Here is a 49716-nt window from a genome sequence, read left to right on the forward strand (position 1 = left end):
AACAATGCCTCGCAGACGCCGATAATATTGGTCGCGATTAAAATCTGGTTGGTCAGTTTCGTATGTTGTCCCGCGCCGGCCCCCCCCTGATGGACAATAGTCTTACCCATGACCTCAAAGCAGGGTTGCAACGCCCGCACCACGTCGGCGTCGCCGCCGATCATGATCGACAGCCGCGCCTCGCGCGCGCCAATATCTCCGCCGCTGACCGGCGCGTCGACGCTATGCACCCCGCGCGTCCGGGCCGCCTGGTCGATCTCGACCGCCAGGGCCGGGTCGCTGGTGGTCATATCGACAATGATGGACCCCGCCGCCGCCCCCCGCAGCGTGCCCGCCGGGCCAAGGATCACCTCCCGCACGTCGGCGGGCCGGCTGACAATCGAAAAAATCACATCCGACCCCCGCGCCACAGCTTCCGGAGTTTCCCCCCACGCGGCCCCCCGGGCAAGCAACGGTTCGGCCTTGGCCCGAGTGCGGCTATATACGGTCAGGGAGTAGCCCTTGGCCAGTAGGTGCCCCGCCATGCTCAGGCCCATGACACCAGTGCCAATCCAACCCAGGCGGGTCTGTGCGGGAGAAATTGTGGGAAGCAGCATAGGCGAGGGGAGCAAGGCTTTTGCAAGGAAAAGGGATAGCCGAGGTAGGAATTGGTTAGTTTGGGCGGTATGTCCACCCACAGGCCGGCAGAGACCGTGGCAAAGAAGGTGTTACCGGAGCGGTGGCCGGATTCTCTATCGCAGCTGGCTTACCAGCGATCGGTGGGACGATGGAGAATTTCGTTAAGAATAATCGCCGTGCGAATATTCCGGGGGGCCAGCAAATCTTTTTTGGTGATGAGCGCTTTTTTATCAAGCGTCGCCTGTTGTTGGGCGGTATTGGCCGCGGCGGTCGCGGCCAGATCCGCCTCCGTTGCCAAACTGCCCACGCGATGCTCAAAGACATCGCGCACATGCTGCTTGATATCATCCGCTTCGTGGGGAATCTGGGAAAAGCTATCGCTGGGACGCTCGAACTGCTCATTACGCAGGTCGCTGGCGATGGTGTCGGCCAGACTGCGGCGCTGCGAGAGGGCCTCGGGGACCATTTCGGCCATGACCACCGGAGCCAGGGGGGGCGGTTTGTTGCGGTTGCCTTGTTTGCCCCGTTCGGAATTGCGGGGCCGCTCGGCGTTGGGCTTGGCGGTTTTGCCCCCGGCGGGGCGCGGTCCTTTTCCTTTTTCCCGCTTTTGTTCCTCGGCGGTGCGCAAAAATTGCTCGATCTCGGACTGGAGGGCTTTTTGCTCGGGATTTCCGGGGGGCGCGCCCGCTTTGGGCTTGGTGGCGGCTTGTTGGATCAACCCGCTTAAAAAGCGAATAATCGAGGCAATGACCACAATGATCACCACCGCGTATTCAAATAGATCGCCGACACCGGCGGCAAATAATGCGAATGAGTGCGGATTCATCAATATTCCCCAAAATTTGCCACCCATCAACCGCGCGGGTCAAATAACCCGCCACATTCGTGGGTTGGCGACACGCGTTCTAGCTGGTCACGGCGGCCTGGCCATTACCGGCGATGCTGCGCCGCATTTCGGTGTCGGCCTGGACGTTGCGTAGTTTGTAATAATCCACAATGCCCAACTTGCCGCTGCGAAACGCCTGGGCGATAGCGCGGGGGACCTCGGCTTCGGCCTCGGTGACTTGGGCGCGGCTCCGTTCAATTTCGGCGATGTTTTCCTGCTCGGTGGCCTCGGCCTCGGCCCGGCGTTTTTCGGCGTTGGCGCGGGCCATGCGCATGGTGGCCTCGGCCTGATCGGCCTGCAGGCGAGCGCCGACATTTTCGCCGACGTCAATATCGGCGATATCGATCGAGACGATCTCGAACGCGGTTTGCGAGTCGAGCTTGCGCGCGAGCACGGTTTTGCTGATCCGGTCGGGGTTTTCCAACACTTCCCAGTGGGTCTCGGCGGAGCCAATCGCGCTGACGATCCCTTCCCCCACGCGGGCGATGATGGTTTGTTCGGTCGCTCCGCCGATGAGCTGTTCAATATTGGTGCGGACGGTCACGCGGGCTTTTACCTTAAGCAGAATCCCATTTTTGGCGACAGCCTCCAGGGTCTCCTTGCCCGAGCTGCGGGAGGGGCAGTCGATGACCTTGGGATAGACACTGGTGCCGACGGCGTCCTTGACATCGCGTCCCGCCAGATCGATGGCGGTGGCGGTTTTAAAATCGAGTTCCAATATCTTGGCCTTGCTGGCCATGATCATGGCCTGGACCACCTGGGGCACGCTGCCATTGGCCATGTAATGCGCTTGGAGCGAACGGCTGGTGATGCCCGATTCATCCCCCAGCCCCGACTGCACGGCCATGATCTTGCTTTTGACAATTACATTGGGATTGACCTTGCGAAAGGTCATGAGAATGATGTCAAAAATGCCAATATTTGCCCCGGTGGCGTAGGATTGAATCCATAAGCGAAAGTAATTGGCAAATACGACAAACAAAATCAGCGCGAAAATAAAGATCACGATCACCGCGATGATCGTGATCGTGGTCGTGATATCGGCAAACAAGGCGTGCGGCATATTTAACCCTAGCGTACAAAGTGGCCCTACGGAAAACTCGCCGGATTATACCCCAAACCCCGGCCCGTTTCCCAGTGAATCCCGATAATTTTCGTTTACGCCGGTTTGGTGGGGGGGTCATCCTCCAGCTCAATTCCCAGGCTTTCCAGCGATTGTTCAAATAATTGGGTATCCGGGGGGATATTTTCCCGTTCCACGGGGGCGGAAACGCCGCTGGGAATCGGCCCCTCAAAGGGGCGCACGATAATCCGCGTCCCCTGAATATCAATAATCTGCACGCCTGCCCCTTTTTCGATGGGCATCCCCTGGCTGATCGCGTCCAACACCAGTCCCGCGACCTCGATGGAGCCGCTGGGCAAAATGGGCGTGATGGCCCGGCCTACCATGCCAATCAACCCCCGTAGATTACGGCGGGTCGCCACGTCCGACAACACTTCGTCCCCCATGGGAGCCAGGGAAAGCAATTTTTTGCCTAGGGGGGTGTATGGCAATAACTTGAAACCCACCCCCACGATCACCGGCACACATAACAGGGCGATGGCCAAATAAAGATAGCCATACCACGAGCCTCCATAATAAAAGGCCATGCCAATGCCACTGCCAAGGCATAAGGCGGCGCTGAGTCCAATAATCCCACTGGAGGGAAGCAGGAACTCCAACCCCACCAAAAATAGCCCCAGGGCTAGTAAGATCGTCGCCCACAAAAACGGTTCAGACATGGTTGCCGTTCAATCGGAAAGCGCATTCTGATATGCAGGACAGGGAGAGCAGAGACCGCGAAGGGAATTCATCAATTATTGTAGCACTTTGTGTGCCTAAACCCACGTGAGTGGACAAATCCGGCAAGAATCGGGCCGCTAAGAATTAGTTTAGCAGTAATCCAACGTGAAAACGATATCGGCGGGGAAATAGCCGCGAAATTTCCAACGTGGACAAAAATCCCCGGTATTTGCGCGAGTGGATACCTTGCCTAGACCGCGCGCACGACGACTCGATGGCCGCGAACTTCGATTACTTCGATGGTTTTGCCCGGGTCAATGTAATCTCCCGGCGCGACTACATCCACCAATTGATCGGAAATGAGGGCCTTTCCGGCGGGAGTCAGGCGAGTGGTGGTTTTTCCCCGCTGGCCTAGCAAATGGGAAAAATCCGCCAGACTTTCGCGACGGGCCTGGTCCAGGCGTTCTTGCTCCGAGGGAGGCTCCAGCAGCATCCGATTGAGGCCGGGCGTGCTGGGGAGAAATTTGTGCAATAGCACCGCCACGCCTATCGTCCCCGCCCCCGCTCCCAGCAACACTAGCAGCGTATTGCGCAACTGATTCAGTTGGTAGGCGTTGGTGGGGATCACCGTGGTCTGGCTGGCCAAAATGAGCGAAGCCAAGATCATCAACCCGCCACCAAAGCCCAGGATGCCAAAACCGGGAAAGACAAAAATTTCCATCAATACGAAAATCAATCCAAAAACAAACAAGAGCACTTCCAGCCAGCCGGCGGTCCCTTCCAGAAATTGGCCCCAAAAATACAGCATAAAGCACAGAAAGGCGATAAAACCCCCCAGGCCGACGCCGGGAGTTTGCAGTTCCGCCAAAATCCCCGCGCCGCCAATTAACAACAAAAAGATCATCACATAGTCGTTGCGAATGGCCCGCAATAAAAAGTCCACCCAGCCCGGTTCTAATAATTCGGGGCTGGCTTCCAAGCCATAGTGCTCTTTGAGTTGGTGCATATTTTCGGCGTTAAACGCCGCCAGCCCATAACTCAGGGCATTGGTGCCGGTTAATTCCAACGGTTCGTTAGCGCGGGCAATTTCTTGCAATTGCTCCCAAGCGGCGGGATCGGCCTGCTGCCGCAATTCTTCCGGGGAAAATACCTTGCGGAGGTTGCTGACTTTGTTTCTGTAAAGCGCGGCCGACTCGGTATTGCCTATCAACGCCGCCCCCAGCGACCAGGAAGGGCGGTTCTTTTGCATGGCAATCCCCCGCCGCACATTCACATCCAGCTCATTTTTGTGATCTTTATACGCCAGTATCAAGTTTGCCCGGTCATCCGGCGTGGGATTGCCACTGCCGTAACCGCCGATCCGCGCCTGGGGGCTCATCACAATCTCATCACAGCCCAGGGCGATCCAGGCCGCGTCCCCCAACGCTTCCTGGTCAATCCAGGCCACCGTCCGAAAGGGATGGTCATCATTGCTGCGCAAATTTGCCAGGGTTTGCATTAATCCCGCCGCCGCCGAGGGAGCGCCACCAGGACTACGAATCACCACGAGCACAAAATTGACCCCGTCTTGATGTGCCTGCGTTAGTTTTTTATCAATTTCCGCCAACAACGCCGGGCTGAGCACCCCTTCGATGCGCAACTGCGCGGTTTTGGCGCCCGCCCCCAAAAAGAATTCATCATTCAGCAACTTTTCGGGTATTTTGAGGGCCGCGGCCAATTCCTGACGGTTCGCCGCCAGATAATTCACAATGCCCAGCAGTTGCTTGCATTCCAAGCCGGTAAAGTTAAAGGGGAGCCGATCCAAGGCTTTTTCGGCGGTGACATTTTTTTGTTCGCGTAGTTTAGGCAGATCGGCTTCCAGCACAAATTCCACCCCTGCATCCGCAATTTCCGCCCGATGAACTTTGTTTTTTGCGCTCCAAAATCCCAATGCCAGGGGAACCGGTTTGCCGCCGGTTTGGGCCGCCGCCTTGTAGGCTTCACTACGGTCGATGCCCGATTGATCGTGAATTCCTCCTTCGCCCAATTCCGCGTCACGGGCCATGATCAGCTCTGGGCAAGCCAACGCCACCAGCACAGCATGCCCCCGCACCTGCACCTTGGGGGGGATATAGCCTACCACCCGCACTCGCTGTAAATCGGGAGAGCGAAGCAATTCCGCCAATGCCTGAGAACGGGAAAAATCACTTTTATGGGCGTCATCTTGAGGGGGATTGGCTGGTGCGCCGGCATCCTCGGCGGATGTGGCGGGGGAAAACTCAATCACCAAAATAGGACGCGTCCCTTGTTCTGCGGGAAACCGCGCTAGCAACCGTTGCAAGGCATTACGAAAGCGCGTATCCACATCTCCCGTGATGGGAAGTTTAAGCTTTACCAACCCGCCACGCGCTCCGGCGGGATCTACCACTGCGGGCTGGTCAGCGGCTGGCGGAGGAGCTTCCGCGGCTGCCGGGGGGTTCTGGGGCGGCTGGGCAAATGTGGCAATTTGAAAACCGCCCAGCAAACAACAAAATCCCATGAAATGCGCGACGAGTGTTGTCCACTTCGAGCCAATTTGGTGTTGAATTTGAATTTGGCGTTTCACGTCTAGCATGGGCAAGGCCCCAAAATGGTCCGCAGCTAATTTGCAATGCCGCACTCGTGCCAGTCCGCTGGGCAAATAGCCGTGGCATATCTGTGCGAACTCTTCCACCTTGATTATAGGGATTGCGCGAAGCTAGTCAATTTTTTGGCTGTTGAATTGTTTATGTAACTATTGCAGAGTCAAGGCTTTGCGTCGCGCTGGGTAAATTCCTCTGGCGTTGCGGCGGAAAGGGACGCCCGCCATGTTTGAGAGGATGGCCAAGAGACGCGCGCCTACCGTTGGTGAATGGCGAGGCGATAAACCGTATTGCCCTCCGGGCGCGGCTTTTCGGTATTGACGGTGTTCCGTGGGATTTCTATCTTTCGCCGAGAATTTGGCGGCTACTTCCCGTGAGCTTGCGGGTACGGACGCCATTGCTTATCCAACTCATTGCGGATCGCCCGGATCGCGCATGTTTTTATCAGGTAGGAAGTGAGATTGACATGAAAATCTACCGCCCCGACTTTCCCGCTGCCGCGCCCGTGCCCATGGATGCAGGAACAACGACTGGACAACAACCCCTGTCGGCGGTCCCATTGCTGGATATTCAGCGGCAACATGCCCCGCTGCGGGGGGAAATGGCGGCCGCGCTGGAACGAGTTTTGGACAGCGGCAAATACATTTTGGGGCCGGAATGCGAACATTTGGAACGAAACCTAGAAGCCTATCTGCAAACCAAGCATGCCGTGGGTTGTGCCTCGGGAAGCGACGCGCTGCTCTTAGCGCTGATGGCATTGGGGATTGGCCCGGGAGACGAGGTCATCGTTCCCAGCTACACGTTTTTTGCCACGGCCAGCGCCGTGTGGCGCTTGGGGGCGATGCCGGTCTTTGTGGATATTGACCCGGCGACATATTGCCTGAATCCCCGCCATGTCCAGGCCCGCCTGACCCGCGCGACCAAAGCGATCATCCCGGTGCATTTGTTTGGTCAGTGCGCGGACTTGCAAACATTGCGGGAAGTGGCCGCGCCCCACCAGATTCCGCTGGTGGAAGACGCCGCCCAGGCCATCGGGGCCAAATTTCAGGGTCAGTCCGCCGGGACCATAGGAGAAATTGGCTGCTTTAGTTTTTACCCCACCAAAAACCTGGGTGGGATTGGCGATGGCGGCATGCTGACCACCAATAATGACGAATTGGCCGCGCGGCTCAAGCTTTTGCGGGGGCATGGCATGGAACCCCGTTACTACCACCAGGTGGTCGGCATCAACAGCCGCCTGGATTCGTTGCAAGCCGCCGCGCTCAATGTCAAACTTCCCTACCTGCCGCACTGGGTCGCCCACCGCGCCGCCAATGCCGCCCGCTATCATGAAATGTTCCACGACCGCGGGCTGGACCGGGTGTTGGGCCTGCCTGTCACGGCGGCGTATGGCGAACATGCCTGGAACCAATATGTGGTGCGCGTGCCGGACGGCCGTCGCGACGCCCTGCGGCAATATCTGACCCAGTGCAAAGTTGGCACCGAGATTTATTATCCCTTGGCATTGCATGAGCAAGCGTGCTTCCGCTCTTTGGGCTACAGCGCGGGGAGCCTGCCCGAGTCGGAACGGGCCGCGCGGGAAACGCTGGCCTTGCCGATTTTCCCGGAATTAACAACCACGGAAATGCAAACCGTGGTTTACCGGATCGCCGAATACTTTGGCGTGCGACGGACAGCCGCGCCGCAACCCGTTGCGGCACCGGTGCCAATTCCACGGCCGGTATTTCTGGATCGCGAACCACTCCAGAACGCCGCTGCTCCCGCCGCGTATGTGCAATACGTCGTGAATGGCAGCTTATAACGGATTAACAACTGCGTCATGTGTGGGAGAAAGTGGTTGTTAGAATTGCCACGGTCTCGGACACTGATTGGCACGGATTTTCGCGGATATGATTTTAGCAATCTAGGCCAACTTAGAATCATCTGCTTAAATTCGTACTACTAACCTACTAAATCTTTGCAACGTGCGAAAGTTATTCATGGCTCAAGGATTTGAGGGCCAATTGCATTTGATTCCCGCGGGCCAAAGGCGTTTAATGCCTGGGGGCCACAGGCATTTAATGCCTGCGGGCCACAGGCCCGACCTATCCCAGCCTAGGGCAAGCGCAGCGTCGCCCTAGGTAAAGGGGAAGAAATAAATGGAAGGGCCAAAGGCCCGATTCATCCCGTTCGACCAACAAAGTCAGTTTACAGCCTGGGGTTTCGGGCTGAAGCCCGAACTGTGTTTCCTCGGTGTTGATCCGTGGCTCATGAATTTTTCTCAAATTTCAACTATCCAATCCCTTAGACTCACAAACCATCTTCCACGGCATACGGATCATCGCTGGCGGTAATCCGCTCGACCAAAGGCTCTAGCAGGCGAAGTAATTCCTCCTCGCCACTTAAAAATTCCAGCCCAATCGCCAACGCCCAAAGCGGTTTCCCCCCCAGTTCGGTCATTCCCAATTTGACCAAGTCCTTGTGCGTGCAGACCAGCGTGCCACTGCTGGCTGGTCCAGCAATGCCTAGCATTTCATGAGTGCCTTGCCCAGCGGTGCCTAGGTCCAGTTGGCTCGCCCAATCCCCCAGTGATTCCACGTCCGCACGGGTGTAGCGGTGATGATCGGGAAAGATCCGCATGTCTCGCACGTGGGCGTGACAATCAATCAATGTTTGGCGAAACGCGGCGGGATTGCCAATAGCGCAAATCGCTCCGACCGATTGATTGTTTAGCAATTTTAAATCCGCCGTTTGCCCGTCGGCCCGGAGCAGGCGCAGGGGTTGATGACGGGTTTCGCACCAGATGGCGTGAGGTGCCAAGGCTTGGTAGTGGCGAGCAATGTTTTTTCGTGTCTCCGCCGGGACCTGGTCCGCCTTGGTTAATAGAATGGCCTGGGCACGGCTGGCGCCTGACAGGGGTTCGCGCAACATCCCGCGGGGAAAGACATGCCTAGAGCCATAGGGGTCGGTCGCATCGACAATCAGCAGATTCAAATCCCGCGCAATTCGTCGATGCTGGTACGCATCGTCCAATATCAACAGTTGCGTGCCAAATTCCTCAATCGCCAATAGTGCCGCGGCCACGCGGTCGGGATTTTGCAGATGGGGAACATCGGGCAGTTGTTCCTCGAGTTCGCGGGCTTCGTCATTGCGGCTATCGCCGCCCGCCCCATAACCGCGACTAATAATCGCCACTCGCACATTTCGCTCTCTGAACCAGCGCGCCAGCCAGGCGACACAGGGAGTTTTGCCGGTCCCCCCCAAGGTCAAATTTCCCACGCTAATCACAGGCACTTCAACCCGGCTGATCCGCGACACGCCCAGGTCATAGGCCAGATTTCGCAGGCGCATTGCGATGGCATAGGGCCACTCGGCCAGGGCAAAACCCGTGCGCCATAGCGTGCCTCCCCAACCCCGCCGCCGACCGCTGATAATGTTCTGAAATTCCTGGGGATCAAGCATAGCACGGCAATAGATGTGTTACGAACCGCTGGTCGAGAGTCTGGCACGGTGGAGGAGCCTATGGCAATAGCACTTGTTCACGGCAAACTCCCTTCTTCCTTTCTGCATATCGGGGGCATGTTTATTGAATGTTTATAGGAAATGACATGAATCGGGCCGTTGGCCCTTCCAGATTTTATTCTCCATGAACCTAGGGCGACGCTGCGCTTGCCCTAGGCTGAAATAGGTCGGGCCTTTGGCCCGCAATGAATCAATTGCCTTTGGCCCGCAAATGCTTGAACAACAAAAATCTTTTCGTAACTCAAAAAATATGACGATTGGTAGCGCGAATTAGGAATATGCGCATTCTAAACGCGTTACGCAAGCGATCCCCTACCCGCGCGGCAACTCCCAGCCTTTCCGATATTGCTTTTTTATAAAACGCTCCGCCTCGGGATGATTGGTCGCGGTCAACTTGGCCGCATCCCATTCCAGCTCCACTCCGCTGCGGTATGCCACATTTCCCAACAGCACGGCTTCGGTCAAAGCCCCCGAATAATCAAAGTTGCACGTCGTGGGGCTGCCGGTGCGGATCGCGTTGATCCATTCCTGGTGATGGCCCACGGATACGGGGATGGTCGGGGCGGGGGGCTGAAAATCGCGAAACTTGTCTTCGGGATACAATTTCCAAGACCCATAGTCGGCCCGCAACATCCCTTTCTCGCCCACAAAAAGATTCCCTCCGCCTCCTGTGGGAATATCCAGGATCTTTTCGGGGATGGATGTTCCGTCATACCAGTGCAATTTGAGCGCGGGACGGTTTCCCTCGGCGGCGTATTCGTAACTGACCTTGAGGCCGAGGGGACATGTTTCGGGATGGACCTTTGGTCCCTCCGCGCGGACTTTGATCGGATAACGCAAACCTAACGCCCAAAAGGGCAAATCCATGTGGTGGCAGGCCATATCCGCCAAATTTCCCCCGCCAAAGTCCCACCACTTGCGCCAATTCGCTGTGTGGTAAATCCCCTCTACAAATGGCCGTTCCGGCGCTGGACCCAGCCACAAATCCCAATCCAAATGCTTTGGGATGGGGTCCGCTTTATCAGGCCGTTCTCCTCCGCCCCACGCCCGACCAGCCCAGGTGTGCACCTCGGTGATCGGGCCAATGGCCCCCGCGCGAATCAACTCCACCACGCGGCGATAATTTTCTTCGGCGTGGATTTGCGTCCCCATTTGCGTGGGGACTTTGTGCTTGGCCGCCAGTTGGGCGATCAACCGCGCTTCTTCCACGGTGTGGGTGAGGGGCTTTTCGCAGTAGACTGGCTTGCCGCGAATCAGCGCCGCGGCGGTGGCGGGGGCGTGGATATGGTCCGGCGTGCAAATCACCACGCCATCCAATTCGGCATTGTCCAGCATCTTGCGAAAATCCCCAAAAGTCCGCGCCCGCGAAAATTCCTGGGCGGCCTTATCTAAAAATCGTCCATCCACGTCGCACAAGGCCACGATGTCCTCATGTTTGACGTTTTCAATGCTAAAACGAGCCTGGCTAGCGGTGCCAATCATTCCTAATCGCAGCTTTTCGTTGGGTGACTGGGACTCCGCAGCCAGTAGCTGGCTATGCACACCCGCCAAGAGCGCGGCTCCTCCCAGAGTGGTCCCGGCTAAAAACCGACGTCGGGAAAGATTGTTGGATTTTGGTAGGGTGGGCATAAAATTCCTCGTGTGGAAAGATCGGGTGGCAGGGAAAAAGGAGGGATAAAATGCCTGGGCGGGAAGTATTTGGTCGCGGGACTCCGCAGTTGGCATTTTGGATGGCAATGTCTCTGTCAGGGCTGATCATAACATTGCCCGGCGGGAAAGCCAAGTTTTTTGGATTTATGCCATTGATAATGTCGCCGGATCATTGCGCAAAAAATACCTCCCTGCGAAGCGACGGCAAATTTGATAAACTGCGTTGATGCCTCCCGCTACAAAATTTCCGCCAGACGACGCTTTGTGGCAGCCACTGCTCGACAAGCTGCGGTCCCTGGTTGTAGCAGGGCCTAATCGTGTTGAGACTCCCCCAATTTTTGCTGAAAATATCGAGGAAGTCCCCGAAAATTGGCAACAGGGGTGGCCCCGCGAACCCTTGGCGGCATTGGCCGCGGCGGGGGTGCACAAGGTGTTTGCTCCAGCCCCTTGCGGCGGGGACGAATGGCCGGAAACCACGCAAATCGAACTTTACCGCCAACTAGCCAGCGTTTGTCTGACGACGGCTTTTGTATTGACCCAACGGAATGGCGCGTTGCGCCGGATTTGTGATTTTGGCTCGCCAGAGGTAATTCAACGCTGGGTGCCGGGGCTGTTATCGGGCGAGCTATTCGGCACGGTGGCGATCTCGCATTTGACAACAAGCCGCCAGCATCTGGGGCAAGCGGCGTTATTGGCCGAGCCCACCAACTCTGGTTGGATTTTGAATGGCACTTCCCCGTGGGTCACTGGAGCGGTCGCGGCGGATGTCATCGTGACGGGAGCCACCCTGCCCGACGGACAACAGGTGCTCTTGGCGGTTCCCGCAAATTTGCCCGGTATCCGTTGCCGGACACCCTATCTCTTATTAGCCCTGAACGAGAGTTGCACCGGCGAAGTTGAGTGGCACAACGTATCCGTTCCCCGTGACTGTTTGCTGGCTGGGCCACAAGCGAATGTCTTGGCCAGTCCCGCCGGCGCCAAAACCGGCGGCTTAAACACATCGGCCTTGGCCCTGGGCCATGCGCATGCCAGTCTGGCGGTCCTAGCACGGGAAGCGGAACGGCGCGGCGAATTAAACCCCATCTGGCGGGAACTTACCCAAGAGTGCGCGGCTGCGACTCAACAACTGCGCGAATTGGCGGCGGGTACAGACGTGTGTCCGGCTGGCGAATTACGTGCCCGGGCCAATAGTCTGGCTTTGCGCTCCGCGCAGGCCAGTTTATCCGCCAGCAAGGGGACGGGGTTTGTGGCGGGGCACCCGGCGGAGCGTTTCTGCCGCGAGGCGCTGTTCTTTTTGGTCTGGAGCTGCCCGCAAGGGGTGGTAAATGCCAATTTATGCGAGTTTGCCCGTATAGAGACTTAAAAACCAATTCATGGCGGGAGACAATTCAAGATGGTGTCGGCTTTAGCCACCAACTCTAAGCAAAATATGCACCAAGGGGTCGGGAGTCTGACGCGGTGAAAACGTATTTGAACTACAAGCTTTTGACGTGGAAGACTCCCGTCCCCCTTAGCCTTGTCAAGGGGGACGGGAGTGCCTGGCGAGCGACGGTAAATGACTATTGTTAGCCTACCTCGCCAGCCACTCCCGACCCCTGGGTTAATTGCAATGTTCGTTATGTATCGGGTCCTTGACCCTTCCAACAAAAACTCCAGATGAATCCAGGGCAGAGCCGCACTTTCCACAATTACAAGCACCACGGCGGGGATAGATCGGGCTTGTGGCCCACATCATTCAATGCTGGAAAAGTAAACCGTACACTCTGGTTCGTATCGAATTTTGAGTTATTTTATGCCGGAACAATCCCTCTCTGACGATGTGTCGGCAAATTGCCTGGCCACGCGGATCCGTCTGCTCAATCGGGCTGTAACGCAGATCTATGACGACGCGCTGCGACCGCTGGAACTGCGCGTGGGGCAATTTACGCTGTTGGCCTGGGCGGAGCGGGTGGGAACGCTGGTTCCTAGTGAAGTCTGTGCCGAGCTTTGCATGGATGCCTCGACCATCAGCCGCACGCTCGAGCGGATGTTAACCAACCATTGGATTGAAAAGGCCACCCACCCCAATCCCCGTGTGCAACCGTATCGCCTGACCCCGACCGGCGCGGAGTTATTGAAACAAGCGTATCCCTGTTGGCAAGCCGCCCAAGCGGAAGCCAGACAACTGCTAGGTGAAATGGGGGTGGTCCTCTTAAAAGAAGTGGCGCGCAAGCTAGAGCGGGATTCGGCGTGAATGCGGGAATAATAAGTGAGCCTATTTGAGCCAAGCAGTTACCCGCCCCGCGTCACCAACACCCGGTCGATTCTTTGGCCGTCCATATCGACCACTTCCAGTGAAAATCCCTGCCACTGAGCCCGTTCCCCCACCTGGGGAATCTGGCCTAATTCGCTGAGGATCAGTCCCGAAACCGTGTTGTAGTCCCTTTCTTCGCTGGCATCCCATTTGATTCCCAACGCCTCGCACAGATCCTCGATATGCACCTGTCCGTCAACTAGCCACGAATTTTCATCCCGTTGGACCAGCCGCTGCGCCTGATCGCGTTGCTGTTCGTCCCTGATTTCCCCCACCAGTTCCTGCACCACATCCTCCAGCGTGACCATCCCCTCGGTCCCGCCATATTCATCCAGAACAATCGCCAACTGATTGTGCTGCTCTTGAAATAGCTGCAACAGGCGATCCAGGGGCATGCTTTCGGGCACAAACAGCGCGGGACGCAGCATCTTGCCCAGATCCAGCGGCCAACCCAAATATTGCTGGCGAAAAATATCCTTAATATGGACAAACCCCAAAATATGGTCCAAATCGTTTTCGTAGACCGGCAACCGCGAAAAACCGGCCATGATCACAGTCCCTAGGATTTCATCCGGCGGGGTATCCACGGCCATCGCGTCCAGGTCGATCCGGGGGCGCATCACGTCCCGCACTTTACGCTCTCCCAGCCGCAGCGCCTCGAGCGCGACGCGCTGTTCGACCGGTTCGACCACCCCCTCGGCGGTTCCCGTGCCGATCAAATGCTCGATATCGTCTATCGAGACGCTCGGTTCGTTTTGTTCCCGCACCCCCAATAGCCATAAAATACCCTCCGTGACCAGGCCCATGAGCTGGATCAGCGGTCGCGCGGCCACTGAAATGAGCTGCATCAGGGGGGCGACATAACGGGCCAGGGTTTCGGCCTGGCGCAGGGCCAGGCGTTTGGGGACTAGTTCGCCCAGGATCAGCGACAGGGCGGCAATAAAGAGCGTCACTAGATTTAGGGCGATAGCCGGCGCGTTGCGGGTGACCCAATCGATCTGATTGCTGCGCAGCCAATCGGCCAATTGATTGGCCAGTGTTACGCCACCATAGGCCGCCGCGAACATATTGAGCAGCGTGATCCCAACCTGCACCGTCGGCAAAAAGACGTTGGGATTGGCCGCCAAATCCAGCGCGATTCGCGCCCCCCGGTCCCCATTTTCGGCCAATTGTTGCAGCCGCCCTTTGCGGGCGTTAATAATCGCAATTTCAGCCGCGGCAAACAGACCATTGGCCAAAATCAAGATAATAATGATCGAAAATTCGCCAAACAGGGACGTCATTTGGCCGCAAAAACCCCCAGAACCGCGGTTGGCAAGCTATCCAAACTTTTACAAGCCGTTAACATACCAGTTTTAGCAAAGAAATGTATCTAAAATCGGGAATTTACCAAACCACCCAGGCCTCCTATGTTTGCACGCTTCCGTTCGATCGTTCGTTTATTTGGCGGGTCCTGCGGGTTTCAGTTCAAAAAAGGCTTCTAATTGAGCGACTCCCGCCGGGTCTTGCGCGCGTAGCAGGTCCAGTTCTTGCCGGGCGGCAACGCTACCCAACGACCGCAAATAACCCACAACCGAGCGGCGAATGGGCGTGTCCGCGCGATCGTCCCGATACCAAGCCACAACCCGTGGCAACGCCGCGTCGTATTTCCAGCGTCCCAGGTCGGTAATGGCCGCGGCGGCGGTTTCAGGATGATTGAGCAACAGGGCGACGGCGGTTTCCACTCTTGCTTGCTGGCGGGTCGGGCCAAATTCATGATAAAACCGCAGCGCTGACGCGGCGTGCCGCAGGTCGCCGCTAGGTGCGTCGGTCTGACGCAAAATGCGTTCCCAGATCGCCGCCAATCCGGCTTCGCCTTCGGCTAGTAAATAACCTGCCAACAAGCCATCGTATCCCGCGCGAAAGTCGTCTCTTTTTTGCCAGACTAACCGGGTCAGCGCCTCGCGATGCAGCGCGGCGTCCCCGGAGGAAATTTGCGGGGTAGCGGAGTCGACGGGTTGCGTCGCCGACTGGGTCGCACACGCCAGCCCCGCCAGCATGCCATAAAATCCCCGGTGTTCCGGCGGAACCTGCGGATCGGTCAACCAATCGCGCAGGCGTGCTTGGTCAAAGTTGGGAACCACCTCTCGCACCGTGGCAAAGTCGGCATGGGCAAACTCTTGTTGCGCATCCAACGCAATCTCGGGGTCGGCATGTTCCAAATAGGGAATAAACCACCGTAAACGCTGCGCGGCGTCTTGTCGTAAGTCTGGCACGCTAGCCGCATAGGCCGCCGCTAATTCGCTGAGTGGCCGCGTCCGCCACAGGGCGCTCGCCGGGTCGGCGTCTTCGGTCCAGGCAAAGACGAGCGTCCCCGGCGGAAGCGCGGGGGACATGGTCCGCGTGAAATGCTGGATGGTATCGCCCGAGAGGGGGAATTTTAATGCGCGAAAGACTTGAAACGGTTGCGATGGGGCTGCGGATTGCTCCGCGGGCTTCCCCGCCGTCGCCAATACAGCCACCGTCGCCCCGTCACGCAACTGGGCCAGCGTGGGCTGTAACGCGGGACAAAAGGGGCAGGCGACAACAAGATTAATAGTCCATAGATAATGGAGCACACTCAATAAAAGCCATAGAACTAGCCGAAGACGCATACGGCGCGATTTAGGGTTGGCATTTCCAAGTGTTTGCTGTATCTCGGTCATTGCAAGGCTAATCAAAAGAACATTATCCGCCAGACGCCTATTTTATGCCGCGGGGGGCAACCAGGGCAAATAGATGCTAAAGCGGCTCCCTTTGCCCGGTTGGCTTTGCACGTCCACGCGGCCGCGGTGCGCCTGCACGATATGCTTGACAATCGACAGACCCAGGCCCGTCCCCCCTAGTTTGCGGCTGCGGGCCTTGTCCACCCGATAAAATCGTTCAAACAACCGGGGGAGATGTTCGGGGTCGATTCCCACGCCATGATCCTCGACGGAAATCACAATTTCGCCGTTGTGGCGTTGTGAATGTAACTGCACAGCGCTGCCGGACTCGCTGTATTTCATGGCGTTGTCCAGCAGATTGATAATAGCCTGCAGTAACAACCGGGGGTTGGCCAGCGTGGTCAGGTCTTCGGCGCATTCCAGTTCGACGGTGACTTGCCGTTCGGTCGCGCGGGACTGGCAATCCTGGATCGCCTCGATGGAAAGCAAGTGGATATTGGTTTCTTCCAACACCAAATTTCCCGCCTCTTCGCTTTGCTCAATTTTGCTCAGGCTCAGCAAATCCTCGATAATCGTATTCAGCCGGTCGGCTTGCTTCACCACAATCCGCAAAAATCGCTCGGCGTCGGCGGGATTATGCAGCGCGCCATCCAGCAGCGTCTCCACAAAACCTTTGATGCTGGCGATGGGCGTCTTTAATTCGTGCGAGACATTCGCCACAAAGTCGCGGCGAATATTTTCCAGATGACGCGTGTGCGTCACATCATTGAGCACAATCACCGCTCCGATTGGCCGGGATCGCGTATCACGCAAGGTCGTCCCGTGGGCCTGCAGGATGCGGTTGCGCTCGCCATGCAAGAGGATGTCATCCTCCACGCTGGCTGGACTATCAAGCGCCCGTAGGACGAACCGCCGCAAATCGGCGTTGCGAATGACTTCGCTTAACTTGCGGCCCGCTCCTTCGCCCGGACGGGCTCCCACCAAATTCGCCGCCGCTTGGTTCAGCGTTAATATTCGCTCCTCGGAATCAACCGCCAGCACCCCCTCCACCATGCTGGCCAGCACGGTTTCATGTTCGGTTCCCTTGCGCCCGATCGTAAAGCTTCGTTCCTCCAATTGTTCCGTCAACCGATTGAACACGCTGGTGAGCGACTGCAGTTCCTCCGTCTCTTGCAACGGCAAAGGCAAGCCGGCTAACTCTCCCTGGGTCAAAAGTTGGGCCGCGCTGGCCAAACGGGAAAGCGGCTGCATCCAAAACCAAATAGCCCCACTACCCGCCAGGCACGCCAAAAGCCAAATCAGCAGCACCGGCAGCCAAAATTCCGCGCCCAGATTTCCTCCCAGGCTGGGTTGGCTAACCAACAAAGCTGCGACCACCCGCTGTTCCGCCAGAATGGGAATCAACAGCGTCGAAGCCAACTCCCCACTGGCCGATCCTCCCCGCTGCCACTCCGCTAATTTCCCCGCCAGGATTTGCTGTATTTCGGGTTGATTTCCCTCGACCCGGGCGCGGGGGTCGGCGTCTTGGCTATCGGCCAGGACCTGCCCGTTGGGGTCAAAAATAACAAAGCGAGCCCCCGCTTGTCCTCCCCGGGTTTGTAAGATTCGCTTTAAATCCGCGGCAGCCACGGGCCAGCGGGGGGCTAGCTCCGCGGAAAGATTGCTGCCCAGAGAGCGAAGCAACGTTAACTGCCCCGCGTCGCGCTGGAACACGATTTGCTGATGCGCCACGAGGGTCAAACCCGCCAAGGCAACCGAAACCGCCATCAAATAAATGCAAGTTATCCGCCACCAGAGGCGATTTCGCCGCATAACAACGTTATTCCTTGAAACGATATCCCACGCCGCGGACTGTTTCAATGTAACTGCCGTAGTCTCCTAGCTTCTTACGCAAACCGGCCACTTGCACGTCCACTGAGCGCTCTGTTACAGGATAATCTTCCCCTTTGACGGCGTCCACAATTTGCGCGCGGGTAAAGGCCCAACCCGGTTTTCTGGCTAGAAAATGAAGCAGGCGAAATTCGGTAAAGGTCAATTCCAGCGGAGTTCCTTCGATCAGCACTTCGTGCCGGCCAGGGTGAATAACCAACTGATGCACATGAATGGCGTCCCCTTCCTCGGTTGCTTCCTTGGCCTTGCGGCGTAAAATGGCCTTAATTCGGGCCAGTAGCACGCGCGGACTAAACGGTTTGGTCATGTAGTCATCGGCGCCCAGCTCCAACCCGCTAACCATATCCGCCTCGTCCCCTTTGGCGGTGAGCATAATAATGGGGATATGCTTGGTCTTTTGATCTCCCTTGAGCAAGCGGCAGATTTCCAGGCCATCCACATTCGGCAGCATCAAATCCAACACGATCAAATCCGGCAGGGTCTTGCGCACCGCGTGCAGCGCCGCTTCGCCCGTGGCCACACATTCCACGCGAAAACCTTCGCGGCTTAGGTTATAATTAACCAACTCCAACAGATCTTCCTCGTCATCCACCACCAAAATGCGTTCACGGGCCATAAGGGGGCTCTTGATTAAGGTATCGAGCACGGCAGTAGCTCCAAAAAAGAGGGGCAAGGCATCGGCACGCCTCACCTTGAAGCGTGGTTGCCAAGCCAGGGGCTTTCCCAAAAATTGGCCAGAATATCCAATTTCCAGGAACGTGACTGTCCTAATCCAATTCTTACGCTAACATTGCCATGTTAGAATTCCGTGAGCGATGGGCAAGGAATTCATTCTTTATCTATTTTCACATCACATATTCCTCATAATGCTCGAACTTTTGCCATTTTGCCAGTACCTTGCCCATGCTACCCACCTTAAGCCAAGTCTGTAGTTTACCGGCTCCTTTTGATCAGCAACTCGAAGATTACGCCGCCGGTCAATGCCATAGCGTGGAGTTATGGCTGGGCAAAGTCGAAGGTTATCTCGCCCAACATTCGCTGGATGATCTGCTTAAACTATTGCAGCGATTAGAGATACAAACTCCGGTCGCCAGCTTCCAAGGGGGCCTCCTGCTGAGCCAGGGGGATGCCCGTCGTGAACATTGGGCCTTATTTGAACGACGTTTAAACTATTGCCAGACCTTGGGTGTGCAAACGATGGTTATTGCGGGAGATCTGGTGGGACCGTTGACCCAAACAGACTTGGACCGGGTGAGAGTTTCCCTGGTCCAGGCCGCGGATTTGGCCGCTCGGCACGAGCTTCGCCTAGCCCTTGAATTTCAGCGGGAAGCCGTGCTAGCCAATAATCTGCAAACGGCGGCTTCTTTGGTGGCGGATATCAATCATCCCCAATTGGGAATTTGCCTCGATTTGTTTCATTATTATTGCGGGCCTAGCAAGTCCGAAGATTTGGGTTATTTGACCCCCCACAATTTATTTCATGTGCAGTTGTGCGATCTGGTGGGAACACCGCGGGAAATGGCCAGCGACGCGGACCGCATTTTGCCCGGCGATGGCGAAATTCCCCTACAGCCCCTCATAGCGCATTTGCAAAGCCAAGGGTATGTGGGACCCGTCTCGATTGAATTAATGAATCACCAAATGTGGCAGGTTCCGGCCCGGAGCTTTGGCGAGATCGCCATGACCGCGCTTAGAAAGCTCTTGGGCCAAGCGGCGATGGAGTGAGAGTTGTAAATTAAAAATTAAGAATTAAGAATGGGGCATATCACTTGCCTCCAAACTCCACTACTCCTTTCGGCGACAGAGTCCCATCCAACATTTTTCCCTCGCCTCCCGACCCGCGACACCCGTCCCACGCTCCAATACTCCAAACTCCATTCGGCGACAGAGTCGCCTCCTACATTTTCCTCTAGCATCATGTTCACCGGCCTTGTCGAATGTGCGGTCCCCGTTCACGCCCTGGACTCCGTGGGACCGGGAAAACGTTTGATCCTGGCCGTGCCGCAGTTCGCCGCGCACGTAACCATCGGCGAAAGCATCGCTGTCAATGGATGCTGCCTGACCGTTGTGGGAATTGAAGCAGAACTGTTGCACTTTGAGGCGGGACCCGAAACGCTAAGATTGACCAATCTAGGAGAACTGCTCCCCGGTCAACTGGTCAATGTCGAGCGATCCTTGCGCTTGGGGGATCGGCTGGGGGGCCATTTGGTCACGGGACATATCGACGGGACGGGGACGCTGGCCCGGCGGATGGATAACGCTGCCTGGTCCGACCTGTGGTTTACCGCTCCCGGGGAACTGTTGCGACAGATGGTGCGGAAAGGCTCGATCACGGTCGATGGCGTTAGCCTGACGCTGGTGGCCGTGAGCGACACGGAATTCTGCGTGCAACTTATTCCCCACACGCTGGCGGTGACCACGCTGGGAATCCGCCAACCCGGCGAGCGCGTCAATCTCGAGACGGACTTGCTGGCAAAATATGTCGAGCGGCAACTTGCCCCGCGGACATAAGATGGCGAGCGGTGGACGTCAGTCCGCCAGTCCCCGCGCTAGGGGGGCGGGGGGCGAGCCTCAGCGGGCACCAAGCCGCCGATGGCATCGGCGGGAAACTGATTTTTGGTCTGTGGTATGTGGTTTTTGGTATGTGATGTCTAGTGGGTTACACTCCCTTCTGCGAATTCCGTATTTCATTCTGCCTTCGTCATTAACTTCTAACTTCGCATAACCGTCTCCCGCAAATTGCCCGCACACGCTAAAATTGCGACTTTACGCAACTACCGGGTCGGAATTTTTCCTTTGAATACCCGGGCATCGTTCCCCAGGCATTTCTATTATGCAGACCGACGAAATTCGCGAATCCTATCTCCGCTACTTTGAATCACAAGGCTGCAAACGCTGTGCTAGCGATGTGTTGGTCCCCCGCTGGGATCCCACGGTGCTCTTTACCCCGGCGGGGATGAACCCGTTTAAAGATCACTTTTTGGGTAAAATCAAGCTCGAATTTACCCGCGCCACCAGTTGCCAAAAATGCCTCCGCACCGGCGATATCGATAATGTCGGCCGGACCGCCTATCACCATACCTTTTTTGAAATGCTGGGCAACTTTAGCTTTGGCGATTATTTTAAAACCGAAGCGATTCATTGGGCCTGGGAATGGCTGACCAGCAAAAAATGGATGGCCTTGGATCCCAACCGGCTCAGCGTCACGGTATACCTGGATGATGACGAGGCGGCGAATATCTGGCACAACCAGATCGGCCTGCCGTTGGAGCGTATCTCTCGTTGCGGCGAGGACGAAAACTTTTGGCCCGCCGAAGCCCCCAGCAAAGGCCCCGATGGCGTCTGCGGCCCCTGCAGCGAAATTTATTACGAAGCCTCTCCGGGCAAAAAGGTCGAAATCTGGAATCTGGTTTTTACCCAATTCAACCGCGTCGGCGATCCGCCGAACAATCTGCGCCCGCTTCCTAGTAAAAACATCGACACCGGCATGGGGCTGGAACGGATGGCCGCCGTCATGCAGGGCGTTGATACAAATTATCACATTGACACTCTGCGGCCACTAGTCGAGGCCGCCGGCGAAGTCTGCGGCGTAAAATACATTCCCGCCGACGATAACGGCCGCCGCCTGCGGCGCATCGCCGACCATGTGCGGGCCTGTACCGTCGCCATTCATGAGGAAGTTGTTCCCGGCCCCAAGAAACAAGGCTACGTCATCAAACGCCTGCTCCGCCGCGCCGTCCTGGACGGCCATCAAATGGGCGTGCGCAAGCCGTTCCTTTGCGAGCTTGTCGGCAAGGTCGCGGAACTATTGCGCAAGCCATATCCCGAACTTGCCGAAACCACCAACCGCGTCGGCAAAATGATCCAAAGCGAGGAAGCCAGCTTTCTCAATACGATCGAAGGGGGCTTGGACCGGATCAACCGGCTCTTTGCCGCCATGCAAAAGGAAAACCGCGTCCTCATTAACGGTCGCGAAACGGCGGAACTGTACACCACGCATGGATTTCCCCCGGAACTGCTGGAAACCCTGGCCGGAGAGCATAACCTGCAGGTCGATTGGCCCGCGTTTCAGGCGGAAATGGCCGAGCATGGCAAAATTTCCGGCGGCGGAAAGGTTGTGGATGTCTTCGCCCACAAACCCATCGATACGCTGAAGAAAACGCTGGATGTCACGAACTTTTTGGGTTACGAAACCACGGAGGCGACCGGCACGATCGTGGGCATTATCGCCCAGGACAAATTGTGCGAATCGATGGAAGAAATTGGGCACGCGCAACCGGTGACGGTGGTGCTGGACCAGACACCATTTTACGGGGAGAGTGGCGGTCAAGTGGGGGATACGGGTCAATTGACCGCCGCTGGTATGATCTTTGACGTATTGGACACGCACAAGGATGGGGGGTTTATTTTGCATCTGGGGCATTTGCGCCAAGGGACGCTGAAGCTGCAGCAGGAAGTGAACGCCACGGTCAATTCCGCGCGGCGGGACGGGATTCGCCGGGCGCATTCGGCGACGCACATATTGCATTATGCCCTGCAACGACATGTCGGTTCGCACGCCAAACAACAAGGCTCCAAGGTGGACGACGACCTGCTGCGGTTTGACTTTGCCAATCCCGAGGCGGTGTCGCGGGAAACGCTGCAAACGATTGAGAGCGAGGTGAACCAACTGTTGACCACGGCCGCGCCGGTTGATTGGCAATATCTGCCGATTGCCGAAGCGCGCAAAACCGGCGCGATGATGCTCTTTGGCGAGAAATATCCCGAAATTGTCCGAATGGTCAGCATTGGGAACTTTAGCAAGGAACTGTGCGGCGGGACGCATGTGGCCAACACGGGCCAGATCGGCCTGATCCGGGTGATCGGCGAGGAGAGCGTTTCCTCCGGCACGCGGCGGATCATTGCCGCGACCGGCCAAGTCGCCCTGGAACGGGCCCGCTCCGCCGAGCAAACCCTTCAAGAGACCGCCAACCTGCTGCGCAGTAGCGTGGCCGATGTGCCGCAGCGCGTCGCCGCCCTGACCAAGGAAATCAAAGAGCTAAAAAAACAACTGGCCGCCGGCGCCAAAGCGGGAGTCTCCCTGGACAAACTGCTGGCCGAGGCCCTGACCATTGCCGGGACGACCGTCGTCATTGCCGAAACCCCCGGCGCCGAAAGTCAGGGAATGCGCGAACTGATAGACACCATTCGTAAAAAGAACAACAGCAGCGCGGTTCTGTTGGCCAGCGGCGAAGAGGGTAAGGTCACGCTGGTCTGCGGGATCAGCCGTGACCTGCAGGAACGGGGGTTGAGCGCGGGGGACTGGATCAAAGCCGCGGCCGAGGCCGTCGGTGGACGGGGCGGGGGCCGTCCCGACATGGCGCAAGCGGGGGGGAAGCATCCGGAAAAAATTGGCGAGGCGCTCGCAGCCGCCCGCGCTAGCCTGGAAAAACTTTTGGCGGCGCCTTAGCCCGCCGCGTCAGCCAGGGACTCGTTTCCGCCACGCCCAACACACCGCGCCGGCCAATCCTGCCACTGTCAGCCAGATGCTGCTCGGTTCGGGAATCACGTCCGCAAAGGTCGTCCCCCAGCGAATCTCGTCCACGCTATGGGCACCGGAGGAATAAACCGCGACGCCCAGCACGTTGCCAATATTCAGGTTCAGGCCGGGTTGCAAGGTTGAAATGGGGGTAGCGGGGTTGACAGCCAGGCGAAAGAGGTCGGCACCGGGGGTCAAGTCGACCCGCATGACGAGTTGTTTGATTTGGTTGGCTGCCACGGATGCGGAACCGCTCCCCACCAGTTGACTACCGCCGCCCCGTTCTTCCACAACATAATTGAACAGGCTGCCGCCGCCGGGTTTGCCAATAAAGACATCCGTCAGGCTTCCCCGCAGGTAAATTCCAAAAAAGCCGTTAAAAGCACCTTGATTGACGGGATTTTCAGGTCGCAGAAGCACGCTTAGCCACATGGTTTGGGTGGCTGTGGAGGGAATGGGCGAGTCAAAATCGCGGATCAAGCCCGAGATGCCGGTTTGCGGCTGTGTCGAGGTTGTCCGGTTGCCGGTGGAGTAATTATTACCAGGCAACACTAAGGAACCACTGCCAATGTCGTAATTCGTGGTGATGCTGGCGTTGAACGCGCCCGCTTTCCAGGGGCTGCCCCAACCGGTGCCACCGTTTTTTCCCAGCAGGTCAACCGATGCCGGGCCAATCGACGAGTAACCGAATGGTTCGTTCGAAATTAGCACCGCATGGACGGGGGCGGACCATAATAACACCGCCAAGAGAGTCGCCCACCCGGCGGCAAGACTAGCTCGCATGCACGCGAAATTGCCGACAATGGCGCAAGCACCAAGATTTTTCCAACTCATGAGCGTTCTCCCGATTAACGATGTGCCAAATGAGCAAAGTAACAGACACGCGGCGGCGACAACGGGCTTGCCCAGCCCAGCCAATACTGCCGCGATCGCCGATCCCCCAGCCGCCGCGATTTACCCCCCTAACCCGCTTTATTAAAGATAAAAATGGAAAGCGATGCAAGAATTGGGTGGTAAAAATAGTCACTTATGCAAAATATTTTTTGGACTGACTGATTGTTGACCCCTCTAAAAGCCAGGAAAATTTGACACTTTTGGGCGAAATTGCCAGAATGGGGCTGGGGATGTAAAGTCATTTTTTGAAATTAGCAAGATCCACTTTCTCAGTATGCCGACGCTCTCGAATGAAACCCTCCCCCACCGACCAGGATGGCGATCCCGCGACCATCGACCAGACCGAGGCCCCGCCGCAAACCATTATCGGCATCTTGTCCCGGCTGGGACCGGGGTTGATTATCGCGGCGGCGATTGTCGGCAGCGGGGAACTTATTGCCACGACCAAGACCGGCGCCGCCGCGGGTTTTACGCTGCTCTGGCTAATTCTCATAGGTTGCGTGATCAAGGTCTTTGCCCAGGTCGAAATTGGCCGCTTTACCATGACCGAGGGGCGGACCGCGCTGGACGCTTTTGACCAGGTCCCCGGTCCCAGGATGCGCGTCAATTGGCTCTGCTGGTACTGGCTCTTTATGTTTATCGCTAGCATCGGTCAATTGGGGGGGATTGTCGGCGTCGTCGGCCAATCGCTGGCCATCGCCGTGCCAATCACCAACGATTACAACGTTTTATTGGCGGAGCAGCAGCAATATGATGCCGCCAAAAAATTGTTATCATCAGTTAATGGGCCACAAAGTGTTTCCCAGGAGAATATAACCTCGCGCCCCCAGCGCTATACCACGGACGATCTCCTTTGGGCGGTCATCATCACCGCCGCCACCTCACTCATGCTGGTCATCGGTCGGTACGGCTTTGTCCAGCACGCCTCCACACTGATGGTGGCGATCTTTACCGTGGTCAGCATCATTAACCTTATCGCCCTGCAAAGTACCGCCGAGTGGCACATCGGTCTGGGGGACATTTGGGGGGGATTGACGTTTCAATTTCCCGATAACAACGGCATTCAGACGGCATTGGCCACGTTTGGCATCATTGGCGTTGGAGCGAGTGAACTTGTCGCGTACCCGTACTGGTGCCTGGAAAAAGGATACGCCCGCGCGGCGGGGCAACGCGATGACACCGCCGCCTGGGGGGAACGCGCTCGCGGCTGGCTGCGCGTATTGCGGTGGGACGCTTGGGTCTCGCTGGGCGTGTATACATTCGCCACGGTGGCGTTTTATTTGACCGGGGCCACGGTCTTGCACCGGCAGGGACTAGAACCCGGTGACGACCAAGTCGTGCCGACACTCATGGAAATGTACCGTCCCGTGTTTGGCGTGGCGGCCACCTACATTTTTTTGGTGGGGGCGTTCGCGGTCCTGTATTCCACGTTTTTTGTGGCGAGCGCCGGCAACGCCCGCATGGCCGCGGATGCCCTGCGGGTCTTTCGCTGCGGCGTGCGTACGCCATCACAGGTAAAACTGTGGACGGTAATCCTGAGCGGTGCTATCCCCATAATTTCACTGGCTATTTTTGCCTGGAACAAAAACCCGGTCACGCTGATCCTTATTAGTGGACTCGCCCAAGCGGTCATGCTGCCGATGCTGGGGGGGGCGGCGTTGTACTATCGCTACTATCGCTGCGACGCCCGGCTGCGTCCTGGAATCGTCTGGGACGCGGGGTTGTGGATTTCCTTTGCGGGATTGCTGTTGGCCGGTGGGTGGATCACCTGGGACAGAATGGGGAAGCTGGTGGCGAAAGTTTCTGAGCTACTGACTAGGTGATAATGCGCGTGGCTCGATGTTATAGAGATAATGCTACGCCTTTAACCACTGCGTAAACTTCTGCCGCAGTTTGGCCGCCTTGGGCCCGACCACCGCCTGACAATAGGGCTGATCGGGATTTGCCTGATAATATCCCTGGTGATAATCCTCGGCGGGAAAAAACTTAACCAAGGGCGCGACCTGCGTGACAATTGGACCGGGCCAGATCTGCTCTTTGTTAAGCTCGGCGATCAGTTCGCGGGCGGTGGTCTCCTGCTCCGCTGAATGCGTATAAATGACCGACCGATATTGCGTGCCGACATCCGCCCCCTGGCGGTTGGGCGTGGTGGGATCATGAATCCCAAAAAAGATCGTCAGCAAATCGCGGTAGGTGATGATCGCGGGATCAAAGGTCAGTTGTACCACTTCGGCATGGCCGGTATAGCCGCCGCAAACTTGCTCGTAACTGGGGTTGGGCACGCCCCCCCCCGCATAGCCAGACACCACGCGCTCGACGCCTCGCACTTGTTCATAGCAGGCCTCGAGGCACCAAAAGCAGCCGCCACCCAGCGTGGCCAATTCGGTTGTCGGAGGGGACATGATTTATTTGTTGGCTAAGGGAGCTTGGTGGGAGTTGGGGCTTGATTGTGATTCGCTAATAATGGGGACTTGCTTTTGCTGTACGCCAGTAAAAAGTTCTCGATTGATAAATCTTCATCCAAGCTTTCCCAATGCACGCCCAAACCATCACCAATCAATTGCCATTGATTCTGTTCCTCCACTGTCCCGTGGCATAATCGAGGAAAATAACCAAGCGGAATCTCAATTGACTGGTTGTTGTCAAAAACAACAGTGATGGCGTGTTCTGTGAAACCCAAGTTTTGGATGCGGACTTCTGTCATTGAGTTACATTTTCGACCACAAAAAAACTCCGCCGTGGATCATTCTACGGCGGAGTTCGAATTTTTCCAAACAGTTGCGGAATGGGCTATTTCGCACCCATCCGCCACGGGGAGAGCCATTTACACCAGTTCGCCAATCACCTGCGGATGTTCCACCAAATATTGGGGACGGCCGTTATTATCAATCAGGGTCGTGTTCTTGGCGTCAATTCCCATCAAATGGTACAGCGTGGCGAAGACCTCGTGCAGGTGGACGGGGCGGTCCTGCGGAGCCTCGCCGTAGCGACTGGTCGAACCAATGACTTGGCCGGTTTTTAACCCGCCACCCGCCAAAAAGCAACTTGAGGAACGTGACCAATGGTCCCGTCCCGCGCTGCCATTGACACGGGGCGTGCGGCCAAATTCACCCCACATGACAATCGCCGTATCCGCCAGCATCCCCCGCTGGTCCAAATCGCGAATGAGCGCCCCCAAGCCATGATCCAACCGGGGTAGCTGATCCCGCAGTTGCACAAAGTTGCGTTCATGGGTGTCCCAGCCCCCCCAGCTAAAGCTGACACAACGCACGCCCGCCTCGATTAGCTTGCGCGAAAGTAAAAACCGCTGGTTATCGCCGCCGCCGTTGGTATCCAGGCCGTATTCCTCTTTGACCGCTTGGGATTCGTCTTCGATTTTCAGGGCGTCGGCCATTTTACTGCCGGTAATCACGTCAATTGCACGCTGATTAAAGGAATCCATGGCTTCCATCATGCGGCTATTATCCACATCGCGGCGAATACGGTCGATCTCGCCCAAGAGCTTGGCCCGGTCGTTCAACCGATCCATCCCAATTTCCCCCCGCATGCGTAGATTTTCGCGTCCGTTACCATCGGGTCGAAAGCCCGCATAGACCGCCCCTAAAAATCCATGCTGCGTATGCCCGGTCAAATCCACAAAGCGCGGCACCGGACCATTGGTGGGGCCATGCATTTTAGCCACCACGGCCCCCAAGCTGGGGTGTCCACCACTGCTTTTGAGATCGTTTTCGCTAAATCCGGTCTCGGTCTGCCAGGAGGAATGTTCGTCCCGAATACCGGTGAGGGAGCGGATCACCGCGAATTTATCGGCCAGCTTGGCCAGTTGCGGCATGAGGCTGTTGATTTCGATACCCGGAATATTTGTCGCACTGGGGTTAAATTCCCCACGGATTTCGGGAGGGGCTTCGGGCTTCATATCAAACATATCAATGTGCGACGGCCCACCCGCCAGAAAGATATTAATAATAGATTTATTGCCCAACCCACCCAATTTATCAGCGACCGGAGTGGCTTCGGCGCGATAAACATCGGCCAAACTCGCCCCCATGACCGCCAGACTGCCGGTGGCCATAGATCCAATTTTTAGAAAATCCCGACGACTCACGCCATCACAAAACTTTTGTCGGCGGCCAAGAAATGTCAGCATAAGAAGGTCTCCCAAAACTTATAGGCGGGATACCGCAATTGGTAGGCAGGCATCCCCCCCTCAAACTGAAACTTTGGTGATAAATTCAAATAGCAGTACGTAGCAGAATGCAGAACCATTGCAGAAAATGAAACCGCAATAAGCAATTCCACTACTAGCTATTAAAATTCTTGTCCCTGTTCACCTGAGTTTCATTTTAAGGGAGGAATAGCCCAGGCAGCAACTTTTTCTGCCAAGTAATTATGCGGTTTTCCACTCTAACGTTACTAGGAATGTGACAGCGGTCTAAAAAATATTAGAAAGCAGGAACTCTTGGTCACGAATGGCGCGAGTTTGAAATCCAATTTTACGGCGTCCTAGGGAGAAGATTTTAGACGGCCTGCCCTTTTTTGATTGCCAAATTAGTTTTTTTACTTCCAAATATGCCGGGTATTCAAAAAGCCTAATAATACTTTGTTTCTTTTTCCAAGTAAGTCCAATAAAAGCAATGCCTTAGGACAATCCGCATTCTTTAGCCAAATCCTCCAAAATACGCAAAACCCTTATATTTTCAGCCGTTGCCTTGACACTGGCCAGCGAGGAGGTAAATTCTTCCTAGACTGTGCAGTTCCATTGGTCTTTGCAATCGTTAAAGTTTCAGGGCACTCCATGATTGCATAGAACATTTTTCAATGGGCTGGATGTTCTGCTTGCCGGGCCGGAACTGTGCCTGAGCAAGGCACACTGGAATGGCCGCTGGCAAATGTTGTCTGGCCTGTGTTTTACTCAAGATTTTGGAGGTTTTCCATGAATCGTTTTTTTGCTTTGGGCTTGGCCGTGATCGTGGCGATCACCGGTTTTGCTATGTTCGGTGAAGATACCGTAGCCATCGCCGGTCACGGCTGCCATGGCTGCAATGGTTGTGCTGGTGATTGTGGTGGCAGCGCATGTGATTGTGGTGGCCGTCACCGCAAGCATCGCCGTCATCGTCGCTGCCATTGCGATTGCGCTGGCGCTCCTTCCTGCTGCGAACCAGCCCCTGCTTGCGAACCGGCTCCCGCTCCTTGCTGCGAACCGGCTCCCGCTGATTGCTGTGGTGCCCCGGTTGCCGCTGATTGCCCGACCTGTGTTGCTCCCGCTGTCGTGACCCCCGCCCCGGAAGGCCATGCCGCTCCTCCCGCTCCGGAAGGTGCCGCTCCCGCCGCTCCTGTGGAATCGGCCGCTCCCAAGACCGGCTTCCGCCGCGCTCCTGTTGTGATCTTCCGTGGCTAATTTGCCACAAAAACTGTAATTCCACTCAAATTGCGTGCGACCCAGCAGCCCTGAACGCAGTTTTAATATTGGACATTACCACCCAGCCGGCAACAAATTTTGTTGCCGGCTGTTTTTTTTGCTAGCACGGCGGGACTTTTATATTGGCGATTCTTTTACCCCCCCTGATTGGCTGACCTTCTGGGATTTCGTCTCGCCAGATCGGCTCCGCTGGCGTAAAATTCGGTTGCCCCATGAGCACCGACCTGGCTCCACCCGCTACGGCCCCTTTGGCCCCGCTGGTGGATTATCTCGATGCGCAGCCGGAATATTCCGCCAATTTAGCCAGTCTGCACGCTGGACATAGCCTAACCCTGGGCGGTGTATGGGGATCGAGCTGCGCGCTGGTCGTGGCTAACTTGCTTCGACACACCACTGGCCCTTTGCTGGTGGTGTTGCCAAATATAAGTGATGTAGAATCTTTAGCCGCTGATCTGGCGTTATTTACCACGGTTAGTCCAGCAATCTTACCCGCCTGGGAATCCGCCAGCGAAGATCTGACCCTGGCTGACGAAATTCACGGTGAACGGCTGCGATTGCTAAAGCAATTGCAGCAAGCGTCCCCGCCCCGGCTGCTGCTTACCGGCATTCAGGCCCTGCTGCAGCCCCTGCCCAGTCCCGCGCAACTTGCCCAATCGACCAATACACTCAACGTAGGCGATCAGGTTGATCTGCCGGAATTGACCCGTTGGCTGGTGGAAAATGGTTTTGAAAGCACCACCGCCGTGCAACTACCGGGGGAATTTGCCCTGCGCGGCGGCATTTTGGATCTGTTTGCGGCTGACTGGGAATATCCCCTGCGGATCGAATTTTTTGACGATCAAGTCGAATCCATCCGCGCCTTTGAAATCTCCACCCAACGCAGCCAGGGAGCGCTTTCGCGCTGCGACCTGACACTGATCCACCCCGCCCGTTCCGATCGCGCCCAACTGACGGATTATCTTCCTCCAGGAACTTGGGTGTTAGTAGTGGAACCGCCTGAACTGCAGGAAGAAGCCCGGTATTTTTTGCAGCGGGTGGAAAAACCGCAGGATTACCACGAGTTGGACGACGTCACCCGCGCGCTGTTTCAGTTTCCTTCGATCACGGCGGCGGCAATTGCCGGCAGTTCACTGGAGGCGCATTGCGATCTGCGATTTGAGTCGGTCGAGCGATTCAGCGGCGATTTTGAAAAAGTCCGCAGCGAGCTGGACGCGGCGGGGCAGGGTCAGACCGTGTACCTGATATGTCCCACCCCCGCCGAGGTCGAACGCTATCAAGAACTCTTTGGCCAAACGGCCCTGGCCCTGGCGGGCACGTTGCATTTTATCGTGGGACATTTGCGCTCGGGCTTTCGATTGGTGAGCGAGCGGATCGCTCTGGTCAGTGCCAACGAGCTGTTCCAGCGGGCCGATGTTTCTTCCGCCGGGCGCAAACGCCTGAGCCGCGTGATCGATAGCTTTTTGGATTTGCGCGAGGGTGACTACGTGGTCCATTTGGGCCATGGAATCGGCAAATATCGCGGGCTTAAGCTGCTGGAAAAAGGGAACCAGACCGAGGAACACCTGGAAGTCGAATTTCGCGGCGGGACAAAGGTGTTTGTCCCCGCGACCAATATCGAACTAGTCCAAAAGTACGTCGGCGGAACCAAGTCCCGTCCCACGTTGGCCACTATCGGCGGCAAAACCTGGCTCAAACAAAAAGCGGCCGCCGAGCGCGCGGTTCAGGACCTGGCGCTGGATATGTTGCGGCTGCAAGCCACCCGCGCCTCGCGCCCCGGGATCAGCTTTCCCGCCAATAGCCCCTGGCAAGCTGAATTTGACGCGGCTTTTCCCTTTAGCGAAACTCCTGACCAGCTCAGCGCCATTGCCGCCATCAAAAAGGACATGGCCCGACCACAGCCCATGGACCGCCTCCTCTGCGGAGATGTCGGCTTTGGCAAGACCGAAGTCGCCATGCGCGGGGCGTTTCAGGCGGTGGAGGCTGGCTACCAAGTCGCGGTGCTGGTCCCCACGACCATCCTGGCCGAGCAACATGGCCGCAGCTTTAAAGCGCGGCTGGCGGGCTTTCCCTTTCATATTTCCACGCTCAGCCGATTCTGCACCCAAAAGGAACAAGAACGCATCTTACGCGCGGCCGCGGCCGGCGGAGTGGATATTGTCATCGGCACCCATCGCCTGGCCCAGCATGATGTAAAATTTGCCAATCTGGGCCTGTTGATCATCGACGAGGAGCAGCGCTTTGGCGTGGATATCAAGGAACGGCTGAAGGCCCTGCGGGCGACCGTGGATGTGCTAACCATGACCGCCACGCCCATCCCGAGGACGCTGCATATGTCGCTGTTGGGCCTGCGGGACATTAGCAATCTCGAGACGGCGCCGGAAAACCGCCAGGCGGTGGAAACGCGGATCGCCCGCTTTGACGAAGAACTGATCCGACACGCCATCCTACGTGAATTGAACCGCGGCGGGCAGATTTACTTTGTGCATAATCGGATTAATGACATTCACGAGTTGGCGGCCAAGCTACAGCGCATCGTCCCCGAAGCGAGTATTTGCATCGGTCACGGTCAAATGCACGAGGACGACCTGGAAAGCGTGATGCTGGGCTTTATTGACAAAAAATATGACATCCTGATCGCCACCACCATCATCGAAAGCGGCCTGGATATTCCCAACGCCAATACCATTTTTATTGATGAGGCCGACAAGTACGGCCTGGCCGACCTGCACCAGTTACGCGGTCGCGTGGGCCGGCATAAGCACCGCGCCTATTGTTATTTATTGGTTGATCCGCACAAGTTTCTCAGTTCTAACTCTGTCAAGCGGCTGCGGGCAATCGAGGAATTTAGTTCGCTGGGAGCGGGCTTTGCCATTGCCATGCGGGATCTGGAAATTCGCGGCGCGGGAAATATCCTCGGCACGCAGCAAAGCGGCCATATCGCCAGCGTGGGTTATGAATTGTATTGCGAATTGCTGGAGGCGGCAGTGCGGGGGTTGCAGCGATTACCCGCCAAGGAACAAATTCAGGTTCATCTGGATTTGCCCGTCGAGGCGTACCTGCCCCGCACCTACGTGCCGGATATGCGCTTAAAAATCGATCTTTATCGCCGCCTCTCGCGCGTGACCAGGATGGATCAACTGGCCGACCTGCGCGCCGAGCTGTTGGACCGCTTTGGCGATTTGCCCCCGCCTGTCGAAAAGATGCTGGAACTGGGGGAATTGCGAATATTGGCGGCGCAATGGAAAATCGACACCATCCAGCGCGAAGACATCTATGCCGTCCTGTGCTATCAAGAACGGAGCTTGATCGAACGCCTGGCCAAGCTGAGCCGGGGTAAACTGCGCATCGTCGATCACCGCAGCGCCTACCTGCCGCTCGATGCCGCCACTGTCGCTAGCGAGGCGATCCTCCCCCCCCTCAAATCGCTCTTGCGGCTAGGCGCGGACGCTGGCTAAAATTCGCCCCTATTTCGGCGGCATTTTGCCATTCCTTGTGCCGGTCTGGCGTGAACTTTTGACCTTTGACAGGCGGCGGGTTATGAAATTTTGTCGACCTTTTTTGCGACCCGACCTTTGGAATGCCGTGTTCCTCCTGGGCGTATTCCTCACGCAGGGGACACTTCTTCCCGCCCAGCCGTATGTCGGATTGGATGGGCAGCCGCTACCCAGTACCCTCAATCCCGCCACAAATTTGGCACCGTCATCGCCTCCTCCTGGCGCACCTTCGGGAATTCCCTCTGGAAATCCGCAACCCTATTTGCCAGCGGCCCTTGCGCCCGCCACGGCTGGTTCCCCGGCCCTCCCTGGCGCTCCCGCATCAACGCCGATAACCCCCTTAGCCGATTCCAGCGAGGCACTGTGGCCCAGGCAGGCCCCTCAAAATCTGCTTTCCCCTAACACACAATCCCCCCCGACTACCGCTCCTGCCCCCTTTAGCAGCGATAGTGCCCAAGCCCCGCCCCCGGCCAGAGCCGACCAGAATTCGGCTGGCGTTATACCCGCCGCGCCTGACACCAGTTTGCAAAGCTCCCCCACGATCGCCACCTGGGGGGAATTTGTGAATGCGCAGATCATCGCGCGGGTGGGTAATGAAACGATCTTGGCGGCGGATGTGCTGGGACCGGTAAATAAGACACTGGAACAGTACAAAAATCAGATGTCGGCGAGCGAATACGCGGATCAGCAACAGCGGCTGATGCGCGAATTTGTAAAGCAGTTGATCGAGGTAAAGATTATCTTTGCCGACGCGATGACGCATATCCCCAGGGAGAACATTGAAAAAATGCGGGGAGCGGTCAACGAGCAATTTGAAACCAGCCATGTTAAACGGTTGCAAGAAGTCCACAAGGCGGCCAATCGGACCGAGCTAGAGCAAAAATTGCTGGCCAGCGGCAGTTCCCTGGATAAACAGCAGCGGATGTTTTTTGAACGGAGCGTGGCCGTGCAATGGGAACGCCAAAACATCAAGGAAGTGTCGGAAATACCGTTGTCCGAGGTCCTGGCCGATTACCGCAACCATTTGGCCGATTATGAAATCAAGGCGACCGTCCGCTGGGAACACCTGATGATCAGCTTTGCCAAAGTCAGCGACAAGAACGCCGCTTATGGCCAACTGGCCAACCTGGGTAATAGCGTCCTGCAAGGCGCCAGCTTTGCCGCGGTGGCGGAAAAATCCTCGCACGGCCCGACCGCGTACAAACAAGGCCAGTGGGACTGGACCACGCGCGGCTCGCTAAAGTCCAAGGTACTAAACGAGGCGCTCTTTGCCATTCCCGTGGGCCAGCTTAGCGCGATCCTGGAGGATGAGGATGGATTTCACATTATTCGCGTGCTCGAACGCAAGGATGACGGCCGCGTGCCGTTTGAGACTGCCCAGGTCGAGATTCGCGAGAAGCTGTTGCGCGAGGCGGAGGAAAAATCGCGGCTGGCGTATTTAGACAAGGTGCGTGAGCGGGTACCGGTCTGGACAATATTTGACGGTCAGATTGATCCCGCGGAAATTAAATTCAGCAGCAACGCCCCTCCCGAGCGAAAGAAAAAGAAGTAAGCCCGCCGCGTCTCAGCATTTTTGTAGGAGGCAACTCTGTTGCCGAACAGTAGGTTAGGACCAGACCTGATGGCTGGGACCACCCACCCACATCCTTTCCGTTCCAACAAACGACATCGGCACATTCCCAACATGGATGAGCTGAATTCTGATATCATTACTTTGAAATTCGAAATCACCTATCGTTGCTGATCCGACTACTGTTGAGACCTCGGCACTTAGCTGCTTACCCAAAAAACCTTGGTCCTGCTTATGCCTCCTTGGCTTGGTAAAATAATTGTCGCGTAACTGTCTCGGAATTGTCTTCTTTGTGCCTAATTCTGTGCCCGCAGAGACTTTGTGCTTAATCTTTTAGGAACACCCCATGCCAGCACCCCCGCTAACCGACCAGCAGCGTCAAGCGATCAATCAGGCGCTCTTTACCGGTCAACGGATCCAGGCCATCAAGGAATACCGCGAAGCAACCGGCCTGGGCCTAGCCGACAGTAAAAAATTTATTGACGAATTGGAAACGCAGTTGCGGCTCCAAACACCCGAAAACTTTACCTCCCCTCCGGCACAAGGCTGCCTGGGCGTCCTTTCCATCTTCGCGGGGCTTTTGACCATCGGCGGGGCCGTAAGTTTAGCTTTATTTATATTGTTGACCGGATGAGCCCTGATTAGCAGACTGTGGTTGGCTGGGCTCTTTGACCCGCCTGCCGGGCTAGCGTATGATAATGGAAAAGCAGTTCATCATAATGTGATGTTTTATAGCGCAACCTTTGCTAACGCCCCCTCGAACAGGGCTTGCGATCAAGGGTAGTGTTAATATTGACCAAGGATATGTCAATTCCGCAAATTTGCCCCCGTAGCTCAGGGGATAGAGCGAGCGTTTCCTAAACGCTAGGCCGCTGGTTCGATTCCAGTCGGGGGTACAGATACGTTTGTCCACTGGTTACCATGCATAGCCACTGGCATTATTTCGCGGGAATTCTGCATATCGCCTTGAGCCAGTGACTGTACATGCGCGCTGTTGGGCGTAACTGAGTACGTCGGATTATACGTCACATTTTGCGGCGTGCTTTGGCGGGTGGTTATGGCCGACTGCAATCCTGTCTCGCCAGAGACGGCACGATCAAAATGGGTGGTCACGGCACGCTGGTAATGTAGCTGCGATATGGCTTCGCTGTTCCCGCACCATTCGGCCACCACGGCCTGGGGAAAATGATCGGATAGTTCCATGATCCGGCTCGCCCGCAGGTTATGGGTAATGCGGGGCCAGGGTTGAATGCCAATGCGGCGCAACAGCTTCAAAATCCGCATCCGCACCACGGCGTCACTCCCTAAACGCAACTCATCCCCAAACACAAACAACGCACCTTCGCTGGCCTGTTCGTAAGCTTCATCGAGGTAGGGCCGCAATTCTGGAAACAAGGGGATCGTGCGGTAGGGCTTCCCGCACTTGGCCGTCTTTTGGCTATCAAAGGTTAACGTGTTAGCTTCCCAGTTAACATCCGTCCACTTTAGGTTCCGCAGTTCCGACGGCACCCGCAGCGCGCCATACCGCGATAATGCCAGCATTAGCCGCCATTCCGTGTTAGGGCAGGCGTCGATCACCTTTTGGATTGTGGCACGATCCACAAATACCAGACGCTGGCTATTCGACTGACTGCCAGCTTTGGCATCGGCAAAGGGGTTTTCATCAACTAGCTTTTTGCGTAACGCCACCTTAAACCACTGTCGCGCCAGGACGATCCATTTAGAGATAGTGGCCGGGGAATACTCATTATTCACCATCGACTGTTTCCAGTCGGCCGCGCTGGATTCGGTAATCTCCCGCAGGTCGCAATTACCAAAATAGCCGACAATCGCGGCCTGAAACATCTTGGCGTTGCGCGTCGTATTGGCGGAATAATCCCGCCGCGCGGCAATTTCGGCGGTCAGGTAATCGTCCAACTTGGCGGACTTTAGGCCCGGCACCAGATCATGCGCCGCCAGTTTGCCGCGAAGTTGGCTCCCCACGTCCTTAAGCCATGCGGCGGTAACGGCGGGGATTGTGGTGCCACTCTGTTTGGCACCGATCAAGCTTTCGATATGGGTGAGGGCCTGTTTGGCGTTGGCCTTGGGCATCTTGCCTAGCCGCAAGGTTGAACGGCGTCCGCCCTGGTTTTTATATTCGATCCGCGCCGTGCCTTTGGTGTAAATGAGACTTGCCATTATTCCGGTTCCTTACTGGAAAGTTCGATCCTGAAAAGTTCTGTCAATTTATTGATTGCCACCAAACTTAACCCAGCTTGGCCATTAACAAAGCGCGACAACTGCGCTTGGTCAATTCCCGTTCGTTTGTAAATTGCATACCGCGATAACTTTGATCGTTTGATGATCCGTTTTAGCTGCGCGGTAAACGATTTATGCTTAGCCATGCTGTAACTATATGGGATACTTGTTCTTGTAACAAGCAGATAACATTATAACATTCCTTGATAGTCCCTGACAGTTGACACTCATATTTGCGTTATAACGCGTTCCGGCGTCCAGCGTGTCTAATGTCGAGTTTCCCCGCGAGACGCGTTCCTGGGGCGTCCTAGGCGTCCGATTTTCGCTAAAAAGGGAGTTCGTTCGGATCAGGCGGGCGTTTGGCATATTCGAGGGCTTCCGCCTTAAACTTGGCTATTACCAGCCGGTCGGTGTCGGTCGGTTCGCCGTTTAGCGGTGGATACGATTTCATATCCGCCGTTTTCTGGTTAGTAGATGAAAACGTTTTCGTATCCGCCTGATCCGGCCACAACTCTATCTGCCGTTCCCTTGGGCGTTTTGGCTTGATCTTGGTTTTAATATCGGCACCCCCTAAAATCCCAACACCGGATCGACGGGAACAAAATCATCATCATGGATGCCACCAGAGAGGGTATGTTTTTTATCGTCCAGATCGTCCAATAACCTGTTATTTGCGGGTTCAAAGCTTTGGACGATGTTTTCCCCGGATCGTCCAAGATCGTCCAACTTATCGTCCAAGAATTCGGCACAACCCACACGCACATTGGACGATTGGACGCATTGGACGATGTTTTGCCCTACATCTCTGGTCAGGGTCAACAGCCGCCGCCGCTGAACTGTGTTTTCCCGTGCCACTGTCACCCTCAATCCTTGAGTAGCTAGCGAGGGGAACAGTCGCCGCAGACGGCCTGTGACACCACGGGGAGACGGCCACCCCTCTGGCGGCTTGGACGTATTAGGCCATAGCGCGGAGAGTAGCTCACTGGCGGTTCCCGTCCAGCTTGTGCCAGGTCTTATTCCATCCAGGATCGCCGTAGCGAATGGATCGCCGTCCAGTACTTCGTTGGCAATGCGGTCTTGCAGTCCCATGAAACGATCAAACGCGCCGAGGGTAACTCCCGCTTTGTCCGCCGCCGCCAAAACTTTGGCAAAATCGGCCATGCGGGGGAGTCTCGCTAGGTTGACGCCAGGGAGCGCGGCCAGGACTTGGCTTAAGGCGTCCAGGACCGCGCCAAATAGCCGTGGTTGCATTTCCTCCACCAAACTGTCTAGTTCCTGTTCCGTCCGCCTTGCATGATCGGGGATCACGTCCAGTTCGACCAGCAAGAGGCGTTCCCCTAAATCACCCCGTAGCGCACCCGCGTCGATACTGGTTAGGCAGATTACCCGCCTGAATGAACTAACGGCCAAGTCCCCGTCTGTATAAAGTATTCTACGGATTAAACCGTCGCCTGTGACTGCTTTGCACAAGCTATCCGATAACCACGGGTGAATTTTGCTGAGGTTATCAATGACCACTCCCCACGATCCCCCGGCCTGAATCTGCCACGCTTCCATATCCCGTGGCTCGGATCGCAAGGGCGCATAACTGGGATCGAACAAAGACAACAGCACCCGCGCCGCGCTGGACTTGCCAGTCCCTTGGATACCCGTCAATAACAGGATCGGGTGCGGGATATTTGGCACCAATGCGGCCACCAGCCACCCAATCACTATTGGCCAATCCACCGCCGTTACATTCAGCACTTCGCGCAGATCGTCCAGACTGCCACCACGTTCTGGTGGGGGTAACGCCTTGGTGAGCGCGCTTCGGCGAAACAATACTGGCGATTTAGTCAGCACCTGCCACCCCGCCGCCGTTACTTCCACGGCGCGGCCGGACTTATCACCTAAATCAATCACGATCCCGTCGCCATGCTTGGCCAGGCGCAGGTGCAATTGTTCCGGTTCGGCGTCGCTGGCTTCACCCCCTAGCACACATAACGCATCGGCCAATGCGCTGGCGTTGGGCGTCCGTTCATGCGTCGCGCGGAATAGCTTTGCCAGTCTCTGGCGGAGGGACTCACTGTTGCCGCGCAAGAGTAGCGCGGGGCCACCCGCATGATCCACGGCAAAGAGTTCATCGGCGGTCGAGACGCCAAACCGATAATGCGCCAGTGCCAATTGCACTAATTGTTCCGCAGTCGAGGGACCAGACTTCTTGCCGGATTTATCGTCCGAATTGTCCGGCGCGTCCAATTCCACCGGCGCTTTGGCATCGTCCAGCTTCGCTGTCTGTTCTGTCGGCACCCATACGGGCGCGGCGTCGGCCAGACGTTCTAAGTCGGCCTTGGTTCCGCCTGAGTTTAGCCAGTCCGTAACATCGCCTTTGGGGGGGAGTCCGGGTAATTCCACGATCCGCACAGTGTCGGCCAAACCGTGGAGCGAATGACAGACTAACTTGGCGTGCTTACGGCCAGCATCGTCATTATCGGGTAAGACAATCACCCGCCGTCCGCGCAGGTATTCGGCGTGCTGTGGTGTCCATTTCCCGGCACCGCCAGCATTGCACGTGGCCACGATCCCGATTTTGGCAAGGTTGTCAGCATCTTTCTCGCCTTCGCAGATATAAACTGTTTGCGTCGGATCGGCTGGCAGTTCCGTTAAGCGATACGGCACTACGCGCACACCCTTGACGCTCCAGTCCCAGCCGCCGCCTGTCTTGGGTTTTCTCTGATTAAAACCCTTGGGATCATAGCGGACCACTTGGAATAGCAGTTTGCCTGATTCATCGCGATAATCGTAGGTCGCGACACTCCTCCTTGTTTTGGTCTGTATCTTGCATGGCATCAAATCCGCCAGACACAAATTTACCGCGGCGCAAACCGCCTTTGTATCGCACCCAGCGTGACACTTGATTAACGCGCGGCCTTCATCACCAACACTAACGGATAGGCTAGCGTTCCGATCCTCATGCGCTGGACAACGTGCCTGCCAACCGCTACTTGTTGGTTTTGCGTCGGGTAGTTTGGCCAGTAGGTTTTCAACTGGCGTTCCTTGATTCATTATGCTAAAATCCTTTCAGACAAAGGTAAATGCGACGTCGGGAGGTGAGATTCCCGCCGCCGCGCGAGGGGTAAAGTTACAGCGTCGCGGCCACGGGGTTATTCCCGTGGCCGTTGGCGTTTACGGGGGTAGCCGTGCATTGCTGCGAGACCAGCTTTGACAACCAAGTGCGAATCTCCGCCAAGGGATATATCCGCACCCCGCCGATTAGCACGCTGGGCATCGTACCGCTGGCGGTCCAACGCCGGATTGTGCTTTCACTGACGGCCAACAACTTTGCAAGATCGACGGCATCCACTGCCAGGGTGTCCACTGGCACGGCGTCGATCCGCTGCCGCAGTTGCTCATGCTCGCGAATTGTAGGAGTATTCGTGGATGTGCTCATCGCGCACCCCCTTTGTGTGCCCGGGTGGGGCGGGTGTAGCTAATCCGCATCCCGTAACGATTACGCAGTATCTGTAGGGCCGTGCGCTCAACTTGGCGGTCGCCGCTCTGCCGACCCGCCCACGCTATAGCCACCAGTGTGGCCGGACTCTCTCGCTGTGCCATCGGTATCGCTCCTTTATTTGGTCGGCCACTAGCGGGCCGTATACATAGGGAGCGACGGGCGCGAAAAAACTTGCCGCAATAAGTTTTCGCGGTTGCAAAAACGAAAAAACCCCGCGAAATGCGGGGTAAAATATTTTTAGATTTTTTGAGGGCGATAAGTTTTCTTGGAAAATCGCGGTAAGTATTTTCAGTGTCTTGGGGCGTTCATTTCCCGCTGAACCTTCAGCATGGCGTTATAAGCTTCTCTTGTACTTTTAAGATTTTTCCAGGTATCCGTTCCCTTTATAGTAGTTTCTGAGCAATTCAAGCTTGCCGCCCATTGGCTTGCATTCCAGGTCTGAGCTTCGGGTGTGCTTTCCAGCTTGGCTTCCATGCGTTCATTCACCGTTGGCTGATCCTTTCTTGGCCTACCACCAAGGTTTTTGGATGTTTGCGGAGTACGTACTGCCCCGCCGTTGGCTTGCTGTTCACCCTGTTCCCCCACCAGGCTTTGTTTCACCAAGTAAATACACTTTTTGAGTAGTGTCTTACCCTGCGGCGTCAGGGTTTCACAATTTCGAATCTCTCTTATTATCCATAACCACACAAACGGGCGATTCACTAATTCCCGATACTCTATTTCTCCCGGTACTAGCCCCTTAGCGGAAACTCGTTCTAGGACATTGTTTAATTTGTAAGCGGACATTGGAACGAACGGGTCGTCAAATTCCGCCGCGTCATAAACCGCCGCTAGCACAACCATAGCATCGCGCTGGCTGATTTTTTGCTCTTTGCAAGTTTCCTCACCGGCAATCATCCGCACAAAGTAGGGCCATTCCTGAGGCAGCTCCGGTTTTTTTATCTGAACTGTAAGCGAAAAACAGGGCAATTCAGGTTCTGCGTGGGTTGCCCCACTAATAGGGGGCAGGTTTTTTGGAGCCAGATTCAATTCATTTGGTGTGTCATTAAGGGGACCGTCGCTTCTTAAGAATGATCTCAATGATAGCGTCTTTGTGAAAATAACGTGGTTTTCTGCCTTAGTTGGAGTCAGCCATCGGTCGAGCTCCAAGACTTTGGCAACCGATGGGTGCCGGATCCTTAAGCGGATACTTTCTTTGTTGGCGAGGTCAAAAGGCAGCGACAGGCTATCGTTTAGAGTACCGATCCAAGGGGAATCCGTCTGAACCTCAAGATAGGTCCTTTCCTGATGTAGTTCCTGGAAAATTACATTTTTCGATATGGCCAGCCCGCTGTCACACTGCTCAACAAACCAACTTGAAATGGCAGCGGAAATTTCCTGACGCAAGTACGGGTGTTCGCACAATAAATCTTGTGTTTTCGCGCCATATGTTACCCGCCAGTCGGCATTCATTGGTTTCACCTTAAGAATAGAAAACGGGCCGATCGGAGAGAACCGCGTAAGCGGGATGCGCTCTCTCGCGGATCGTAAAACAAGATCGTTGTAACACACTGGCCACCTGTTCCGGAATATAGCAAATTTTCGGCCTGTAGGCGACTTAACAACTTGTTCCAAGCTGCTAGCAGTGTATTGCCGTTACCATCAAATTTGCCACTGTGTTTCATGTAGCAACAAATAGAAAACTTGGAGACTGTGTCTAAGTCGTTTGTGTAGCGCTGTGGCAATGTGGAAGCCCTTTAAAGCAAAGTCTGAACCTGCGGCAAACTTGGTTCCAACAAGAAAATATCCTCACGCGTGAGAAACTCGAAAATCTACATCGTGGAGAGCGAGTCTTTCTCTATTCCCCAAGATTTAAACCCCAGGAAACGGGACTCCCACCAACTCTCCAACCCCCCCACCCCGGGGCAAAATTCTACAGACAGCAACTTCTCTACAAGTTGCTAAATTGCCCAAATTAACGCGGGGTTACACAAGTTGTGGGAGGGGGACTAGTAAGTATCCCGCGCGCGTGTGACGGGTGGGGTGCTGGGTCAAAATCGAGCCACGGTAACACTATCACACTGCAACGCTAAGCCGTTGTCCTCTATACCTTTACGCTTTGCCGAGGGAATCGCTCGGCAAAATCCTGGCCGCTTTGCCGAGGCCGTAGTGTTGCTTGTCGATGCCACAACGGCAACGACGAACAACGAGTTTCGCCGCTATCACCTTGACTGCAACGTAGCAGTGCACTGTGCTAGCACAACACTAAGGGAGTGTGAGTTATGCCTGATCGAGCAACGGTTATTGAGTTTCTGTGCCAAGAGTTTGAGGAATACCTTTTGGATGACACAGAGGCGTTTACGCTGTCTCCGGACATGGACTATGAGTGGCCGGTGTTTGAGGCCTGGGGGCTCGGAGAGGGCCGCATGGATCACGTTTACCCAGGCTAGTTAGCACGGTGCCGTAGACTTCCCGACTAAGCACACTGCTAGCGTAGTGTGCTACATCAGCGAGCCTACTGTTGGCGAGCGATTGTGTTTACTTAATCAAGGGAGAGTGTGCAGTTATGACTAATTTAGAAGTGCTAGGCGAACTGGCCAAAGGTGGATTGTCCGTGGACGAGACTTGCTCGCTCATCGGGCAGGACAGTGCCACACTGCGTTACGTGCTAATGGGCGTCAAGAGCGGGGCAATCAAGCCCGCTGATGCAGTTGATGTGCTGCCTAAGCAATCCACCGGTGCGGAGTTCACGGTGACAGAGAGTGGGGCGATTAACTTTGGTAGGCTGGCTGGCGGTAATTCGCAGTTTGGGACAATCCTGCGAGTTGAGACTGTTGCTGCTATTCGTGCCAAGTTGGACCGTTACGATGCGTTTGTTAAGGCGAATATTTCGCTCATCGACCAACGTAGCGCGGCCAGCAAAGCCAAGCATGCCGCGGAAAAGGCGGCTAAGGCTAAGCCAAAGGTTAGGGTTGCGGCCTAGTGTGGGAATTCCCTGGCTCCCCCGTAGTGGGGGAGCACTTATCCCTACACTCTTACTGTGAGAGTGTGCGGTCAAGTAGCAAGGGAGAATGTTTATGTATCGCTTTGGCGTGACACGCTATTTCGTTGTGCGGCTTAGTCCCCGTAGGTGGGCCGTTTATGCCGTCTTGCTTTCTGGTGAGGAGATTTGTTTTGGTGAGTTTCTCACAAAACGCAGCGCGTACGAATACGTTAAAGAATCTACGCAAGGGGGTGAGTGATGCCTGCATTATTTGAGCGTGAACGGCCTAAAACGCTTGACGGCGTTGTAGGCCAGCCACCTGCGGTCAAGAGATTGACCGCGCTGAAAGAGCGTGGCCTAGGTGGCCGCGGCTACTGGATAAGCGGATTGTCGGGCACGGGTAAGACTACCCTAGCCAAGATTATTGCCAGTGATGTGGCAAGCGAGTTTGCCACCACGGAAACTAGCGTTTCACAACTCACGCCGAAGAGTTTGGACGACTGGGAGCGTGGCCTACGGTGTAGGTGCATCGACGGCAAGGGACATGCGCTGATTGTGAATGAGGCGCACGGGTTGCGTAAAGACACAATCCGCCAGTTTCTGGACGTACTGGAACGTTTACCCGACTATGCCGTGGTGATATTTACGACCACGAATGAGGGGCAGGAGGCACTGTTTGAGGATTGCCTGGACACTGCGCCACTGTTGTCACGTTGTATCCGGTTAGAGTTACTCTCCAACGGTAAAGAGTTGGAGTTGGCGTTTGCTTTGGAAGCCAGGCGGATAGCGCAGAAACACTCCCTGGACGGCAAGCCGATAGGGGCCTACGTGGACCTGGTGCGCCAGTGCAAGCATAACATGCGGGCAGTGTTGCAGGCGATAGATAGCGGGTGTATGGCGGACTAGCGTTATTTGTCAAGAATTGTTTTCTCGGCTTAATTCGCTGGGTAATTATTCCGAGAAAATAACGGCGCGAAGAGCCTGTTTTTACGGGGTTTTAGCGTTGCGTAAGTGTTTTCTCGGAAAATTGGATGAATTGATTTTTACTCTAACCGAGGGGGTTGTGTGATGAAAATTAAGCTTGTGGAAAGTCAGTGGGAGGATTTTGCGAAGAGGTTATGTCGGTTTATGAACGAAGAGTGTCCAACGTGGGAGTGCGCTGTTCGCAAGGAAACAACGGTTGAGTGCGACCGTTACATTGTGGAAATAGCCGGTCCCACACGCGGCCAAACGGAATACATTAAGGGCTACGCTGCTGGGTATTACAAGGGGATTGTGGAAGCCGCCTTTGAGCGTGGCGTTCGGTACTAGCGTTAGGTAAGAAATTCCGACTTTCACCGCCGTTCCGTAGTGGGAACGGCGGAACAAGTTTGAATTTTTGGTTTACTCTAACCGCGGGAGATTGTGACATGATGCGAGTGCTTTGGGGCTGCAAGATTGGTAAGCCGGACTGGCACGAACGGATTATCACAAGTTATTCCGACCGTATTGAAGCCGCCCGGGCCTGGGCGTTAGCTAACGGCTATGACCGGCTGCGGGTAGCGGAATATCCTGGTGATCCTGATCCTGGTGAGAGTTTCCGGGCGCAAATCGCGGAGATGATGCGCAAGAAAACGTAGTCTGATTCTTTACTCTAACCGTGAGAGGCTACCATGACTAAGCAAGAAACGTTTGACATCGTGTACCGGCATTTACTGACGCAAGGGCAGAAGTCGATATCGCGGGTGGTTGGCAGTGAAAACTTTGGCAAGTGCGCCTACCGTGGCGCAGACGGAGCGAAGTGCGCTGCGGGCGTGCTGATTCCTGACGAGGCTTACAAGCCAAGCTATGAGGGACACTCGGTAGCTGTGCTTAGTGATGTTTTTGAACAACTGGGGCACGACCTAAAGTTGTGTTAAATGCTACAGCATGTTCACGATGTATTCGAGCCTGACGATTGGGGGCCGGCACTCCACACCGTGGCACTCAAGTATGGCCTCACCGTTCCGCAACTGTGACGGCTAGCGTTTCAGCCGAAACACAAAGAAACACAAAGAAAGCAAAAGGTGACAAAAGGTCACTAAAGGCTGTGTTGCCCCCCCTATAAACCCGCATTTCCGCGGCAAATACGTAGTTGTTTTTGCCGCGCTGATCTTGGTTTTTGGTGGTGCTTTAAGGGAGATTTACCATGTTCACATTAGACCGTGGGCGTGTGGACACCCAGCTTTCGCTGGACCTGCACGCCGACGCGCCGGGCTGGGTTTATAACCAGCATGAGCGCGACTGTAGCAGGTGCGGGCAGGCTATGCCCCTGAATGAGAAAGTAAAACCGGCTGGCCGTTCGCCTAGTGGCGACATGACCTGGCAACATTTTCACCCGTGTGAAGCCCCGAAACGTAAGCCCAGGGCCGCTAAGGTGGAAGTGGTGGTGCCGCCAGTGAAGAGTACCGAACGGCGTCACAAGCTGTTACCCAAACTGCTGCGTAAGCTGGCGGCGGGGTTGCATGTGATGCTCGTCGGTCCCGCTGGGAGTGGAAAAACCACACTGGCTTCCCAAGCCGCCCAAGAGTTGGGGCTAGAGTTTAGCTTCATCTCTTGCAGTGCGGGCATGAGTGAGGGGCAGCTGTTGGGTAGACTGTTGCCCGTGGAAGCGGGGGGCACATTCAATTATGTGCCCAGTGCGTTGGTGGAAGCGTACGAGAGCGGTAAGAGTTTGTTCCTGCTCGACGAGTTTGATGCGGCGGACGGCAATACGGCTACCGTGCTCAATGCCGCCCTGGCGGGTAAGACTATGGCGTTGCCTAACCGTGCCGCGAATCCCCTAGCTCAGCGGCACAAGGATTTCAAACTCATCGCGGCGGCGAACACGTTTGGCCTCGGGGCGGATCGGATGTACGCTGGCCGCAACCAGCTTGACGGGGCCACACTAAACCGTTTCACGTGTGCCACGATTGAAGTGGACTATGACCGCGAACTGGAAGCGGATTTAGTGCCGGATAGCGTAGTGCGGGATACGGTTTGGAAACTGCGGGATTTGGTGCGGGAACGCAAGTTTCGGCAGATTGTCGGCACCCGCGATATGCTGGCCGCCCAAGCGTGCCGCAACGTGGGTGAAGCGTACCGCGAGATTTTCGCTGACCTGCTGGTGGCTTGGTCGGCCGACGAGCGCAAGGCTGCACAACAAATTCTGGAGAAACTGCCATGCTAGAGAGTTACCACACAAAGGGGATCGGGGGCCTGGTCCAGCGAGAATTCGACTCGCTGGACGACCTGGCCAACAGTGAGGCCACGGAGAAAGACAGGTACAATCCCTACGGCCTGGGCAGTTTGTTTGACCGGCACAACATAGATTTTGTGGGGCGAAAGTTTACCGGCATCGACCATGCCAAACAAGAGTTGCACGGCCACTATCAGCCCACCGCTGATGATTATTTTGCGGTCAAGAGTTACCTGGACGATATGGATTTGCCCGTGCCGGTGAACGTCAAGCGTAGGCTGCGCTGGAACGAGGATAACGGGGATGCGCTGTGCGTCGACCGGCTGCGTGCCGGTCAACCGTACTGGCAAGAGTGCCAGCGCATGCCCAGCACTGGCCGCAGCAATATAACCATTGTGTGCAATGTGGCAACGTCGTGCGATGTGAAGTCCCGCGACATTCTGTGGCGCGGGGCTGCGGCTATCACGCTGGCCGATTGGCTGGAGCAAGCCGGTTACAGTGTGCGGTTGATTGCCGCCAAGTACAATCTCAATTCGTACACCAACGGGGATCAGCTACTCCTGTCCTGCGTGGTCAAGGACTACGGTCAATCTGTGAGCGAGTCACTGCTGGCTAACGCCTTGAGCGGCTGGGCGTATCGGACGCTGTGGTTTTACGCGATGTCCAGCGAGGGGCGCGTGCTGACCAATAGCCTGGGCAGTCCCCGCCCGATGAATACCGAGATTGTGGACCTGCTCGACCCGGGCGCGATCTTGTGCCAAGAGTTGTGGGCGAAGGAAGCGGCCGCGATTTGGCTGCTCGAACAAGCCGCCAAATTCACGGATTTAAACATAGCGGCGTAGTGAGAATCACACAGCTTTATTTCAAATAGGTTCATTTTTCCATGAGGTCAATCATGCCCACGACGTTTATTGTGACGAACCACTTTTCTTGGAATAAAACCTTCATCACTCCCGGGGCGCTGGCTGCCTTTGGGGATGCGGAGTTACCCGCCCCCTACTTGGATCGCCATGCGAGGTGTGACTGGGGGACTGTCGGTGTTCAGGACGCCCAGGCGAATGATGATGCGCTCCAACATGGAGACCGGCTCCTAAGTGCCTATGTCCTGCAAAATGGCGTGAAAATCTGGATCATCACCGAGGGTGTGGATGCTAGCGGCCAGCGTCAAAGTACCACGATCCTGCTACCCCGTGAGTATTAGGTTGTGCCCTTATGCACTACCACTGACAAAAGAGGCCGCGGCAAGCACATGCAGCCAACTAAACTCCCCTCTCCATTCCTCCACTACTCCAATTCTCCATCCCCCCCATGCCCATCATCGCCTACGCCCGCTTCTCACCCCGGCCCATGCCACAAGATTGCCACAGTGTTGAGCGGCAATGGGCGGATATCGACGCTTGGGCGGCTCGGCAGGGCTGGTCCGTCAAGGCCCACTATGCCGACCGCGACATATCGGGTGCCGACCGTGAGCGGGCTGGACTATTTACCGCGCTGGCCGAGCTTAAACGTGGGGATCGCCTGGTCGTGCGGGACTGGAGTCGTCTGGCCCGCGACACGGAATGGTCGATTGTGCTGGCCCGTGAGATTGAACGCAAAGGGGCTAAGCTCGTGTCAATTAGCGAAGGGGACTGGAGCATGACGGACAATCCCACGGCCCGGTTTGTGAGCACGGTCTTTGCCGCACTGGCCGAAATGCAGCGTGAGTTAAGCCGCTCGCGCACGTCGGCCATGATGCTGCGCCATCAAAGCGCCGGTCGGGCCATGGGCAGCGTGCCGCCGTATGGCTACCGTAAAGTTGGCAAGAAACTGCTGCCCGTGCCGGACGAGCAATCGACCCTGCGGCTCATCCGTGATTTGCACGCCCAAGGGCTGGGGGCCTCCCCCATCGCCACGCGACTGAATGATTCAAAAATCCGTTGCCGCGGCAAAGGCCGCCTATGGCACGCCTCTACCGTGTGGAGGATTCTGAGGCGGGGGTGAGGAGGGCGCGGTATTAACAGTACAATCTCTACCGCTTCAATACCGATTGCTACCGCTATTACCTCCAAAGTCAAAATGGCGCGGTATTAACAGTACAATCTCTACCGCTTCAATGGGGCCGTGCGTTTTCATGCACGGAAAGGCGGGCGGTTGTTTGTCACGCACGTGCGCTACCTAGCGCTTCAATGGGGCCGTGCGTTCTCATGCACGGAAAGCCCGTGGGTAAAACCAGACCGGGAAAATCCAGCGTGGCGCTTCAATGGGGCCGTGCGTTCTCATGCACGGAAAGTCGGCATGGGACGCTGACCAATATGGCGGGGGCGGCGCTTCAATGGGGCCGTGCGTTCTCATGCACGGAAAGGATCTTGCGTTTCGTAAGGCTGCGCTGGCGCAACAGTGGCTTCAATGGGGCCGTGCGTTCTCATGCACGGAAAGCCCTTTGCCAACCTGCATGGCCGTAATCGTGCCGTGCTTCAATGGGGCCGTGCGTTCTCATGCACGGAAAGAAGCAACCGACCGCCCAGCCCCCCAAGAAGTCCGCTGCTTCAATGGGGCCGTGCGTTCTCATGCACGGAAAGGGCAATTCCATTTGATGAAGTACATTCCAATAAATTAGCTTCAATGGGGCCGTGCGTTCTCATGCACGGAAAGACGGTTGCCCCCTCTTTCTTTAACAGTATTAACTCGGCTTCAATGGGGCCGTGCGTTCTCATGCACGGAAAGGCGCCCGCGTCAGGTCGATTCCCACACCCCCCGCTTGCTTCAATGGGGCCGTGCGTTCTCATGCACGGAAAGCGTTATCAGTCCGTGATTTCGGCGTATTGCCAGCTTGGCTTCAATGGGGCCGTGCGTTCTCATGCACGGAAAGAACAATACCCGGCAATCAAGGCGCAATGGGACAGCCTGCTTCAATGGGGCCGTGCGTTCTCATGCACGGAAAGGGTAAGAGACCACATTGTCACTCCGTAACAGGGTAAGCTTCAATGGGGCCGTGCGTTCTCATGCACGGAAAGGTCTTGATAGCCCGAGAAATGTTCCGTTTTCCAT

Annotated in this window: 42 protein-coding genes, 1 tRNA gene and 1 CRISPR repeat array (1 of these 44 cut by a window edge); of the genes, 22 read left to right on the forward strand and 21 right to left on the reverse strand. The window is 56.1% G+C overall.

Features of this window, described 5'->3' with window-relative positions; all coding sequences use genetic code 11:
• The 5 genes from SFX18_14185 to SFX18_14205 all read right to left on the reverse strand — a co-directional run.
• Positions 1 to 596, reverse strand: the 5' portion of a protein-coding gene (locus SFX18_14185) for an NAD(P)-dependent oxidoreductase (protein ID MDX1964298.1). It extends 328 nt beyond the left edge of the window; the window shows 596 of its 924 coding nt (coding positions 1–596); it begins with the start codon at positions 594 to 596; the stop codon falls past the left edge of the window.
• A 149-nt stretch (positions 597 to 745) separates the two neighbouring features.
• Entirely contained in the window at positions 746 to 1444 is a 699-nt protein-coding gene (locus tag SFX18_14190; protein ID MDX1964299.1) for a hypothetical protein, read from the reverse strand.
• Positions 1445 to 1523: 79 nt separating this feature from the next.
• Positions 1524 to 2567 (reverse strand): flotillin-like protein FloA, encoded by a 1044-nt coding sequence (gene floA / locus SFX18_14195; GenBank protein MDX1964300.1) that lies wholly within the window; start codon positions 2565 to 2567, stop codon positions 1524 to 1526.
• A gap of 95 nt (positions 2568 to 2662) precedes the next feature.
• Positions 2663 to 3286 (reverse strand): NfeD family protein, encoded by a 624-nt coding sequence (locus SFX18_14200; protein MDX1964301.1) that lies wholly within the window; start codon positions 3284 to 3286, stop codon positions 2663 to 2665.
• Between the two features lie 251 nt (positions 3287 to 3537).
• A complete protein-coding gene (locus SFX18_14205; GenBank protein MDX1964302.1) occupies positions 3538 to 5805 on the reverse strand; it encodes an NfeD family protein in 2268 nt (755 codons plus the stop codon).
• 548 nt (positions 5806 to 6353) lie between these two features.
• Between SFX18_14205 and SFX18_14210 the strand changes: the two genes are divergently transcribed.
• A complete protein-coding gene (locus tag SFX18_14210) occupies positions 6354 to 7688 on the forward strand; it encodes a DegT/DnrJ/EryC1/StrS family aminotransferase (protein MDX1964303.1) in 1335 nt (444 codons plus the stop codon).
• A gap of 488 nt (positions 7689 to 8176) precedes the next feature.
• Here the strand turns inward: SFX18_14210 and lpxK are convergent, their stop codons facing one another.
• The gene (gene lpxK, locus SFX18_14215; GenBank protein ID MDX1964304.1) at positions 8177 to 9328 is read right to left on the reverse strand and encodes a tetraacyldisaccharide 4'-kinase; all 1152 of its coding nucleotides are present in this window, start codon (positions 9326 to 9328) and stop codon (positions 8177 to 8179) included.
• Between the two features lie 372 nt (positions 9329 to 9700).
• On the reverse strand, positions 9701 to 11017 hold the full coding sequence (locus SFX18_14220) for a Gfo/Idh/MocA family oxidoreductase (protein ID MDX1964305.1): 1317 nt from the start codon (positions 11015 to 11017) through the stop codon (positions 9701 to 9703).
• A gap of 247 nt (positions 11018 to 11264) precedes the next feature.
• On the opposite strand from SFX18_14220, the gene SFX18_14225 reads away from it, so the two are divergent.
• The gene (locus tag SFX18_14225) at positions 11265 to 12401 is read left to right on the forward strand and encodes an acyl-CoA dehydrogenase family protein (GenBank protein ID MDX1964306.1); all 1137 of its coding nucleotides are present in this window, start codon (positions 11265 to 11267) and stop codon (positions 12399 to 12401) included.
• Between the two features lie 429 nt (positions 12402 to 12830).
• Complete coding sequence (locus SFX18_14230; protein ID MDX1964307.1) at positions 12831 to 13271, forward strand: MarR family winged helix-turn-helix transcriptional regulator; 441 nt, start codon at positions 12831 to 12833, stop codon at positions 13269 to 13271.
• Positions 13272 to 13309: 38 nt separating this feature from the next.
• On the opposite strand, the gene SFX18_14235 is transcribed toward SFX18_14230, so the two are convergent.
• The 4 genes from SFX18_14235 to SFX18_14250 all read right to left on the reverse strand — a co-directional run bounded on the left by SFX18_14235 (position 13310) and on the right by SFX18_14250 (position 18521).
• Positions 13310 to 14614 (reverse strand): hemolysin family protein, encoded by a 1305-nt coding sequence (locus SFX18_14235; GenBank protein ID MDX1964308.1) that lies wholly within the window; start codon positions 14612 to 14614, stop codon positions 13310 to 13312.
• A gap of 156 nt (positions 14615 to 14770) precedes the next feature.
• The gene (locus SFX18_14240) at positions 14771 to 15964 is read right to left on the reverse strand and encodes a hypothetical protein (GenBank protein MDX1964309.1); all 1194 of its coding nucleotides are present in this window, start codon (positions 15962 to 15964) and stop codon (positions 14771 to 14773) included.
• Between the two features lie 93 nt (positions 15965 to 16057).
• The gene (locus SFX18_14245) at positions 16058 to 17827 is read right to left on the reverse strand and encodes an ATP-binding protein (GenBank protein MDX1964310.1); all 1770 of its coding nucleotides are present in this window, start codon (positions 17825 to 17827) and stop codon (positions 16058 to 16060) included.
• A 7-nt stretch (positions 17828 to 17834) separates the two neighbouring features.
• Positions 17835 to 18521, reverse strand: coding sequence for a response regulator (locus tag SFX18_14250; protein ID MDX1964311.1), 687 nt, complete (start codon positions 18519 to 18521; stop codon positions 17835 to 17837).
• Positions 18522 to 18808: 287 nt separating this feature from the next.
• Here SFX18_14250 and SFX18_14255 point away from each other — a divergent pair, with 287 nt between their 5' ends.
• The 3 genes from SFX18_14255 to alaS all read left to right on the forward strand — a co-directional run bounded on the left by SFX18_14255 (position 18809) and on the right by alaS (position 23354).
• A complete protein-coding gene (locus tag SFX18_14255) occupies positions 18809 to 19630 on the forward strand; it encodes a sugar phosphate isomerase/epimerase family protein (protein ID MDX1964312.1) in 822 nt (273 codons plus the stop codon).
• A 192-nt stretch (positions 19631 to 19822) separates the two neighbouring features.
• Positions 19823 to 20416: a riboflavin synthase gene (locus tag SFX18_14260; GenBank protein MDX1964313.1), complete on the forward strand. Its 594-nt coding sequence runs from the start codon at positions 19823 to 19825 to the stop codon at positions 20414 to 20416.
• 322 nt (positions 20417 to 20738) lie between these two features.
• A complete protein-coding gene (alaS, locus tag SFX18_14265; protein MDX1964314.1) occupies positions 20739 to 23354 on the forward strand; it encodes an alanine--tRNA ligase in 2616 nt (871 codons plus the stop codon).
• Positions 23355 to 23363: 9 nt separating this feature from the next.
• Here alaS and SFX18_14270 read toward each other — a convergent pair whose 3' ends face one another.
• Positions 23364 to 24206 carry a PEP-CTERM sorting domain-containing protein gene (locus SFX18_14270; GenBank protein ID MDX1964315.1) on the reverse strand — a complete coding sequence of 281 codons (843 nt, stop codon included), beginning with the start codon at positions 24204 to 24206 and terminating at the stop codon, positions 23364 to 23366.
• A gap of 49 nt (positions 24207 to 24255) precedes the next feature.
• Between SFX18_14270 and SFX18_14275 the strand changes: the two genes are divergently transcribed.
• Both SFX18_14275 and SFX18_14280 read left to right on the forward strand, forming a co-directional pair.
• Complete coding sequence (locus SFX18_14275; protein MDX1964316.1) at positions 24256 to 24402, forward strand: hypothetical protein; 147 nt, start codon at positions 24256 to 24258, stop codon at positions 24400 to 24402.
• 205 nt (positions 24403 to 24607) lie between these two features.
• Positions 24608 to 26140, forward strand: a complete 1533-nt coding sequence (locus tag SFX18_14280) for an Nramp family divalent metal transporter (GenBank protein MDX1964317.1) — start codon at positions 24608 to 24610, stop codon at positions 26138 to 26140.
• Between the two features lie 33 nt (positions 26141 to 26173).
• Here SFX18_14280 and msrA read toward each other — a convergent pair whose 3' ends face one another.
• The 3 genes from msrA to SFX18_14295 all read right to left on the reverse strand — a co-directional run bounded on the left by msrA (position 26174) and on the right by SFX18_14295 (position 28464).
• Positions 26174 to 26719 (reverse strand): peptide-methionine (S)-S-oxide reductase MsrA, encoded by a 546-nt coding sequence (gene msrA / locus SFX18_14285; protein ID MDX1964318.1) that lies wholly within the window; start codon positions 26717 to 26719, stop codon positions 26174 to 26176.
• Between the two features lie 14 nt (positions 26720 to 26733).
• Positions 26734 to 27021 carry a DUF2442 domain-containing protein gene (locus SFX18_14290; GenBank protein ID MDX1964319.1) on the reverse strand — a complete coding sequence of 96 codons (288 nt, stop codon included), beginning with the start codon at positions 27019 to 27021 and terminating at the stop codon, positions 26734 to 26736.
• A gap of 120 nt (positions 27022 to 27141) precedes the next feature.
• Positions 27142 to 28464: a DUF1501 domain-containing protein gene (locus tag SFX18_14295; GenBank protein MDX1964320.1), complete on the reverse strand. Its 1323-nt coding sequence runs from the start codon at positions 28462 to 28464 to the stop codon at positions 27142 to 27144.
• A 786-nt stretch (positions 28465 to 29250) separates the two neighbouring features.
• Between SFX18_14295 and SFX18_14300 the strand changes: the two genes are divergently transcribed.
• The 5 genes from SFX18_14300 to SFX18_14320 all read left to right on the forward strand — a co-directional run bounded on the left by SFX18_14300 (position 29251) and on the right by SFX18_14320 (position 35696).
• Complete coding sequence (locus SFX18_14300; GenBank protein ID MDX1964321.1) at positions 29251 to 29715, forward strand: hypothetical protein; 465 nt, start codon at positions 29251 to 29253, stop codon at positions 29713 to 29715.
• A 233-nt stretch (positions 29716 to 29948) separates the two neighbouring features.
• Positions 29949 to 33191, forward strand: coding sequence for a transcription-repair coupling factor (gene mfd, locus SFX18_14305; GenBank protein MDX1964322.1), 3243 nt, complete (start codon positions 29949 to 29951; stop codon positions 33189 to 33191).
• An 82-nt stretch (positions 33192 to 33273) separates the two neighbouring features.
• A complete protein-coding gene (locus SFX18_14310) occupies positions 33274 to 34782 on the forward strand; it encodes a peptidylprolyl isomerase (GenBank protein MDX1964323.1) in 1509 nt (502 codons plus the stop codon).
• Between the two features lie 364 nt (positions 34783 to 35146).
• The gene (locus SFX18_14315) at positions 35147 to 35434 is read left to right on the forward strand and encodes a ribosomal protein L7/L12 (GenBank protein MDX1964324.1); all 288 of its coding nucleotides are present in this window, start codon (positions 35147 to 35149) and stop codon (positions 35432 to 35434) included.
• Between the two features lie 189 nt (positions 35435 to 35623).
• Positions 35624 to 35696: transfer RNA gene (locus SFX18_14320), tRNA-Arg, on the forward strand.
• Here SFX18_14320 and SFX18_14325 read toward each other — a convergent pair.
• From SFX18_14325 to SFX18_14350, 6 genes are all read right to left on the reverse strand, one after another.
• Positions 35665 to 36978 carry a site-specific integrase gene (locus SFX18_14325; protein ID MDX1964325.1) on the reverse strand — a complete coding sequence of 438 codons (1314 nt, stop codon included), beginning with the start codon at positions 36976 to 36978 and terminating at the stop codon, positions 35665 to 35667. The two genes, SFX18_14320 and SFX18_14325, sit on opposite strands and share 32 nt — an antisense overlap.
• Complete coding sequence (locus SFX18_14330; GenBank protein ID MDX1964326.1) at positions 36978 to 37184, reverse strand: helix-turn-helix transcriptional regulator; 207 nt, start codon at positions 37182 to 37184, stop codon at positions 36978 to 36980. The genes SFX18_14325 and SFX18_14330 overlap by 1 nt, the downstream gene beginning before the upstream one ends.
• A gap of 179 nt (positions 37185 to 37363) precedes the next feature.
• Entirely contained in the window at positions 37364 to 37489 is a 126-nt protein-coding gene (locus SFX18_14335) for a hypothetical protein (protein MDX1964327.1), read from the reverse strand.
• A 119-nt stretch (positions 37490 to 37608) separates the two neighbouring features.
• Positions 37609 to 39867 (reverse strand): hypothetical protein, encoded by a 2259-nt coding sequence (locus SFX18_14340; GenBank protein MDX1964328.1) that lies wholly within the window; start codon positions 39865 to 39867, stop codon positions 37609 to 37611.
• Positions 39868 to 40159: 292 nt separating this feature from the next.
• Positions 40160 to 40468 carry a helix-turn-helix domain-containing protein gene (locus SFX18_14345; protein ID MDX1964329.1) on the reverse strand — a complete coding sequence of 103 codons (309 nt, stop codon included), beginning with the start codon at positions 40466 to 40468 and terminating at the stop codon, positions 40160 to 40162.
• Between the two features lie 351 nt (positions 40469 to 40819).
• Complete coding sequence (locus SFX18_14350; protein MDX1964330.1) at positions 40820 to 41983, reverse strand: hypothetical protein; 1164 nt, start codon at positions 41981 to 41983, stop codon at positions 40820 to 40822.
• Between the two features lie 809 nt (positions 41984 to 42792).
• Between SFX18_14350 and SFX18_14355 the strand changes: the two genes are divergently transcribed.
• The 9 genes from SFX18_14355 to SFX18_14395 all read left to right on the forward strand — a co-directional run bounded on the left by SFX18_14355 (position 42793) and on the right by SFX18_14395 (position 48669).
• A complete protein-coding gene (locus SFX18_14355) occupies positions 42793 to 42960 on the forward strand; it encodes a hypothetical protein (GenBank protein MDX1964331.1) in 168 nt (55 codons plus the stop codon).
• A gap of 116 nt (positions 42961 to 43076) precedes the next feature.
• Positions 43077 to 43493 carry a hypothetical protein gene (locus tag SFX18_14360; protein ID MDX1964332.1) on the forward strand — a complete coding sequence of 139 codons (417 nt, stop codon included), beginning with the start codon at positions 43077 to 43079 and terminating at the stop codon, positions 43491 to 43493.
• A 258-nt stretch (positions 43494 to 43751) separates the two neighbouring features.
• Complete coding sequence (locus SFX18_14365; GenBank protein MDX1964333.1) at positions 43752 to 44399, forward strand: AAA family ATPase; 648 nt, start codon at positions 43752 to 43754, stop codon at positions 44397 to 44399.
• Between the two features lie 503 nt (positions 44400 to 44902).
• The gene (locus SFX18_14370; GenBank protein MDX1964334.1) at positions 44903 to 45112 is read left to right on the forward strand and encodes a hypothetical protein; all 210 of its coding nucleotides are present in this window, start codon (positions 44903 to 44905) and stop codon (positions 45110 to 45112) included.
• A 33-nt stretch (positions 45113 to 45145) separates the two neighbouring features.
• On the forward strand, positions 45146 to 45391 hold the full coding sequence (locus SFX18_14375) for a hypothetical protein (GenBank protein ID MDX1964335.1): 246 nt from the start codon (positions 45146 to 45148) through the stop codon (positions 45389 to 45391).
• 269 nt (positions 45392 to 45660) lie between these two features.
• Positions 45661 to 46680: an AAA family ATPase gene (locus tag SFX18_14380; GenBank protein MDX1964336.1), complete on the forward strand. Its 1020-nt coding sequence runs from the start codon at positions 45661 to 45663 to the stop codon at positions 46678 to 46680.
• Positions 46674 to 47531 (forward strand): hypothetical protein, encoded by an 858-nt coding sequence (locus SFX18_14385; protein ID MDX1964337.1) that lies wholly within the window; start codon positions 46674 to 46676, stop codon positions 47529 to 47531. The genes SFX18_14380 and SFX18_14385 overlap by 7 nt, the downstream gene beginning before the upstream one ends.
• 53 nt (positions 47532 to 47584) lie before the next feature.
• A complete protein-coding gene (locus tag SFX18_14390; protein ID MDX1964338.1) occupies positions 47585 to 47890 on the forward strand; it encodes a hypothetical protein in 306 nt (101 codons plus the stop codon).
• Positions 47891 to 47997: 107 nt separating this feature from the next.
• On the forward strand, positions 47998 to 48669 hold the full coding sequence (locus SFX18_14395) for a recombinase family protein (protein MDX1964339.1): 672 nt from the start codon (positions 47998 to 48000) through the stop codon (positions 48667 to 48669).
• Positions 48670 to 48702: 33 nt separating this feature from the next.
• Positions 48703 to 49667: direct repeats of the CRISPR family, unit length 21 nt; unit sequence GCTTCAATGGGGCCGTGCGTT.
• Positions 49668 to 49716: the final 49 nt, after the last annotated feature.

It is taken from the genome of Pirellulales bacterium (genome assembly GCA_033762255.1).
Taxonomy (GTDB): domain Bacteria; phylum Planctomycetota; class Planctomycetia; order Pirellulales; family JALHPA01; genus JANRLT01.

What these genes read in the sequence shown, in the direction of transcription:
- SFX18_14295 (MDX1964320.1), bottom strand. Translation starts at nt 28,464, where the DNA reads ATGCTGACATTTCTTGGCCGCCGACAAAAGTTTTGTGATGGCGTGAGT.
- SFX18_14300 (MDX1964321.1), top strand. Translation starts at nt 29,251, where the DNA reads ATGAATCGTTTTTTTGCTTTGGGCTTGGCCGTGATCGTGGCGATCACC.
- SFX18_14345 (MDX1964329.1), bottom strand. Translation starts at nt 40,468, where the DNA reads ATGAGCACATCCACGAATACTCCTACAATTCGCGAGCATGAGCAACTG.
- SFX18_14350 (MDX1964330.1), bottom strand. Translation starts at nt 41,983, where the DNA reads ATGAATGCCGACTGGCGGGTAACATATGGCGCGAAAACACAAGATTTA.
- SFX18_14375 (MDX1964335.1), top strand. Translation starts at nt 45,146, where the DNA reads ATGACTAAGCAAGAAACGTTTGACATCGTGTACCGGCATTTACTGACG.
- alaS (MDX1964314.1), top strand. Translation starts at nt 20,739, where the DNA reads ATGCAGACCGACGAAATTCGCGAATCCTATCTCCGCTACTTTGAATCA.
- SFX18_14280 (MDX1964317.1), top strand. Translation starts at nt 24,608, where the DNA reads ATGAAACCCTCCCCCACCGACCAGGATGGCGATCCCGCGACCATCGAC.
- SFX18_14225 (MDX1964306.1), top strand. Translation starts at nt 11,265, where the DNA reads ATGCCTCCCGCTACAAAATTTCCGCCAGACGACGCTTTGTGGCAGCCA.
- SFX18_14380 (MDX1964336.1), top strand. Translation starts at nt 45,661, where the DNA reads ATGTTCACATTAGACCGTGGGCGTGTGGACACCCAGCTTTCGCTGGAC.
- SFX18_14335 (MDX1964327.1), bottom strand. Translation starts at nt 37,489, where the DNA reads ATGAAATCGTATCCACCGCTAAACGGCGAACCGACCGACACCGACCGG.
- SFX18_14210 (MDX1964303.1), top strand. Translation starts at nt 6,354, where the DNA reads ATGAAAATCTACCGCCCCGACTTTCCCGCTGCCGCGCCCGTGCCCATG.
- SFX18_14365 (MDX1964333.1), top strand. Translation starts at nt 43,752, where the DNA reads ATGCCTGCATTATTTGAGCGTGAACGGCCTAAAACGCTTGACGGCGTT.
- SFX18_14190 (MDX1964299.1), bottom strand. Translation starts at nt 1,444, where the DNA reads ATGAATCCGCACTCATTCGCATTATTTGCCGCCGGTGTCGGCGATCTA.
- SFX18_14330 (MDX1964326.1), bottom strand. Translation starts at nt 37,184, where the DNA reads ATGGCTAAGCATAAATCGTTTACCGCGCAGCTAAAACGGATCATCAAA.
- SFX18_14360 (MDX1964332.1), top strand. Translation starts at nt 43,077, where the DNA reads ATGACTAATTTAGAAGTGCTAGGCGAACTGGCCAAAGGTGGATTGTCC.
- SFX18_14390 (MDX1964338.1), top strand. Translation starts at nt 47,585, where the DNA reads ATGCCCACGACGTTTATTGTGACGAACCACTTTTCTTGGAATAAAACC.
- SFX18_14385 (MDX1964337.1), top strand. Translation starts at nt 46,674, where the DNA reads ATGCTAGAGAGTTACCACACAAAGGGGATCGGGGGCCTGGTCCAGCGA.
- mfd (MDX1964322.1), top strand. Translation starts at nt 29,949, where the DNA reads ATGAGCACCGACCTGGCTCCACCCGCTACGGCCCCTTTGGCCCCGCTG.
- SFX18_14230 (MDX1964307.1), top strand. Translation starts at nt 12,831, where the DNA reads ATGCCGGAACAATCCCTCTCTGACGATGTGTCGGCAAATTGCCTGGCC.
- SFX18_14315 (MDX1964324.1), top strand. Translation starts at nt 35,147, where the DNA reads ATGCCAGCACCCCCGCTAACCGACCAGCAGCGTCAAGCGATCAATCAG.
- SFX18_14275 (MDX1964316.1), top strand. Translation starts at nt 24,256, where the DNA reads ATGAGCGTTCTCCCGATTAACGATGTGCCAAATGAGCAAAGTAACAGA.
- SFX18_14245 (MDX1964310.1), bottom strand. Translation starts at nt 17,827, where the DNA reads ATGCGGCGAAATCGCCTCTGGTGGCGGATAACTTGCATTTATTTGATG.
- SFX18_14220 (MDX1964305.1), bottom strand. Translation starts at nt 11,017, where the DNA reads ATGCCCACCCTACCAAAATCCAACAATCTTTCCCGACGTCGGTTTTTA.
- SFX18_14235 (MDX1964308.1), bottom strand. Translation starts at nt 14,614, where the DNA reads ATGACGTCCCTGTTTGGCGAATTTTCGATCATTATTATCTTGATTTTG.
- SFX18_14250 (MDX1964311.1), bottom strand. Translation starts at nt 18,521, where the DNA reads ATGGCCCGTGAACGCATTTTGGTGGTGGATGACGAGGAAGATCTGTTG.
- SFX18_14325 (MDX1964325.1), bottom strand. Translation starts at nt 36,978, where the DNA reads ATGGCAAGTCTCATTTACACCAAAGGCACGGCGCGGATCGAATATAAA.
- SFX18_14370 (MDX1964334.1), top strand. Translation starts at nt 44,903, where the DNA reads ATGATGCGAGTGCTTTGGGGCTGCAAGATTGGTAAGCCGGACTGGCAC.
- floA (MDX1964300.1), bottom strand. Translation starts at nt 2,567, where the DNA reads ATGCCGCACGCCTTGTTTGCCGATATCACGACCACGATCACGATCATC.
- msrA (MDX1964318.1), bottom strand. Translation starts at nt 26,719, where the DNA reads ATGTCCCCTCCGACAACCGAATTGGCCACGCTGGGTGGCGGCTGCTTT.
- SFX18_14260 (MDX1964313.1), top strand. Translation starts at nt 19,823, where the DNA reads ATGTTCACCGGCCTTGTCGAATGTGCGGTCCCCGTTCACGCCCTGGAC.
- SFX18_14355 (MDX1964331.1), top strand. Translation starts at nt 42,793, where the DNA reads ATGCCTGATCGAGCAACGGTTATTGAGTTTCTGTGCCAAGAGTTTGAG.
- SFX18_14340 (MDX1964328.1), bottom strand. Translation starts at nt 39,867, where the DNA reads ATGCCATGCAAGATACAGACCAAAACAAGGAGGAGTGTCGCGACCTAC.
- SFX18_14310 (MDX1964323.1), top strand. Translation starts at nt 33,274, where the DNA reads ATGAAATTTTGTCGACCTTTTTTGCGACCCGACCTTTGGAATGCCGTG.
- lpxK (MDX1964304.1), bottom strand. Translation starts at nt 9,328, where the DNA reads ATGCTTGATCCCCAGGAATTTCAGAACATTATCAGCGGTCGGCGGCGG.
- SFX18_14290 (MDX1964319.1), bottom strand. Translation starts at nt 27,021, where the DNA reads ATGACAGAAGTCCGCATCCAAAACTTGGGTTTCACAGAACACGCCATC.
- SFX18_14205 (MDX1964302.1), bottom strand. Translation starts at nt 5,805, where the DNA reads ATGGGATTTTGTTGTTTGCTGGGCGGTTTTCAAATTGCCACATTTGCC.
- SFX18_14200 (MDX1964301.1), bottom strand. Translation starts at nt 3,286, where the DNA reads ATGTCTGAACCGTTTTTGTGGGCGACGATCTTACTAGCCCTGGGGCTA.
- SFX18_14255 (MDX1964312.1), top strand. Translation starts at nt 18,809, where the DNA reads ATGCTACCCACCTTAAGCCAAGTCTGTAGTTTACCGGCTCCTTTTGAT.
- SFX18_14270 (MDX1964315.1), bottom strand. Translation starts at nt 24,206, where the DNA reads ATGCGAGCTAGTCTTGCCGCCGGGTGGGCGACTCTCTTGGCGGTGTTA.
- SFX18_14240 (MDX1964309.1), bottom strand. Translation starts at nt 15,964, where the DNA reads ATGCGTCTTCGGCTAGTTCTATGGCTTTTATTGAGTGTGCTCCATTAT.
- SFX18_14395 (MDX1964339.1), top strand. Translation starts at nt 47,998, where the DNA reads ATGCCCATCATCGCCTACGCCCGCTTCTCACCCCGGCCCATGCCACAA.